The sequence below is a fragment of the Pseudoalteromonas sp. J2K-J979 genome (genome assembly GCF_058169715.2).
The window spans coordinates 403,701-461,371 of the sequence record NZ_CM200282.1; the positions used below are offsets into that span (position 1 = coordinate 403,701).

Here is a 57,671-nt window from a genome sequence, read left to right on the forward strand (position 1 = left end):
TTTTTACCAAACTGACCACTCATGTAGCCATAAGGCTTCAACAAGGTTGCTATTGAAGGATCTTCAACACTCACCCCTTCTTTAGCGCCTGGTAAACCCACTTTAGTCAGACCTGTTCGCATAGGGTGCTGACCAGTTATAAAACCTGCTCGCCCAGCGGTACAACTTTGATCGCCGTAGGAATCGGTAAATAAGATCCCTCCGTTTGCAATCCGGTCGATATTGGGTGTTTTATAACCCATCACGCCTCGGTTATAGGCACTAATATTATATGTCCCAATATCATCGCCCCAAATGGCGAGAATATTAGGCTTTGATTTATCTGTGGTGGCAAAGGCTGTGCTAGACATAGCCAAAATACTGGCTCCTAACACAGACAATCCAAGTTTACCTTTGATCATATGATCTCCTTAATGGTTGAACGACCGTTACATTTCTATAACATTACTAGTATAAACACTAGAACGATCACTTTTTAGCCCCAATTGAAATTAGCATAATTATGACAGCGTAATCAATTGATTGAGGTAGATAATATTACGCTGTTTTTAATAATATTTTATGACATGATTACCATTGTAAACTTAGGGTTACTGAAGTCTATTTGCACCCCCAATAAAGAAACAAATGTAACCTCAAATTAAAAAATTGCTATCAAAATGATTTGTATTTTTTCAATTTTAATGAATCAAAAATGGATGCCAAGATGAAGCTTTCTCATTCTATATGTTACGCGTTGTTGTTATTCACCAGCCACCCCATGTTTGCCACAAATGAACTACCAGCAAAGCCAAAGCTAGTATTACAAATTACCGTCGATCAGTTACGCAGTGATCTTCCCTACACGGTACTGGAGAAATTACCTCCGGGAGGACTGCGTTATTTATATGAGCAGGGACAGGTATTTACCAATGCCCGCCATCGTCATGGTAATACCGAAACCATTGTCGGACATGCCACCCTTGCAACCGGTAGCGATCCATCTGTACATGGCATGATTGGTAATGTTTGGTTTGACAAACACTTAAAGCGCAATGTCTACAACATTGAAGATCCGGCCTATCATTTGCTTGGTGCTAATGCTGGAGTCGATCAGAAAAATGAAATAGATAGCACCCAAAAAGCAGCGAAAAGCGATGGCCGCTCGCCTGCTGCAATCATTGGCACAACGTTAGCAGATGAGATTTCCCTTGCTGGGGCAGGAAAAAGTAAAGTGTTTTCTGTCTCAATTAAAGACCGCGGTGCCGTTTCAATGGCCGGACACAGTGGCAAAGCATTTTGGTTTTCAAAATCTGCTGGGCAATTTATTACCAGCAATTATTATTACCAACAGTATCCTGAGTGGGTGTCAAGATGGAATAAGAGTAACAAATTGGCTCAATACAGCCAGTCAAGCTGGCAGTTAAGCCAACCTATAAAACAATATAGGCTCGCGGCACACGATGATCGTGCTTTTGAAACTGATTTAGCAGGGTTTGGCCGCACGTTCCCACATCAATACCCAAAACAGGATAATAAATATTTCACTACTTTGTTAACTACCAGCCCGATTGGTGATGAACTCACACTCGATTTTGCCACAACGTTATTGGCCGCCGAATCAATCGGTCAAGATCAAGTGACTGACTATTTAGCTGTCAGCTTTTCATCTACAGATTATGTGGGTCATTTATTTGGACCTGCGAGTTTAGAAAGCGAAGATAATCTTTATCGGCTTGACCGCACGCTCGCAGCACTGTTAGCGAGTATTGATACACATATCGGTTTAACTAACACTTTAATTGTGTTCAGTGCGGATCATGGGGCGGCTGAAGCGCCTGAGTATCTAACAGAGCAACACATACCGAGCGGTTACATTAATGCAGATTTTTATAAAACTAACACCGTCGCTGATGCATTAAGGGCGAAATTGGGTGTGGGCAGTGAAATTATCAGCCAATATACCCACCCTTATATTTATTTAAATCATGAATTAATCGCTGCAAATAAGCTCAGTCAAAGTCAGGTTGAGCAGGCAGTCACCGCAGTATTAAGTCAACAAGAAGGGGTTCATAGTTTAGTCAGCACAGCCCAAGCACTTGCAAATCAGTTGCCAGCAACACACCTCAACCAAAGTGTTTTATATAATAGTCATTATGGTCGTTCAGGTGACCTGTTTGTTATTTTCAAACCGCATTGGTTTATTAATGACTTTGACGGACTTGAAGTGGCCACCACGCATGGTTCACCGTGGCGTTATGATCAAAGTGTGCCTATGATATTCGCAGGTCACAAAGTGAAGGCCGCACAAAAAACCAAGCCTGTTTTAACGATAGATATTGCGCCTACGGTCAGCCATTACTTAGGGGTGACTCCTCCCTCTGGTGCCACAGGCACTGCCCACTCGTTACAGATAAATTAAACCGACATACAGGCATTAAAAAAGGGAAATCAATTGATTTCCCTTTTTTAATGTCCTAAAAGAACTACAAAGTGGCAGGTTTCACAAATTTAAGTGTCATACGGTCGGACTCTCCCATTATCTGGTATTTAGCACGATCTTTATCTCCTAAAGCGAAGGTGGGCGCTAAGGTCCAAACCCCTTTTTCATGCTGCGCTGTATCGAGTGAATTTGCATTAATGCTTGATTGTGCCACTAGCTTAAATCCCGCTTCTTCTGCCATTTTAATCACCACGCTTTGTTTGATATAGCCTGAGTTACGATTTGCTTCTGCATCGAGATTTTCAGGCAAGCGATGATCAACCACACCAAATACACCACCCGGTTTAAGTGCGTTAAACGAGGCTGCTAAGGTCATTTTCAACGCTTCATCACCATTCATGTAAAAATTATGCAAATTTCTAAACGTTAGCACCGCATCCACACTGCCTTTGGGTGCCATTTCAATAGCATGTTTTGGATGAAATCCTGTCAATTTGGTTTTTTCCATGCCTTTTGTATTCGCAATTTTTGCTTGATACTTAGGTAAATGTTTATTGAAGTAGTCAACATCCGTACCTGATGGAAAGTGCGCAGCATAAAAAGTACCTTTATCGGCGAGCATAGGTGCCAATATTTCACTGTACCAGCCGCCACCAGGCCAAATCTCCACCACGGTCATTTCTTCATTGATGCCAAAAAAATTCAACGTCTGCTGTGGGTTACGAAATTCATCGCGCGCTTTATTTTCAGCGCTACGAATGTCACTTTTCACGACTTCATTTACAGGTGCGGCATAGGCTGACGCAGACATATATGAAATACCTGCAAGCGCGCCACACAATGCAAAAGTGGAGAGTTTGTTCATGTTTATTCCTTGTTGATGTTATTTAATCACTGTTTTCTCAAACCAAGTCCTATCAAACCACACCGGTTTGCAATTGGTAAGAAATTTTATGTAAAAGAATGTCTCAATCGGTCACTTTTGTTCGAAAATGTTGACCACTCTGTTAGCTAAAACTGAAGTTAACTAAATGGTATTTCAATAACACCAGCATTCTTTTAGGTACTGATTGCTCGATATTTAAACGCTGCTAACACTCATTGTTTAACAGTTATTTTACAATTAGTTTTTTATACTATAAAGTGCGTGCCTTCAGTCGTCGCGAAGTCATTTTAAAGTTAAATGTTAAAAAGGAATTTTGTGTATTCTCCCGCTTACCAAAGCCCTCTCTAATAGCGCTCTAATTTAAAATAGTTCTCTTTATACAAGCTAATAATAATGAAAAATAAAATAAAATTTGCCACCCGCACGCTGTTGGGGCAAGCAAAAAAGCAATGGTCTAACTTACCTTTTGGTATTTATTGTTTCACGTATCATCGCGTTGGCGATCATCATCAATGTAGTTACGATGCCAATGTATTTTCATGTACCGAGCACCGTTTTGAGCAACACTTAATCTTTTATAAAAAGCATTTTGAGGTAATTAACCAACAAAAGTTGCAACAATTACTCGAAAATGACCAGCCTTTAGATAAGCACTATGCGTTAATTAGTTTTGATGATGGGTATATTGACAATTATAAACTGGCTTTTCCGATATTATTAAAACATGGTTTAACTGCATCGTTTTTTATCACCACCGGATATGTTGGGCAACGCAGTTTACCTTGGTGGGATAAAATCGCATGGTTAGTAAAAAAATCTGATAATAAAAAGCTCTGTTATCCGAGTAATGCAAAACCGATACGATTAACACGCAAAAATAAAAATGCGGTGATTAATGAAGTTTTAAAGCGTGTAAAAGCTGATAACCACACATCAATGGATGACAAAATATCCTTATTAAGTGAGCTGCTTGGAACACAGTACTCAGAATCGTTATCAGAGAATCAATTGTTTATGAATTTTGAACAAGTTCGAGAAATGCACCTAGCTGGAATGGACATTGGCGCTCACACAATCAATCACTGTATCTTATCTCACGAAAGCAATGAAACGCAGCAGATTGAGCTTGCCCAATCAAAAGAAGAATTAGAAACGCTTTTAAACATACCGGTTACTTCGCTTGCTTACCCTGTTGGTGCGTTTAATTGTTATAATGAAGAGACAATCAATTTGGCACAAACCTTAGGGTATAAACTTGCTTTTACTTATGAAGAAGGCATTAATTTAGCTCCAGCTAATCACCGGTTCGAATTGTTACGCTTTCCAATCGAGAATAATAAAAGTATCACTCGTTTAAAGTACGCATTATCCTATCCTCAACATACGTATTAAACATAAAAATGACTAATATTGTATTAAATAAATACTCATTAAAAGAAAACCGAGTATTCATCATTGCATCTTGGCAAGCGTTATTAGCCACAAGCGAACATAGCTATTTTCAGTCTGTTGAGTGGATTAACACTTGGTTTAAACACTTACCAGATCACCAAGATATCGACTTTTGGCTGATGAGCAATAAAAATGAGCCAATTGCCGCATTGTTTATTGGTCGATGCACAAGACAGTTTATGGGTATAAAATCGTTAAACAGAGGGATAGTTCAAGGTATAGGAATTGAAAAATTCGATTTAATTACTCCAGAATATACCGGTTTTGTTTGCCCAAATTTAAGTCAGATTGATGTTGAGTTATGGTCAAGTACCCTGCTCAATACTTATCACGAAGTCGTTATTCCTTACGTTGCACCCGAGCAAGCTTTACTGTGGTTAAAACAAAAAGGCGGATCGCGCTTATACGATGAAGCAACCTATTTTGCTGATTTAACGGGCTTCAAAGATGGAGAATCTGCTTTTTGGCAGTCGATTAGTAAAAACACCAAGAAACAATTAAAAACCTCACTGAATGCCTACGAAAAAATAGGCACTTTACAAGTAACCGCTGCAGTTGATAAAAGGCAAGCACTCGCATTTTTGCAAGAACTTGGCAAGTTAAGCTCTTTAAAATGGGCAACAACCAATAAAACAGGCGCGTTTGACCAACAACAATTTGTCGACTTTCACCAAGATCTCATCAGGGGATCATTTGATAATGGCCAAATACAATTGCTAAAAATAACGGCCGGCGATCACGTTATTGGTTATTTATATAATTTTGTCTATCAAAGCACCGTGCATTTTTATCAATGCGGTTTTGTATATCAGGCGCAAAACAAATTTAGACCTGGATTAGTTTGCCATTATCTATCGATGAAGTTTAATGCAGATAAAGACGTTACTACTTATGACTTTTTGGCTGGCGACAACCGTTATAAACAAAGCTTAGCGACTAAAAAAATAGCGATGCCGACACTATTGCTACAAAGGAACAGCTGGTTTTTAACATTAGAAAGCAGAGTGCTGGCGACACTTAAACGCATTAAACATTTCAAACGCTCTGTTTAGGATTGCATAGGAAGGTGTAATTTAACTTAAATTTGTTAATGTTCAACTGTTGAGCTGTGCCTGTTTTATTTGATTATTAGCAGTTAAACCGAACTTTAACGCATGCACGTTTAAAAATACTACACGCCGTTTAGTATTTTTTGTGAGTACGATGTTTGAGGGCGATTCCTCGTTTACACCTTTTAGCTGTCGTTAGACATAAATTAACTATCTAATAGAAAATTGGCTGGCGAGTTCCAAGCGGATTCATGGTAAAAAGGAACAAATAATAACAAGGGATCTTTGTATGGCTCGTTGGCTCTTAAGCATTGTGTTGATTTTGATGCCACTTTATAGCGTGGCTGCGGATCCAGAACAAACTTTCCTTGATCATCAAGCACTCTTGCAAGCCAATGAGCTAGAAGCAGCACATAAGTTATGGCGCAACCCCAATGAGCAACCTTGGCAAGTGATGATGGCATTTATCTGCGCTTTTTATCAGGATTTAACGCCGACATTTGACCAAATGCAAAGCCATTGTGATGGACAAGAATGCATTGTTGAATTTGAAGCTTTTTTACGTAATGAGCCACATCAGGTGCTTGTTTATATGAGTCTATCTGATCAACATTATCTGATTGACAAAATTACAGCACAACCTATCAAATTAAGCTTTATAGATGCATTGCGCCAATTTTTTTAACTAGCCTGAATGCAGGATAAGCGATTGCATCACAAGTTGAATAAAATTGGTTCGTAAATAGCCGTTTCTTTAACCTAGGTTTTGCAAGCTAACAAAGCGGATTAATACATCAACAACTGGCTTATTCCGGTTAACCCACCGCTTAGAGCGTTAAAAAATAACAGCATGAGCGTGCTTTATTAACCAATATTGAGCCGAACTAGCTTAGCGCATCTATAGTCCACACTTGGCATTGCCCATTCAAGATCAGCGTCACTTCATCATCGAGGTATTTGTCTAATAATGCATTACCTAAAGGCGATTCGCGAGTTATCACACTCAATTGCTGATTATTAATTTTAACCTGTAAACCCCCACTGCATGGGCCAAAAAATAACTGGCGTTCAGCTCCTTCTTCATTGCGAATCACAATATAAGCTCCAAGTTTAATCGGCTCATCGGCGCTAAACGTTCGCACTCGTAACTGTTGATAGGCGCTTATTTCTTGCTGATACATGACAACACGACGACCCAGTCCCTCGGCTAAATATGCCGACTCAAGTCCCAAAGTATCGTATTGGGTTTCGGCAACACTTTGCTCATCTATTGCCCCGGCATGAGCATTATCAGCCCCTTCTTTGGCAATGGCGAGTAACTCGGTTAACGAGGTGAGAATTTGTGTTACTATGCAGTGTTTATTTAACATGTATTTACTCTGACTGTAATAGCTTGTTAATGATCGTTTCAAGTCACGTTTGTTATACTCACAACTCTGAGATCAATAACCCAATAAAGAGCGCCACGTCATCACCAAATAGTGTTGGTTCTGTGGCTAGGCAGTGAGTAAGATTACCACAGCTCATCAGCAAACAATGCCACGCTTTTATGCTTATCAGTGAAGTTTTATTATATTTAACAGCATCGTTGATCTAAATTATTCTGCGGTGGTCAATTGATATGGCAAAGGCGTATTGAACAAAAGCAAGTGGATATTGACTCCGTCTACCTCTTCACTCAATTTATGTATAATAATTGTCGGCCAATCGATGTTTAAATGAGACTGAACAGGTATGTATGCAGCACACTAATTTTGATGAGACGCTCACAGTGCACAACCTCAGTGAGAGCCAAACAAGGCAAGCGAGTCCAGTCATTTTGCCGACACTATCATCAGGTGAGCTGTCCAAACAAATCATGGCTTGCCAAATTTGCGCGTCGCAATTGCCATTGCCGCCCAAGCCAATCTTTCAATTTTCACCTGCAGCAAAAATTTTAATTGCCGGTCAAGCGCCAGGCCTTCGGGCTCATCAATCAGGGCTGCCTTTTGATGATGCCAGTGGTGATAGACTTAGACAGTGGTTAGGCTTAAACAGCGCACAATTTTATGATCCTCAGCTGTTAGCCATTTTGCCGATGGCTTTTTGCTATCCCGGTAAAGGAGCATCCGGAGATAATCCACCACGCAAAGAATGTGCTCCTGCATGGCGCGCATACCTCCTTGAGCGATTACCCGCTCTTTCGTTAACGCTCTTGATAGGCCAATACGCGTTAGCCTATCATTCTGGCACGTATAAAGGCACGCTTACCGAGCGAGTGCGCCAACAAACTCTCGATAATACAACGCTAATATTACCCCACCCTAGCCCGAGAAATAACATCTGGTTAAAAAACAACCCATGGTTTGAACAGGATATTTTACCGGCTCTAAAACAAAAAATTCAGCGTGTACTGGCGGATTAAGATTTCATCAGTTAGCTGCGCAGCTTGCTCTCAGCCGACATTTGTAGCCCCAGTAGAAAGGCGAATATTTTCACATGAGTTATTTTTCATAAAGTTCAAGAGGTAAATTATCGGGATCCCTAAAAAATGTAAATCGTTTTCCGGTCAATTCATCGACGCGGATCGCTTCAACCTCAACCCCTTTAGCGCATAATGTTTCCACCGCTGCTGTAATAGATTCAACCACAAAGGCGAGATGTCGTAGGCCTTGTGCTTCAGGATTCGAGAGTCTTGCTGGAGGCTTTGGAAATGAAAACAGCTCAAGTTGCCTGCCATCAGGCAATGCTAAGTCCAATTTGTATGAATCACGACTAGCACGGTATTGTTCATTGACAATGGTGAGTCCTAAAATATCACAATAAAACGATTTCGACCGAGGGTAATCTGAACAAATAATCGCCACATGATGAATCCCACTTAACATATCAACCCCTCTTAATTTATGCCGAACACACAGGGTTGTTGTCTCTTAGCCTGATCAGTAAGGTGGTCTGTTTTTTTTGAGCAGTAGCGCAAATATAGCCTGTTGCTGGCGGTTTTGAATAAAGCTGTGAACCAGGTTAATCCCGTTAATCTCTCTTTAAATGGCATGACAGATCCATCTGATTGCAATGTAACACCAAAATATCGTCACCCTCACATTACAATTCATCTTCAATGGGTAAAATAGAGAGGCACCATACCAACAATCGTTGCCAATAAGTTGTTTGTGGCTCTTCATCAAAACGCTGATTATTACGTGTATCAAGCCAGTAAAGTGCGTTGTTATTTGTGTTATCCAGAGCCACTTTCCAAGCATATGTAGGCATTTCTTCTTCAACCCATGTCGCTAAGCTGCGACTCATTTTTTCACTCTGTATCAACACCCCTAGCTCAGTATTTAAGTCAAACGAACGCGGGTCAAGATTCATCGAACCTATAAATATCTGTTGATCATCAAACGTGAGTGTTTTCGCATGTAAGCTGGCTTGTGATGAACCTGTGGGTGACTTAGCCGGCCCTCGGTCTTTATCATTTTGGTAGTCAGGTTTAAACTCCCATATTTTAATGCCCGCTTCTAGCAGCGGTTTACGATATTTTCCATAACCTGCATGCACAGCCGCGACATCTGTAGCCGCTAATGAGTTGGTCAACACAGTAATATCCACATCTTGCTGGGCCCAATCGGTGAGCATTTTTACACCTTGTTCTTTGGGCACAAAGTAAGGAGAAACAATAATCACTTTTTTATGAGGCTGCGCCATCTTTTGAAACAATGACGACGACATATTAGCTGATTTTTCAGTTACTTGATTGAGTAACTTATCAGGATGATCATAAAACAATCTAGAGGGTTGCCAATCGAAATCAAGCTGATTAGCCTCTATTTTTTTGATGATATCACTGTCACGTAACCGCTGAACGTACCGGCTTTGAGAGTTCTGCTCAAGGTAGGTGCGCAATGTGTGTTTCATCTTTGCTAAAGGCTCTGAGTGCGTATAGCCTTGCAGTAATTCAATTGGGTATGCCAACTGGTGGTTCCAATACAAGTCAAACGCACCTGATGCTTGTGGGACAATATTACCAACACAGAGTACATCTAAATCAGCAAAATTCGTATGGGTCTCGACTGAAAAATATTCATTACCTATATTCCGCCCCCCGGTTATAAACGCCTGATTATCCACAATAAAGCTTTTATTATGCATTCGTCTCGATAGTTGTCTGTAATTGCCAATAAACCCTAATGCCCGAAATCGACGATGAGCAAATGGGTTAAATAAGCGCACTTCGATTTGAGGGTGGCTTGACAGAGTCGCTAGATCACGGCTACTGGCCGATTGGGATAGATCATCCAGTAACAGCCGAACTCGGACACCACGATCTGCAGCCGCAAGTAACTTTGCCGTCAATAAAAATGTCGTATGCTCGCGGTGATATAAATAATACTGAACATCAATCGAATGCTGAGCAGCCTCAATCAAGGCCAATCTTGCTGCAAATGCATCAACCCCGTTCGAAAGTGGATAAAACCCAGACAAATTGGATTTATTGGCTTTTAAAGACTCACGGAGTGGACTGGGTAAATCTGGGGGAATCGCATAACTTGGCTTAATTGACTCTCGGGAAGGAAGCTGAGCACACCCCACAATATACATTGTTATAATAAAGGAAATTGCATGCTGTAGAGTTTTAGGTAAGTTCATTTTTATGACTCATGTGTTCGCTGTTTGAAAGTGCCTACGAGCGCCTTATTATTTTACACACTCAAAAGATAGAAACGCTTATGATTATTGATCCTCACCTTAAAACAGATTACCACACCGTTAAGCTAACTCAACACTTAGCTGGCTAAGGATGCCACTGCGAACAAAAAAGCTCCCTTCGGAGCTTTTTTCAAATATCGTGAAAAATAAACAAGCTTATTTTTCGATCAAACCATATTCTTTATCAAGTAATTCGATGATTTCAGCACGTGGATCGTGTGGGATCACGATCTGCTCACCGATAATTTTGCTCGCAATACCAACATAAGTATCTGAAACTTGCATCATCACTTCAATAGGCAATTTGTAGCCTTGTGCAAGTGCTTCGCGTTCTGGCATACGATCTTTATTTAATAATACATCACTATCGGGCACATTATTTATCAATAATTGACGGAAGCCTTCTTTGGAGTTTTCGATGATTTTTCCATCTTTATATGCCGCTTCATCCCAAATACGCGATGAATCTGGGGTGCCAACTTCATCGATATAAATCAGTGTTTGGCTACCATCTATTTCATCAACATAACCAAATTCAAATTTTGTATCGACAAAAATTTGACCTAAATCAGCCAACTGAGCACTGATCAATTTGAAGCCTTCCGTGAGAAGCTTTTCGTACTGGTCAACATCAGCCAAAGATTTAAAGTTAAAAGCAGCTAAATTATTGACGATATTAGCACGGGTAATATTAACATCATCTACTGGCGGAACCTCTGGCACATCCGTGATAATGCCTTTTGTTGAAGGCGTGATCAGCACGTCGTCTAGCTTTTGGTTCGCTTGCAAGCCTTCTGGTAAATCTATGCCACAGAAATTACGCACGCCTTTGGCATAATCGCGCCACATACTCCCAGTAATGTATTGGCGTGCAATCGCCTCTACTTTCACGGTTTGCGCTTTGCGAACAATCCAAATGTACGGGTGTGGGATATCAACAATATGGTTACCAGCTAAACCTGATTGATCAAATAATTTGAACCAATGTGCGGCCACTGAGTTAAGTGCGATCCCTTTACCTGGCACACCGTTTAAACCGTTTTCACCTTGCCAAATGCAATCAAACGCAGAGATACGATCTGAGATGATCATAATTGCAAGCGGCGTGTCTTTTGGAATGGGGTAACCTTTTTCTTCAATTAAGCGTTCGCTGTCGGCTGAGGTTAACCAATAAACACTGCGAACTTTTCCGCTGTGGACATTACCTTGGGTGCGAATAGGTAAGTCATCATTGACTTCCAATACTTTATAGGTGCTCATTGGCTCTCCAAAAGATGTATAACGATACTAAAAAAGGTAAAACGAGAAAATTGGGGTTGATTTTCTACTGTATTTTTCAGGCGCTATAATAGTGCAGCAAGGGCAAAATCACAATCGCTGCGAGCTGTTGTCGGATAAAAATCACCTGATAATTTTACAAGTGGGGGCTAAATCTGAACGATTAGATCACCCGCCAAAAACTCTATCGATTTTTCCTGCGTTTTATCGTGTAACACTTGGTCGTGCTGATTAAATGTTATAGTGTAGCAATATTGTTAGTCCTACGATGATGTTATGCTTTCTCTTTCTCACCTTCAATTTCATTGGCCAAAACAAAGCGAGCCAGTAATCGATATTTCACAACTGGATATTGCCCAAGGCGAACAAGTTTTTATTTATGGTCCAAGTGGCAGTGGCAAATCAAGTTTGCTTTCATTACTTGCAGGGATCAATGTTCCAAGCCGAGGCGAAATCTGTTTATTGGGTCAGCCATTCAGTCAGTTAAGCGCAAAAAAACGCGACAGTTTTCGGGCTGATCATCTAGGCTATATTTTTCAGAATTTCAATTTAATTAACTATCTAAGCCCAATTGAAAATGTCACCTTGGCCACTGCTTTCTCAAAAAAACGCGCCATGCAAGCCATTGCGCAAGATGGCTCAATTTATCACAGTGCCACACGATTATTAACCGCCCTAGAGCTCCCCGAGCCGTATTGGCAACAGTCAGTTATGTCGCTCAGTATTGGCCAGCAGCAGCGAGTTGCCGCTGCACGCGCCTTGATTGGTGCTCCCGAAATCATTATTGCGGATGAACCAACATCGGCACTCGATACCGATAATCGAGAGCGATTTATTGAGTTATTGTTTCAAGAAGCGAACAAACACTGCACGACAATTGTATTTGTCAGCCACGATTTAAGTTTAGCGCCGCTATTTTCTCGCAGTCTTGATATAACCAGCCTGGCTGAAGCAGGAGTGGCTCTATGATTTTATTCAAACTTGCAAGGCTTAGTATTGCCAATCGAAAAAGCAGCGCATTATTGTGTTTATTCACCATTGCAGTCAGTGTAATGTTGTTACTGAGTATTGAGCGTATTCGCATCGAAGCCAAAGCCAGTTTTAGCAATACAATATCTGGCACAGATTTAATTGTTGGAGCGCGAAGCGGCGCCACGGAGCTTTTGCTCGCCTCTGTTTTTCGAATCGGTCACACCACCAATATGGTGAGCTGGCAAAGCTATCAACAAATAAAACAACAACGCGGGGTCAAGTGGACGATCCCTATCTCGTTGGGTGACTCCCATCGAGGTTACGCTGTACTTGGCACCTCATTGGATTATTTTGAGCATTATCGTTATGCCAAAAAGCAATCGCTCGATATCAAGCACGGTCGCTTATTTGCTCAGCCAACAGAAGTAGTGTTAGGGGCTTTAGTTGCTAAAGAGCTTGGTTATCAACTCGGGCAGGAAATTGTGGTTTCACATGGCGCTGGCAATACCAGTTTCCATCACCACGATGCGCATCCTTTTACCATTGTGGGCATTTTAGCTGCGACAGGCACTCCGGTTGATAAAACCGTGCATATTCCACTTATTGCTATCGACACTATTCATGATTCACCTTCGTCTCAACAACATGAGCATGAGCATGAGCATGAGCATGAGCATGAGCATGAGCATGAGCATGAGCATGAGCATGAGCAGCTTACCGATTTAGTCGGTCAGCCCAAACAAATCAGTGCTTTTTTAGTCGGATTAAAGTCCCCTGTATTTGCATTACAAGCTCAGCGTAGTATCAATCAATTTAAAGCCGAACCTTTATTGGCGATTTTACCCGGATTCACCCTTAGACAATTATGGCAAATGCTGTCTTTTGTTGAAAAAGCATTATGGCTTATTTCAATCGCAGTGGTGGTGATCAGCCTATTAGGTATGTTAACAACCTTACTCAGCACGCTTAATCAACGCCGTCGGGAGCTTGCGATATTACGTTCCGTTGGTGCAAGACCCAGCCATATTTTTAGCTTACTCAGTTTAGAATCCTTGCTTTTAACAAGCCTTGGGGTGCTTGCTGGTATTCTTGGCTTTTACCTCCTGATCGCACTTTGTTCACCTTATTTACAAAGTGTCGCAGGGATCAGCATCTCGTTAAGTGCGCTATCAGACTATGAAAGTGGTCTGATAGCCAGTATTATTGGTGCCGGATTATGTGTCGGGTTAATTCCTGCTCTGACGGCTTATCGATATTCGTTGGCCGATGGCATGAGTATCAAATTATGAGAATATATATGTCTTTATCGTCTGTTGTAATTAAATTAGTGCTGTTAGTGAACCTTATTTTTAGCACATTCACCTTGGCTCAAGGCCAGCCCAAAGAAATCTACTGGGAAGATTTAATTCCCAAAGGCCATGTGCAAATTGAAGCCAGTACGCAAGCGAATCACGAGGGTACTGAGCAAAACTGGATCCAGCCTGATCTCGACGCTCCTGTTGTACCTGCGCTCAATGGCCAGCTCGTCAGCTTACCTGGTTTTGTGGTCCCACTAGAAGGAGATGATGAAAACATTACTGAGTTTTTACTGGTGCCTTTCTTCGGCGCCTGTATTCATGTTCCCCCTCCGCCACCGAATCAAATAGTCCATGTCATCATTAAAGATGGGGTACCAATTGACAGCCTATATGATGCAATCGTAGTCACAGGCACGTTATCAACCAAAGGCTGGAGTGGCGAGATAGCCCAAGTTGGCTATACCATGAGTGGTATCGGGGTGGCCCCATTTGAGCTTTAGCGGCACTCATTAGACATAAAAAAAGCTAACATGACGTTAGCTTTTTTTATTGCGGTGTGTTTATTCTAAAGGTTGGGCTTGTGCGGGGCATTGATTTTTTGCTGTTTTGTTACCTGATATGTAGGCAAACATCAGGCAAATAAACCCGAACAAGATAAATAGATACCCAATAGGCATTATTTCGTGCTGATTCATATACGCAGAAATAATAAAAAACAAACCATATGCCCAACATCCAATGCCTATTCCACCAAGCAAACCGGCAAAGGCACAACTAAACACAACTTTTGCTTGTGACATAAAAATCCTTTTTATGGTTATCGTAAAGTGCGACGGTCAGTTTCACGTCGATTTTATATAAAAAAGAGCTCGCCTTCTCGTATGTGATCTGCGCTTTTTTGATCCGTAACGCATATCATAATAGAAACACGCTCAGTTAGTAAATGTAAATCTTTATTTCAAACTGAGCTATCAACCCGCATCGGTCAGTAGGTAGCGGCTGGTTCAAGTGTTAATCCACATTGCCCGTCAAGTAAAACGGGGTATTGTTTAGGCGTTACTTCGCAGGTAGACATCATTTTGTTTTCCAGTTGATACTGCATATCTGCTTGTGAATAAGCATTCACTGCGTGTTTTAGCGCTGTTTCATCCGATTGTTCTTTTGAATAGGCTAAGTATTCTTTTGGCCCACCACACGACTTATGACCTGCCGCTATTACTGCGCATGCTGCGACATTGTTTGCCGACTTCACTTCTATTAAATCAAGCACTTGTTGCTTTAAGTGAGCAACTTGCTCTTTGGTCACATTTTTTAGAGGAAGACTCACAACGTCAGCGGGCTCAGCACTGTGTGCAGACACTTTATTATCAAGCGCCTCTGGTTTTGTTAAGCTGGCAGAACTGCTTGGAGCGTTATTCGCGAGTTCTGTTTTATGTGTTTCATTCTGTGTATCACAACCAGTCAATAACATCATGCAAAGTAATGAAGCCGCCATGCAAATAGATCTATTCATTTTTATTCTCGCTTTCTTTGAGTATTAATAAGGCTAAAACCCACCACCGAGTGCTTTATACAAGTAAGTCAGTGAGTTTAACTGTTCATTTTTAGCTTTAACCAACGCGATTTGTGCCGAAAAGAGCTGTCGCTGAGCATCCATTAAATCCAATGAACTCGCCACCCCATTTCGATAACGCAATTGGGCCAAACGTAAATATTCTTTAGAGCTGTAAACTAAACTGCGCTGGGCAGAGAAAATAGCTTTACTACTTGCAAAGGCAGCTAGACTATTGCTCACGTCATGCAAAGCCATTAATACGCTGTGTTCATAGTTAAGTTGCGCTTGATACGCTCGCTGTTCGGCCGCAGATAAATGAGCGCTATTTTTTCCTGCATTAAAAATTGGTGCCGTGATATCAAGACCCAATTGCCAGTTAAACGCATTGCGTGACACGATACTGCTCAATGTATCACTTTGTCCACCCAGTTCTGAAGTTAAGCTAAAATCAGGCCAAAGCCCTGCTTCAGCAATCCCCACTTCAGCCGTCGCTGCATGCCATTCCAATTTTGCTTTTTGTACATCAGGACGTCGCATTAACAAATGGCTCGATACATGAACAGGTAACTCTGTTGGCATGTATTGAGTCACCAAACCGTTTCCACCCGATACCTGAGTGATATTTGAGCCAACGAGTAACGTTAAATTATTCAGTGCCTGTTGCTTGGCAAGCATTAAGCGTGGCACATTCACCTTGGCAGATTCTAACTCAACCTCAGCTTGTCGTTGTTCTAACCCTGAAATAACTCCGGCATTTTTGCGTAACCGAGCTAAATCGAGTTCTTTCCTGCGGATTAGGATAGTGTTTTCACTGATGCTTAACTCTTCTTCTATTCCTTTTAAGTCAAAAAACTGTTCCGCTACTCGTGCAATGAGAGACAATTCGATGGCTTGTCGAGCTTGTTTTACCGCACCATACTGCGCCAAAGAGGCTTCTCTAGTACGTTGCTCTTTGCCAAAAAAATCAAGTTCCCAGGCAATAACACCATTTAATTCAACATTATTGGCGGTGCTGGCATTGTTACCGCTTCTTTCAAAGGTCGACTCAATTGCTAAGTTTGGCCATATGCTCGCTTTGGCCATGTGGTTGTTGTACATGCTTTCGATAATTTTGGCTTGAGCAATTTTCAAGTCATAATTATTTTCAAGCGCCTTTGAGATCAATATTTGTAAATGAGGATCGCGATAAATCTGTTGCCAGGTAGGTAAGGTGATCTGTTCAGCGGCTGATTCCGGCAGTGTAATTTGTGGTGATTCAAATGGCGTATCTGCATCAAAATCAGGCCCTAATGTGCAACCTGTTAGGCTTAAACACACAACTGCTTTCACTAGCACTAACTGCGTCGCTCGTTTAAACATGATTATTGCCCTCATGGTTGACTAAACGCTGTTTCACAAACCGAGCGGCGGTAATAAAGAATAACGGCACTAAAATAATACCCAATGAACTAGCCAACACCATTCCACCTAAAATAGGCATCGAAATCGACTGACGACTGACGGCTCCTGGCCCGACAGATAAGACTAGCGGCAACACTCCTAAGATAAATGAGGCTGCCGTCATTAAGATGGGCCGAAAACGAGATTGAGCCGCTAAAATGGCCGCATCACGTGCACTTTTTCCTTGTTGATACAATTGATTAGCAACCTCAACAATCAATATTGAGTTTTTTGCCGCTAAGCCAATTAAAGCAATAAATGCAACTTGAAAGAAGAGATTATTCTCGTGGCCAGTCAACCAGACTAACGCGCTAGCGCCAAGCATAGCAATGGGGCTAATTAACAGTACAGCCAGTGGTAGCGTCCAGCTTTCATACAAAGCTGCTAAAAATAAAAATACAAACACAAAGGCCAGCACTAAAGCCATACTCAATTGCCCTGAAGAGCGAATTTCTTGTAAAGTCAACCCGGTCCATTCATAGCCAATTCCAAGCGGGAGAAGTTGAGCTTCTTGCTCAATCGCGCGAATGACATCACCACTTGCATAACCCGGAGCGGCCGACACATTGACTGTTGTACTAGTAAACATGTTATAGCGACTGATAGATGAAGGGCCCGTGACTAGCTCAAGTTTAGCGAGTACATTCATTGGCACCATCGCACCATTAGCACTACGAACATAATACTCATTTAAATTTTCTGGACGTTCTCGAAACGCCGATTCAGCTTGCATTTTTACGCGATAGACTCGGCCATACAAATTAAAATCGTTAATGGTTGAAGAGCCCGTTAGGACTTTCATTGTGCTGTACACATCCGATAAGGGGACCTCAAGGGCTTTGGCTTTTTCGCGATCAACAGCCAAATATAGCTGCGGCACTTCACCTTTTAAGGCACTGCTTGCTTTGGCTATTTCGGGTCGTTGATTCAGTGCTTCAAGCAATTGCGAACGCGCTTCTAGTAGGCCTGCCCAGTTGGCTCCTGTTCTATCTTGCAAAGCAAATTCAACCCCTGAGCCTGACCCTACTCCAGCTATGGCTGATGGTTGAAAGACCGAAAACTCAGCACTGGGAATACGTTGTAACTGCTGATTAATAGCTGCCATCACCGAATCCAGCGTGTAGTTATTCGGCTCTCGCTCCGCCCACGATTTTAATACGACTTCAAATTGACCATTGGCTTGCGCTGAGCCACCACGGCGATTTTCACCAGCAAGAGAAAAAGAAAACGCCACCGCGGGGTGAGCGAGAATAACTTCGTTTGCTTGATCAATTATGCGGTTGGTGCGTGTCACTGTTGCGGCATCGGGTAAACTTACATCAATAAAGAAACGCCCTTGATCTTCTTGGGGCATAAAGCTCGCAGGCAATTGTTTAAATAACAGCCCAGCGGCAACCACCAGTAGAATAAACACTAAATAGCTTCGCTTTGCAGCCTGACAAGTAAGCATTACTATCGCGGTATAACGCTCACCTAACGTTGCTAATGTTCGGTTAAACAACTGGAAAACTCGATTTGGTTTTGAAGGCGCATTTTTTAATAACAGTGCACATAAAGCAGGGCTCAAAGTAAGCGCCACTAGCGTTGAAATCAACACAGCAACCGTAATTGAGATGGCAAATTCACGGTACATAATACCGGTGATCCCAGCTAAAAATGAAACCGGCACAAACACGGCTGCCAGCACTAATGAAGTCGCAATGAGTGCCCCACTTAGCTCAGTCATGGCCTGCTTGGTCGCAGAAACTGCATCAAGTTTTTGTTCACTCATCAAGCGCTCGACGTTTTCGACCACGACAATCGCATCATCAACGACAATCCCTATCGCAAGTACTAATGCCAATAAACTAATCGTATTAATAGTGAAGCCAAATAACGCTAACGCGACAAAGGTCCCTACTATAGATACAGGTACGGCAATCGCTGGGATCAGTGTCGTGCGCCAATTTTGTAAGAATAAATACACCACCAAGATCACAAGGATCAAGGCTTCGACTAAGGTAACAATGACTTCCGAAATCGATAATTTGATAAATTCTGACGCATCGAAGAATACTTGCCAATGCAAACCTTGTGGAAAAGAGCGAGCCAGATCGGCCATCACTGCTTTGACGTTTTTCGTCACGTCTAAGGCGTTGGCTCCAGGCAGCATAAACACTTGTAAAATTGTGGCATTATCGCCATTCAGTTTAGATTGCAATGTATAGGCAGACGAACCAAGCTCAATGCGAGCGACATCCCTTAAACGGATCATTGAACCATCAGCGCTCACTCGCACCATGATATTTTTAAAATCTTCAACTTTATTAAAACGCCCTTGAGCGCTAACAGGAAATGTTAACTTAATACTGTCGTCACTGGGCTGTGCGCCAATTTCACCCGCTGCAGCTTCTTTATTTTGCTCTTTAATCGCATCGCTGACATCCGTCACTGTTAACCCATATCCCGCCATTAAATCCGGTCGAAGCCAAACACGCATCGAATAACTACGCGAGCCCGTGTTTCTAACACGCCCGACACCCGGAATACGTTTGAGAGCAGCTTCTATATTAATCGTGGCGTAATTACTGAGGTATATTTCATCGTACTTAGTATCACTGGATGTTAATGCTAATTTGAGTAATTCAACTGAGCTATCTTTAGAGACTGTAACCCCTTCCGTTTGGACATCAACGGGTAAATTACTGCCCGCTTGGCTTGCCGTATTTTGTACATCAACTGAGGCGAGATCGATATCAGTGCCCACTTCAAATGTGATGGTGACATTACTACTGCCTGAGTTCGTGGCTTTTGAACTCATGTAAAGCATATTGGCAGTGCCATTGAGTTCTTGCTCCAGCGGCACAGCCACTGACTCCGAGGCCGTCGTTGCCGTAGCGCCAGGAAACGATGCTGATACTTTCACCGCGGGCGGCGCAATATCTGGATATTGGTCAATCGGTAAAGTCAGTACAGAAACCAAACCACATAACACAATGACCAACGAAATAACCGCCGCAAATACGGGGCGTTTTATGAAAAAATGAGAAAACATCTTACGCTCCTTGAACGACTGACTGCTCAGCCGGAGAAGCCTGTTGCTTGAGTTGTTTTTGCTTGATGTGCTGCGCTTGATCTATAGCGTTTACAGTTTGACCATGGCGAGCGCGATGTAATCCTTCAATAACAATGCGCTCTCCTTCTTTCAAACCTGAACTCACAACCAGACCATGTTCACCATAATTTTCGATAATAATAAAGCGGCGCTCAATCGTATCATTTGGCAGCACCACCATCACATATACCCCACCTTGCTCTGCTTGGGTGGTTTCTTCTGGGATCACCACCACATCACTGAGTTGACTCAGTTTGATGCGTGCTTTTGTATATTGACCTGGTAACAATTCACTATCAGGGTTAGGCAATACAGCGCGCACCTGAAAAGTCCCTGTTTTGGGGTTTACTTTAGGATCGGTAAAACTGACATCCCCCCAATAGCGATACTCTGTATCATCCGGTAATGTAATGCGAACAAACCCTTCTAGTGCCTTGCCTTTTTTGTCTGCGCTATCTTGTTCTAATAAGCTGGTCATGCGCCGTCTGGCATTCAAGTAATCAAGGGACGACATATTAAAATTGACAAAAATCGGGTTGATTTGACGAATAGTGGTTAACAATGACAGACCACCAGTGCCGACTAACGCACCTAAATCGGCTTCTGAGCGGCCAATCATACCACTGATAGGCGCTTTAATTTGTGTGTAACTGAGTTCCAATTCTGCTTGTTGTAACTCAGCTTCAGTAGCCATCACTGTAGCTTGAGCTTGTTCTTTAGCAGAAAGGGCGTTATCGAAATCAAGTTGACTGGCGGCATCTTGCTGATATAACGGCTCAAGGCGAATGACATCGCGTTTAGCTTTCTCAAATGCAGCTTTATCTTTTTCAAGTGCCGCTGCGACACGATTTAGCTTCGCTTTATATGGTCGGTCATCAATTTGGTATAACAAATCACCTTCATCGACCCAACTGCCTTCTACAAATTCAACTTTTTCAACAAAGCCTGTAATACGAGCCCGTACTTCAACATCGAGAGAGGCCTTAGTGCGTGCCACATAATGACCATAAATAGGGATATGTTGCTTTTTAGCGGTAATTGTTACCACTTCAATGGCCTGTGGAGGGGTGATTGGTTCTTGACATCCGCTGAGCCACAAACACATCAACACGCCCATACAAAGTCTATTCAACCAGACCATTTCACCATCCTTTATTTGAAATTAACGCACCACAGTGCACGTTGTTGTGCACTATTTTTCGTATAAATTAGCATAAGTTATCGAGTTAAATAATAAAAAATTTTCATAAACACTAAACTAGGAGAGAATTAAAAACACAACTGCAGAACAAAAATGAATAAATCAGGAACTAAGGGACCGACTGAGTACTAACCGCCTTTAACTAATCGGCACAATACAATTTATCATCCGCAAGCTGTATCGTTTAAAATCTTCAGCAGAAGAGATGGTACGTGGCATATCTTTGGCTATGCGCGATTTACACATTTTGGTAAAATCTTGAGCACGGCGGGTACAACTTTTATAAATCGAGTTAGAGTCTGTCATTCCTGCTTTTTCGTAACACAAGCTCTCTTGTTTTTGCGCGGCATGATCAAGGACCTCTTCACGGGTCGCTGGCTTGGTATGTAGATTAGTAAAATTATAAGCATTAGAGTTACTGGCATAACCCGCATAAAATGCACCAACCATCATCACCGATACCATTAACACCTGTTTCATGTCACCTCCTTGTAATCTACCTTAGCTATCCAAAGCAATATTGGTGCAATATATTGACCCCATTTCGAACAAAAAACAAGAGGGATTCAGCCAAAAGTATTACATTCTATTACACGAGTTGGCAGCTTGGGCAAAATACCGTACTGCGTTGGCCCAATCGGATCTCTTCAATCGTACTGCCACACGCCACACACGCTTGACCTTTTCGGCCGTAAATTTTCAGTTCTTGGGCAAAGTAACCGGGTTTCCCATCAGACTGAGCAAAATCTTTTAAAGTGGTGCCACCTTGGGTAATGGCTTTTTGAAGTGTGCGTTTAATTATTGGCACCAAACGTTCAAATTGGGAAAATATCAACATGCCCGATGGCGTTTGCGGATGGATGCGCGCTTCAAATAACGATTCATTTGCATAAATATTACCAACTCCCACCACATATTTGTTATCCATAATAAATTGTTTAATGGGCACTTTTTTATTCTGCGCTTGGGCAAACAAATATGGCGCATCAAATTCATCGGTGAGCGGTTCGGGTCCCAGTTTAGCAAATACACTATGCAACTCCCCCGGTGCTTGCCATAAACAAGCGCCAAAACGACGTGGATCATTAAGGCGAAGTGCTAAGCCTGTTTCGATTTCAATTTCTATGTGATCATGTTTTTTTAGCGGCTCATCTTTTGCCACCACCCGTAAATTTCCCGACATACCTAAGTGCAAAATGACCGAACCAATCTCGGTGTTCAACGATAAATATTTGGCACGACGCGCTACACTTTGAATCACATGCCCATCAATTGAGCGCACTTCCTCTGGCACAGGCCAGCGCAATGTTGGATGATTAATTTTCACTGCGGTGACAATTTTTCCTGTCAAATGTGGCGCAATGCCCATTCGACTGACTTCAACTTCGGGTAACTCAGGCATCAGATTATAAACTCATAAAAGGGAATAGTTGCGCAACTAAAGCAGGCTCAAGGATAAACCAACGCTGCTGATGTTGATCAAGTAAATAAAAGTGTTGTTCGACAATGACCAGTTGAAACACTGAAGCTTGGGCTTGGCCCGCAAACCACACAGTCACAGCAGATCGCGCACCATTTAATTTAAGGGCACTTTGCAGCGGGCTGACATCACTCACTAATTGTGCGTGTGTCTGTTGCCAGTTTAAGACTAATTGCGCTAGCTGTTCCGGCTGATGAGATTGCTCATTCAGCTTCATTAAATCGGTGGCACGCCAAGTTGTGCCTATACGTTCAATTTTCAGCTCTGGATACGCCATGGTCAGCACAAAACTCTGGACTGGGAAAATCGCTTGAACCGCCTGACTCTCATCGGATTTCAGAAGCTTATGATGCAAACCATTAAATAAAAAAATCATCAATAACATGGCAAAAATGATCACATTATTCCAACCAGTTCGACTCAAACGCATAAAACTGTCCTGTTACTTACTTGTTGCCAGTGTAACCAAAAGCCCGCTTAAATGGCAGGCTTAATCGTTTTTCGAGTAAATGGTAATAAAATCTTATTTTTGGTTATAGGCTTATAGTTAATAATTTTGCTAAAATGCGGCAAAATTTTGTTGGAGTGTTCAATATGTCAATGTATGTAGTGGGTCATAAAATCCCAGATTCGGATTCTATTTGTGGTGCAATCGCACTCGCATATTTAAAAAATCAAATCGGCGAGCCAGCTATCGCCTCTCGTTTAGGTGAATTATCACCTGAAACCGCGTTTATTCTTGAAAAGTTTGGCTTTGACGCCCCTGAGCTAAAAATGAGCTATGCTGGCGAAGATGTCTACATCGTTGACCACTCAGAAATCACACAAGCCCCTGATGACATCAGCGAAGCTACTATTGTTGGTATTGTTGATCACCATAAACTCGGTGACTTAACCACTTCGACTCCTCTCGAGTGTTGGATCCGTCCGGTAGGTTGTAGCAATACAATTATTAAAATGATGTATGACTTTTACAACGTTACGATCCCAAAAGAAATTGCCGGTATCATGATGTGCGCGATTTTAAGTGATACAGTTATTTTCAAATCGCCAACGTGCACCACCGCTGATATCAAGTGTGTTGAAGCACTTGCTGAAATTGCCGGCATTGACGATTTCAAAGCGTTAGGTATGGAAATGTTTAAAGTAAAATCAGCGGTTGAAGGCACCCCTGCACGTGATCTTGTGATGCGCGATTTTAAAGATTTCAACATGAATGGTCATCTAGTGGGCATTGGTCAGCTTGAAGTGATTGACCTATCAGTATTTGATGACATCAAAGCCGATTTAGAAGCCGACATTGCAAAATTAAAAGCAGAAGGCAATCGTCACTCTGTGTTTTTGTTGTTAACAGACATTATGAAAGAAGGCTCGCAAATTCTCATCGCATCGGATGACGAAAATATTGTTGAACGTGCTTATGGTGTTACACCTGAAGCGGGTCGTGCATGGCTAGACGGCGTACTCAGCCGTAAAAAACAAGTTGTGCCACCTTTGCAAGACGCCTTTGCATAAATCACACTTCCTAGGGTCTCAGCCAAAACGGGCTGACCATGGGTAGCTGTATTAAAAAGTCGAGAAATGCTCGACTTTTTAATGCGTTATGATCACAACACTTTACCCTCCAAGTGATGTTCACAACGGTTACGGCCATTTTGTTTTGCTTGATACAATAACAGATCGGCGCGATTAATCACTTCGTGCACATCTAAATCGTCTGCTTCGATGTTTGTTATGCCAATACTGACTGTAAAATCGATGAGGTGACGATGATGAGATACTGTTAAGCTTGCTACTTTCTCTCGTAGCTTTTCAGCAATTTCGATGGCGTGCGGTAAGTGAGTGTCTGGCAATAACACGATGAACTCCTCCCCACCCCAACGGGAAACAAGATCAGTACTACGTAGTGTGGTTTTAAGCAAACCAGCCAACGCAACTAACACCTGATCACCACCATCATGGCCAAAGTTATCATTGACGGCTTTAAATCGATCAAGATCTAACATCAAAATTGAAAAAACTTGCTGATTACGCTGCCACAATGCGGTCTGTTTCTGCGCCAGCTCTAAAAAGTAACGACGCACAAATAAGCCTGTTAGGCCATCTTCTCGAGCCAGTTGCAGTAAATGATCATTGACTTTAACATTATAACGCACCCATTTTTTTAATCCGATGGCGACTAACACAAAGCCACTCACTTGAAAAACGTCTTCAAAAATTGTCGTTAATAAAGTCGGGTGGTTAAAGACTTCATCTAAAAAATCAGTCAACATCGCAATAAGAATGAGACAAAAACCCAGTGTTAAATATCCGTAGATTTCTTGATTCGCCCGTAATCGACCCAAAGATAATAACGTCACCACTAAGGTGATAAAAATGGCACCTTCTGCCGCAAGGCTCCACCAGTCCAAGTATTCAGTTGTTTCAAATAAAGCCAAATTCACAGCTATAAAAAAAAACGCAAAAATAGCAACAATGATCACACCCAAACGCAGCATAATGATATGTTCTTAGCGATAACGTTTATTAATTGTACACACAAAACAGCCAATTGTAGCGTTAAAGCTCATTATTTTTGCCATTGCTTCCTTCACTTTACTTACTCAAAACTTGCTTGATGATGCCTGCAACCCAAGTGTCCATCAGATAATTGAGGTATTATTCGGCAAAGTCTAATAAAGTTTGACCCGACATCCGATACCCAATCCACTCAGTTTGGGCTACAGCGCCAATCGATTGATAAAACTCGCGCGCGGGAGTATTCCAATCTAAGCAGCTCCACTCAAAACGGCCACAGCCCTTACTGACTGCAATTTTAGCTAGTTGTTTGAGTAATACTTTACCCGCGCCTAACCCGCGCTGTGCTTCTGTTACGTATAAGTCTTCGAGATACAAGCCGGGTTTTGCTAACCACGTGGAATAATTAAAAAAGTAGATCGCCATACCTATAGGCTCGCCGTTTAATTCACAAATCAATGCATTCACATGACTTTGGCTAGCAAACATGCTCTCTTTAATCGTTTGCGCTGTCGCCAATACTTCATGCTCAGCTTTTTCATAAATGGCCAGCTCAGTGACAAAACGTAAAATAGTGCTGGTATCATCAATCACTGCTTGGCGGGTTGTTATCTCGTTCATTGTTATTCCTTAGGCTGGTCGCCTAGATACTAAAAAAAATTCAAGGGGATGCGCCTTCTCATAGCCAGTCTCACCCCATCATTTTGGTACGCAAGCAACGCAAGCCAAGCAGGCAAGTTAGGCTGAGAGCCAACACATACCCCACTAATCCAAGGCTTATCATGCCAAATAAATCAGGCGCTTTCATTAACGTGGTCATTAGAGAGTCTTGGTAATAAAAAAACCATTGGTGTTGGGCAGGAAACACAACCTCATGCAACCAATAAAAAACAGCCGTCGGACCAACCAGCAGTAAACAAAGTAACGCAGACAATCCAACAACACCATAAACATAAAACAAACCAACAGGATTAAATACTGGCAAACGCGCGATTGTTGGCCGTGACTGGCTCCAAAACAGCGGCACGCTCATCATCAACACACTCAGCACAGCACCGCTCAACGCCACTAGGTTAAACCCAGAAATTAAAACCGCGACATCTTTTAAATGCACCACTTCAGCTTCAGTCAGCAAAGGCTGCACACCATAACTGCTGGTAAACGTCAGTTCAGTCAATCCATGTCCTTGCTGATGAATAGCTGCAACGATGCCATTAAACAACTCAACATGCTGCGATTTTGTCAGCTGCTCAAACCCAAGAAAATGGCGGTTTTGTGGCGCAAACTGTGCAATATGATCTGCGATATCCATAACGTCATAAAGAAAATCAAAATGAAACTGCTGCAACCTCATTCCCTGCCAGCCCAACCAGCTGAGACTGATCAACATACCAACGCTGAGCAAAAACCAATACATATTGGCCGCCCAAGCCCCCCCTGCTTTAGCTACACGCGTAGACGTTAAAAATATTGTCATATAATTCAATCAATAAACATAACCTCAGCTATGTTAATCAAAAGCCACCGCAGTAGAAAGGCCTAAGTGAAAGCGAACGTAATTAAGTCATACAAGCCCGTTGTAGAACTAAGCTAAAGCCGAAGACCAAATTAACGGAAAAAGTGGCCACATAGCAGTCTAAGTTCATCCGATTACAACTAACACTTTTTTTAATTTCTAATGTCACCCTAATGCGATGAATGTAAAACAACCACAGCCACACGGTTTTATTCCCTCTGATAGCACAAATGATGCGGTTTATTTAATATGAGTATTGTCTTTCGCGAATGACCTAGTTTATTCATCTATTCGTGACTTTTTTGTAATAATGAAGAGCTATTAATTCACATTTGTTTACAATGTGCTTAACCCTGTTCAGGGCTTTGTTTATCTGGTTTATACGTGTCCAACTAAACTAAATAAATTATAACTGATTGCTTTTCATCCGATTTTTATATTTATTTTTCATCTGATATACGTTTTAGTTCCTCTTTTGTTGCTGTAATTTCAGTACACTCGACGTCGATTAGTGCCTAACTTGCCTTAGGTGAAATCAAAAACAACAAATATATCAAGGGAATAATAAATGAAATTAACAACCGTTTCATTGGCGCTGGCTTTAGCCGTGCCTTCAGTGGTTAACGCTTTTGAGTTGTTGCCATTAAAAGACGTGCGTGAGCAGGTTCGTTTTATTGAGTTGACTGACGCTGAAAAAGTCAACTTAGTTGAACAGGCACAACTCGTACTAGAGCAGATTTACGTCAATCAGCATCAAAAAAACGAATATTATGGAATCTCACCGACGGCTGATGGCCATTTAGATCCGATTAAGACCATTAATGACATCGCTGCCAATGTGACTAATCTATCGACTGCGCAACTACATACTCAGCTGAGCCAGCTGTTTATTTCGCAACGTGATTTACATTTAAACTACACATTGCCAGCGCCATTTGGCGAACATCAAAGCTATTTACCCTTCAGCTTTGATCGGATCACCCACAATGGTGACGAATTTTCTGTGGCACTTAGCAGTGTTTGGGGCTCGTTTGCGGCACGCTTTCCTGATCAGCCCGTTCCACAGGTTGGTGATTTAGTGGTGGCTTATCAGGGTCAGCCAATTGCCCAAGCCGTGAAAAGTCGTCAAGCAAAAAGTGCCGGGGCGAACCCGTATGCTGGTTTTGCACGTACACTCAATGATATGCGATTTAAAAGCCATCGTTCGACTACATTACCGCAAGATGATACGGTGACGGTTAGCTTTCAGTCAGCAACTACCGGTGAATTGTACGATGTTACCGTAGACTGGTTGCTGTATCACCCGGTTAAAATTGGCGGGGCACTCAATGCTGTTAATGTCTCTGAAACAGCACAAAATGACAGCGCTAGCAATTTATCAACGTTGAACTCTGAAGCCGACGAATTACTGAAAATTTTACCTGCTTCTGCCAAAACGCAAAGCTACTATGATGGCTTTGAATTAGCCCGTAAAGCTGAAATAAAAATGGGTGAAATTGCGGCTTCGCCAGTCAGTGCTTGGCCAGCGAATAACCGTGCAGCTGGTGGTGCGTATTACTTCGATACCTTGGCCTATAAAGGCCAAACCATTGGTTATTTAAATATCAGTACCTTTGCTCCACAGCTAAATTGGGTCAATGAGTTATTTGGTATTCGTGATGTGGTCGCTGCCGCTCAAAACACCACCGACGCCTTGGTTATTGATGTACGAAATAATGGTGGGGGTTATGTCTTTTTGTCTGAAATGCTCCCGCAATTATTTATCCCACAAGAAACCAAAGCCCACGATTACCGCTTATTAAATTCGCCGTTAAATCAATATATTTACACGCAAACGGCTTATGGACAAAGCGAACCTGAGTTTGCCGCTGCGTTAGCTGAAGTCGCTGGTACAGATGCAAAGTACTCACGCAGTGTACCTCTGACACCTTCGTTTTATGCCAATTCATTTAAACAAGTGTACAGCAAACCCGTGGCCGTTCTGAGTAATGCTCGCAGCTATTCTGCAACTGATTTATTTGTGTGTGGAATGCAAGATAATGATGCAGCCGTGATTTATGGTGAAGATCCGCAAACAGGTGCAGGTGGTGCGTCGGTACGCAGTCATAGCAGTTTTATAGCTGATTTTGGTGCCCCCTTTACTGCGTTACCCCAAGATATTTCGATCCGTTCTTCCTACATGCAAACCGTGCGTTTTGGTCACCATGCAGGTCAGTTAATTGAAGATTACGGCTGTATTGCCGATGTGCGAGTAGATCGTACCCAAGCAGATATCGTGACACGTAATCAAACCCAACAAGAAAAAGTATTGGATGGGTTGTTGTCACAAACTAAAGCACGCGCAAGTGGGACTGCAATTGCTGCAGATGCATCAGGTCTGGCTGTCACTGCAGAGCAGTTGCTGTTGCCTGTTCGCATGAAAAACACTGGTTTAGTGCGTATTTCAGTCGCATCGAGTTTATTTGTTGAGCCGATCACTTTAGCCACCCAATACGTAGGTGTGTACGGTAACGAGCGAGTTTACAACCTGCAATTACCTGCTGAACTGGCAGGTTTAAAAGGTTCGGCCACCTACTTGTTCCTAGAAGGATTAGATGAAGGTAAACAGCCGCTCTGGAACACCAAACAATTATTACGCATTAACTAACGTTTTATTTTTGTGATCTCCTAACAACAAAGCGCCTAATAGGGCGCTTTTTTCTTGTTTCCTTTTAAATCTGCCTTTATTACCTCATTTCTTAACAAGCAATAATGAGCGTGGTACACTTTTGCCCGCGACGACCAGCCCCCCAGAAAGTCTCTCAGAACTGCAGTTTGATTAGGTTTTAAGCATGAAGTATTGGTGCCCTCCCCTAATTTAATCCCCCTGAAGACTTGGTCTCGCCTAAGCACGTTAAACCATGCAACGACTCAGTCAACGCGACACACGTGATAACGTAAACTGCATAACTTAATTTTTTTATTTATTTGGAGACGTCGATGGGTCAAACATTCAAAGTACCCCATACCTTGATTTTATTGCTCGGTATGATGGTAGTTGCCCTCTTTGCTACTTGGTTAGTGCCACAGGGCTTTTTTGAAACGAGCTTAACTGAATCTGGCCGTGAAATGGTCGTTGCAGGAACCTATCAAACGGTTGCTGAACGCCATTATTTGACACCTTGGGATTTACTCAAAGCCATTCCTCGTGCATTCGCCGCAGCGCAAGATGTGATCTTTTTTGTATTAATCGTTGGTGGGGTCCTTGCTATTGCTCGTGCCACCGGAACGGTTGATGCGTTAATTGGTCGTTTGTTAGAGCGCCATGGTAGCAAACCACAACGCCTAATTTTTATGGTGGTGTTCTGTTTTGCTTTAGCCTCAAGCAGCATTGGCACAGCAGGAGAATATATCCCCTTTGTGTTAATTTTGGTGGCCTTGTGTAAAGCGATGCGTCTCGATGCCATGACGGCTGTCGGGATGATTGTTGCCGGATATGGTATCGGTTATGGCGTATCAGCATTCAACCCTTTTACAGTGCTTATTGCACAACAAATTGCTGAAATTCCGGTTTATTCTGGTTTATGGTTACGCTTTGCTATTTTTGTACCGTTTGTGTTAATTGGTTTTCACCACGTTTGGCAATATGCCAAAAAGGTCTCTGACGATCCGAGCAAGTCAATGATGGTTGGCGTACCTTGTCCGTTAGCTGGTCAAGAGCAACCAAGCTACCCCCAACTTGAAACTCGACATAAATTAATTCTAGGTAGCTTTATAATTACCTTAACAATTGCTGTGTGGGGCATCGCGACCCAAGGTTGGTACTTGTACGAGCTGGGCGGCGTTTTCATTGCATGGGGTGCTGTTATTGCTGTATTAGGGCGCTTAAGTGCTGACGAAACCGCCAATCGTTTTATCGAAGGGGTGTCTGATTTGGTCACGACTGCAATATTGATTGGTGTTGCCCGAGGCATTGCCCTTATTTTAGAAGATGGTCAGATCCTTCATTCATTAGTGCATGGGATGTCTTTACCACTTTCATATGTAAGCGCTGAAATTTCTGCAATTGGTATGCTTGTCATTCAAACAGTGCTCAATACTTTCATTCCATCAGGCTCTGGTCAAGCCTATGTCACAATGCCGTTAATGGCACCTTTAGGTGATTTAGTCGGTGTGCCGCGTCAAGTGGCTGTGTTAGCGTATCAATTTGGTGATGGTTTCTCTAACATGATTATCCCTACCAATGCGGTACTGATGGGTATTTTAGGAATGGCCGGTGTACCTTATGGTCATTGGTTCCGCTTCTGTTTACCGCTGTTGCTAAAATTAATGCTCGCTGCTTCAATCGTATTAGTCCTTGCGGTGATGTTTGGCTATGGATTAGACGTCCAACCGACGGCAGTGACGGGGTAATATCACTTTCAATAATAAAAAAGCGCCCTAAGGCGCTTTTTTATTGCAAATTCAAGGTATCAAGTACGATACAACACTTTAACTATATGCCAACCAAACTTCGTTTTCACTAATACAGGTTCAAGTATTGGGCCTGAAAAACAGACTTTATCGAACTGTGGCACCATTTGCCCGCGTTTGAATTCGCCTAAATCGCCGCCACTTTTCCCAGATGGGCAAGTTGAATGCTTCTTCGCTAACACTTGAAACTTCGCCCCCTTGTTTAACTGTTTAAGGATATCGTCGGCTTGTTCTTTATGTTTAACCAAGATGTGTAATGCGTGGGCAGTATGAGCCATAGGACTTCTCTAAAAGTAAAAAACGCGGCATTTTAACACAGCCCAGCCTGACGCGCACCGGCCTACAACACGGTTTTATTGACCATAATAACCAATTAAACGCAGTGCAATGCCTATTTCATCGCGATAACCGAACTCTTCTCGGTATTCTAAAAAAGGTTCTATTTCATAAAAAAGCCAACTGTGTTTTATTTGCTGGCGATATCGATATGAAAGATTATAACTACGCAATGTATCGAAGTTGTCTTTAACATTCATCCCCATTACCATAGCGCGTTTGTTATCCGGTAAATAACTTAAATAAAGACCCGAACGAAATTCAGTGTCTATTTCTGATTCAATATTGCGCAAATTAGCCGACCAGTTGAGTGAAAACTTCTGATCAAATTGTTTATCTGCCGCTAATTTTATAAATTGGCCAAAGCCATCCGAAAAGTAATACTCAAGTCCCATTGAGGCCGAATAAAGAGTGCTGCTGCTCTGATGTTGCCAATTAGCCGCACTGCGACCATATAATTGACCTCTTGAAATCCCTAAACGGTTATCAATTTCAATGTGTTTTGTTGTTTCGTATAAATATTGAATGGCGGCATTGACTTCATCATCAGCGTTTGACTGACCAGCATAGGGCGTCTCAGTTTCAAACGGCAAACGATTAAACTCATCAGCGTCATTATCAATAATGAGTTTTAAGCGATTTTCCCAATTAGGGAGACTTAATTGCACTGTGAAACGGACCTGAGTTTTACTCCAATCAGCACTTCGCGGCAACCAACCGAGGCGGAGATACCCTTTAGCATGGGCTTTATCATCAAGTGTTTCATCCGCCATTAAGGCATCTAGCCATTGAGCGGCACTTTGCATACGAATATTAATACCATCACGTACGTCGACTAAGGGATCGGATTCTAAAGATTCTTTGCTGACTTCGTTGGCGTAACTCGGGCTACAAATTAAGCACAAGATAAATAATAAGGGGAAGGAGTGACCGAAAATCGACATAACTAAGTATCACTCCCTTGTTGTAGTTAAGCAGTCACCTTAGGTTTAGTATAATATTTATACAGGCCGATCAGTGAGGCTGCAATCCAAAATAATTCAATTACAAAACTGGCTAAATTGAAATTATAACAGAGACTTATCAATAATAAGATAGCACCCGTTAAATTCATTAAATTATATTTTAAACCGGTCGGATCGGCTTTTCCTAACTGTAACAAGAAAAAGGAACCGACGACCAAAAAGGTCCCTGACATTCCGATAACATCAAAGATTAAATCAGTCATTTAACACTCCAAGCTTATGATTCGTCCAAATTTGCTGGCCCTATCCATGGGGAGGACGTTTTTCTTTTCCATGAAACAGCTTGTAGTTGAGATCAGTGTGAGCTCGACAAAACACGTTATTCTAAAAGTAAAACATGGCGAGCATAAGGACATTTATCCGCATTGGTAATTCAACCAGCTCTTCGCTTCAATTATAAATCCATGCACTTATTTGTGGTGAACTTTCCCTCCCATCATTTTCAAAGCTGGCACACCACGAATTAGGCAACGTCGCGCAAATGGCTGTTCACACCCAGGACATATCCCTTCTTGCTTGGTAAAATCTTGACTAATGCGCTCAATAAAGCATTTTACTAACGCGCCTTTTCCTCCTTTGCGATATTTATAAAGCGGTGCTTTACATTTTTTACAAAAGATATCGACCGTTTTACTCGGTCCGCTCTTATTGGGTTTTGCCATAATCAGACCTGTAACATTGAATATCGGCAGTCTAGCAGATCAGTAGGGCCAAAAGCCAAGCACAGCACCTATCAAGGTAAATTGAAAGGTGTGGTATCCAGCATTAATAAGAAATAACTTTAATGGCTTTTGTTCAAATACATAATTGATTGCAAGCACCGTTGATATCCAGCCGATCCCTGTAACAAAACCAAACAAAACCGCACTGCCGGGATGAGGGCTTGGCCCAATCAAAATGGCAAATAAACAACTGATCGTAAAAGCGGCAATAAACGATACCCCCACCACTTTGGTGGGATCAGCATTTTGCAAATCAAATGGCGTTAACCCAGATGTCTCTAACCAAGATATTTCAAACAACCATGGGGAATACCACAGCCCCCACAATAAAAACGAAGAACACGTAGCGACCAAAATTGCGCCAAAGTTAAGGTGATCTAAATCTATAATCATAAGCCTAACACACACATCTGAGTAAAATAGCTCCACTCAATTCGGGGAGTTTTACTGTAAGTTATTCCTTCAAAATTAGTGCTGAGAGCAAAATAAAACAAGTTTATTGCCAAAAGTGCACCAATTAATTTAAAGCTCGACCTCTTTGGGTGCGACAAATTGTCGCACTTCCACGTTCACCTTTTGTTTTTAAATAGATTTATTGTGAAAATTCATAATGTTAAATTGTTTAGGAAATCATAATGAAACTGTCACTTATTTACACTGCAGTGCTTGGTCTATCGAGTACACCGTTAGCAGCGAACACCGTTGAAGGGATTGAAATTATCCAAATCAGAGGGGCTCACCCACCTATTGGCGCATTTTCTATTGAACAGGCGCAAGCAGATGTCAACACACCCGAAGTTAGTCAGTGGTTAAAATCTGTCCCCGGAGCAAACAGCAATAACAATGGCCCCATTACGGGAATTGCGCAATACCGAGGACTGTACGGGGATCGCGTGGCGACCACATTATCAGGTCAAACCATGCGCGGTGCAGGCCCAAATGCCATGGATGCACCACTAAGCTATGTCAATCCTAACTTGGTGGAATCCATTTCTGTCTATCGAACACTTGCACCTGTTAGCAGTGCCTTAGACTCATTAGGTGGCACTGTGGAAGTGAAGCTAAAGACAGCAGAGGTCACCAGCCAAACCAATACATTGGATATTTTTGGGCACATAACTGGGAGCTACAACCAAAATAAACAGGGCCACACCTTGAGCGGTGACATCAATCTCAGTCAACAAGGGCTAGCTGGATTTGCATATTTGAATCATCAAGAAGCCGATGATTATACTGACGGCTCTGGCAACAACATTGTGCCAAGTGTGTATGATAAAACCATGATGGGGGCAGCCTTGGCAATTGAAAACGATCGGCACAGTGCCAAACTCAAATGGGATAAAGTCGAAACCGGCCGTTCTGGTACAGCTGCATTACCGATGGATATTGATTATATCGATTCAATAAACTGGTCTGCTGATGGGGTTTCACAGCTTGAAGATTGGCAGATTAACTGGCGCTATAGCTACCAAGATGCACGCCACGGCATGGACAATTTTTCACTAAGAGTGAACAACATGCCGACGATGCACCGCTATAATACTGCGACAATGATTGGCCACAGCTACGCCTTGAACATGAAAAATCAGCATTGGGAGTTCGGGATAGAGGGTATCAACAGCGAACATGATTCAGTGATCACCAACCCGAATAATCCTATGTTTAAGCTTATTAACTTCAATCAAGTCAGCGATATTAGACATTCAATCTTTGCACAATACCAGCATCAGGTGGCCGAACTGACTCAAACATTTGGTTTGCGAATCAAACAAAACAGCGCCGACGCACACGATGTCAGTCATTCAATGGCGATGATGATGCCCCATATTAAAATGCTACAGGATGCATTTAATCAGGCTGATAAGTCCGTGAACGACACCACTTTTGACGTCTCGTACCACAGTCGCTATCAATATTCGAACGCTTTATCATTAAATTATGCGTTGGCTGTAAAACAGCGCGCTCCTAGCTATCAAGAGCGTTACTTGTGGTTGCCAATGCAAGCCACGGGCGGGCTCGCCGATGGTAAAACCTATATTGGCAATATCAATCTTCAGGCAGAAACCGCCTACCAAGCCAATGTTGGCTTTAACTATCAAACCGAAAACTTTAGCCTCGCGCCTCAAATATTCTATCAACAAATAGATGATTATATCCAAGGCACACCAGTAAAAGTCGGCCATATAAAAATGGTGGCGAATATGATGGGAGATGCTTCTCCATTAGTATTCAGTAACATTGATGCCAATTTGTTCGGTGCGGATCTCAATTGGCAATATCGGGTCAACCCTCACTGGCAGCTCAGTGGTCTAGCGAGTTATGTCAGGGGAACACGCGATGATATTAACGATGATTTATATCGCATTGCCCCACTCAATGGCCAAGTAAACCTCCATTTTAGTGCGAGCAATTGGCAAACTAAATTCAATATTACCGCTTACCAAAAGCAAACCCGAGTCAGTGAAATCAATAATGAAAAAACTTCAGCGGGCTACGCATTACTGAATTGGCATGTCGATTATTACACCCAGCAGGCATTCACTTTAAGTATCGGGATCAGTAATTTACTTGATAAAACCTACCATGAACATTTGGCTGGATTAAACCGAGCTACAGGCAATGCGATGGCTGTAGGTGAGCCCATCACGGCGATAGGCCGCAATGGCTATGTGGCTGTGAGTTACCAATTTTAGACTACTTGATGATTTCTAACACCTGTGCCGTTCATCGCTGCACAGGTTTTTTTTGTAATTTTCGTTGCAGAGTGCGTCGATGCATTCCCAATTGACGTGCCGTCGCAGAGACATTGCCTTCGTTGGCATTCAGTGCTTGCTGAATATGCTCCCACTCTAACCGCTCTGCCGACATCATGTCACCCACCTTTTTTGGTAACGTCATCGCTCCCGTTAACGCTTTAAATATGGTTTGGGTATCGGCTGGTTTGGCTAAATAATCATCCGCACCTAGGCGAATTGCTTCTACGGCCGTAGCGATGCTGGCAAAACCGGTTAAGAGTACAATTCGTGAAGCCGGGTTAGCCGCGCGCAACGGCTTAATTAATTGCAACCCATTCTCTTGTGCCAATTTCATATCGAGCAAAATATGGCTCGGTTTAAATTGCTGACAAGCAGACAATGCATCACACCACGCATTGACTTGCTGACATTCAAACCCTTGCTGAGCAAAGCGGCGCACTAAAGCATTCGCAAAGGCTCGATCATCTTCAATCACCATCAATTTCATAGTGCGACCGCGGATGTGAACGGTTTCGAACTCTGCGGGACAACTAAAGGTAAATCAACACGGGCGATGGCGCCTTGCTCATTGTGATTAGTTAAAGATAAATGCCCTTTAAATCGTTCGATTGTGGCATTAGAGAGCAATAAAGCCATCCCAAAGCCGTGTTTACTCGGTTGAAGCTGCTCACCTAAGGCTAACTGCTGCGAACAGATCCCACTTCCATAATCCCGAATTGAAAATTGCATACTCTGCGGCCCTTCAAACGTCAAAGTTAATTCAACCCAGTGCTGATCTGTCCGCTCATTTGCTTGCACGGCATTTTGCAACAAATTAAACAACGCGGGGAGTAATAGGCCATCCCCTTGAATCGATACTGGGGGTAATTCGATGGGATCTACAACTAACTGTTGCAACGGAAACTGCAACTGAAACAACTCTTTAAGCTGTATAACTAAACTGTCGAGAGCAAAGTGCTGAGGTTTTTTTTCGCGAATATTGGTCGCAAAATCGGTAAACGAACGTAATTGCGATTGGCATTGCAGTAAAGGCTCAGCCATATCTGCAACGACGGGATTGGATGGCTGTTGCTCGTTTAACTCATCAAACAGTAACTGTAACGTTGCAAGTGGGGTGGCTAACTGATGAGTGACCTGAGTCGATGCCAAGCCCAGTGCGAGTAACTGCTCTTGGCGCAGCTGCTCTTCTCGCTGCTTGGCGATGGCTTGCTCTCGTTCGCTTATCATCCGTGCCAATGCGCCGACAACAAACGTGACCACTAATGCCGATAAAATAAAGTTCACCCACATCCCGATGAAATGATTGTTCATATCCATATGGTGCATACTATGGGTGGGCATTTTCAAAAGCATCACACTATAGGCTGCCATTGCAGCAACAGACACTAGGGCCAACCAGCGCGTGGGTAAACTCACCGCCGCGATGACGATAGGTAACAGCAATAGTGACACAAAGGCATTGGTAGCCCCGCCACTTAACGACAGCAACAAGGTTAAAAACACTACATCAGCCAGTAATTGCAACACTAAATCAAGCTGACTCACATGGCGTTGGCGATACACTAATATGCTTAATAAATGAAACACTGTTTCTGCGCAAATCACTAATAAAATAGGCATCACTGCAATGGCCAAGTCCATTACAAAGAAAATACCAATTACCGTCGCCAACTGGATAATAATCGAACCACTGCGTAGCAATAGCAACTTATCCATTGCACTGCCGCGTTTAAACGACCACTTCTTCACATCTGTCCTTTTTCCGTTTTTTAAAAACTCATTTATTTTTCAGGGTAAATTCCGCGCAAGGGGTACCTTGGTGAAACACCATTTGCCAGCCAGCTTCTGTTTTACGCCATAACGAACTGCGATTAGAGTATTGAGGCCTAGGCTCTTTATCTCGTTGTAAACGAGCGCGATATGTTACTTGCGCCAGCCCATCCTGAATTATACGCACATCAAAATCTTGATTATGAAATTCAGGCATCATTTCCCCCGGCAAGCGGGCTAGTACATGCTGCTTATCAAAGCACTTTCCCGTCGCGGAAAACTCAATAAAGTCATCCGCAAGGAGATTATCAAGCATCTGTTCAGAAGCCCTGACATTAGGCTTTAACAGGGCACATTCGAGGGTTATTAATTGATGCGCTAACTCATGTTCAATCGGAATGTGGCTTTTCATGTTTATACACAATCCCTTCTTTCATCACAAAGTGTACCTTTGAGAGTAGTTGAATATTTTGCTCTGGATCACCTTTTACTGCAATGATATCAGCATACTTACCTACTTCTATGCTCCCAAGCTTATTTTGCTGACCAAGTAAGAGCGCAGCAGAACGCGTTGCACTGACAATGGCTTGCTGTGCAGTCATGCCATATTGAACCATCAGTGCAAATTCTTTGCTATTATCGCCATGCTTTGAGACGCCAGAATCAGTGCCATACGCAATATTAACCTGGTGTTTGAGTGCACGCCTAAATGCGCTTTCCATTAAAGGAGCCACTTGCTTCACTTTGTCTTTTATAGCTGGCGGCATAGTCGGGTTTGTAAGCACTTCCTCAGTGACCGTTGCACCGGCTAATAAAGTGGGTATTAAATACGTACCGTGCTTTTTGAAGAGCCTGATTGACTCTTTATCTAAGTAAGAGCCATGTTCAACTGAGTCGACTCCTGCTCGGATCGCCGCATTTATCCCGTCGGTACCATGGGCATGAGCGGTCACTTTTCGCCCTAAACTATGAGCCGTTTCAACAATTGCATGTAACTCATTATCGGTAAATTGCTGTTTAACCCCAGCAGCCGTATTGCTTAATACGCCTCCTGTGGCAGTGATTTTAATGACATCAGCCCCACTTTTTATCACTTCGCGAACCGCTCGGCGACAATCATCAGCCCCATTGCAAATACCTAAGCCTCCGGTGAACAGCTCAGTCACATCGTGACGGTATCCATGCAAATCCCCATGCCCGCCGCTTGCTGAAATAAAATCTCCAGCGGCAAAAATACGGGGGCCGATTATAGTGTGGGTATTAACCGCCCGCTTAAGAGGGAAAATGACTTTATATGAGCCCCCTAAATCTCGAACCGTGGTAAACCCAGCATTTAAAGTGCGGGCTAAATATGGTAGTGCAGTAAGGGCTTGATCGGCATCCTCTTGCGTTAACCACTGGTGAGGGTTTGCGTTTGGATTTCGCTCAAAAGTAAGATGAACGTGCATATCAATTAAGCCTGGTAAAAGGTAGCTATCCTTTAAATCAATAATGTTGACACTTTCCAATCCCAGTTCATCTGCAGATTTATACCCAGAGTCAATCCGCACAATCTGCCCTTTTTCAATCATGAGTGTTTGTGCTTGTAACGCTTGCTCACCCGGAGTAGCCAATACGGTCCCACCATAAATAAGCGTATCGATTTGACCATAAGCTGCCGAGGCCAAGGTTAAAGCAACAGAGTTAAGCGCAAAAAATGCCGTTGTTATTATTGTTCTCATCACACATACTTTTTTAATCCATCAAGCATTTATTAGTATCATAGCTTGGGTTAAATCAAAAAAGTTTGCGCTAATTTAGCCATTTAAAACGATAAACGCCACAAAAAGTGGCAATGAGAGATTATCGCTAGAGTTCATGGGTCTATTTTGCTATAACTCCTCTGACCACATCAAAGATGCAGAACTTCCACTACACTGGATGCAGCAACAAACACATTGGAACACAACATGTTATACGGCAAAATTACTGGTTGGGGGAAATGTTTACCTCCTGCAATTTTAACCAACGATGCAATCAGCACGATTGTTGATACCAACGATGAGTGGATCACCTCTCGTACTGGGATCAGCGAGCGTCGTGTGAGCCATGTGTCCACTGCTGCACTCGCCACTGCAGCTGCGCAAAATGCACTGGATTGTGCGGGTCTGTCAGGCAGTGAAATTGACCTCGTTTTACTTGCGACCTGCACGCCCTCAACTTTAGTGGCAAACACCGCCTCGTTGGTACAAAAAAATATTGGTGCAACCGGCGCAGCTGCTTGCGATGTCAATGCGGCTTGCTCAGGTTTTTTATATGCCTTACAAAACGCCACAGCACAAATCCAAGCTGGCATGATCAAAAAAGCCGTCGTAATTGGGGCCGAAAGAATGACCTGGTATGTCAACTGGGCACGCCGTGATAGCGCTGTCTTATTTGGCGATGGCGCAGGCGCCGTTGTGCTTGAAGCAACCGAAGATGCCACAGGCCTGATTGCGACCAAAACAGGCTGTGATAGCACTGATCGTGATATTTTACACATTACCAACTTCGGCAGTGATATTGATAAATATCAAGCACCTGTCGGCCCTTCTGATATTTTATTTGAAGGACGAGAAATATTTAAACGCGCCGTTAAAGGCATGAGCGAAGCGTGTGATGATGTGCTCAACCAAGCCGAACTCGCCCTAGAAGAAATTGATGTGTTAATTCCTCATCAAGCGAATTTAAGAATTATCCAAGCGATAGCTCAGCGCTTATCGGTTGATGACGACAAAATCATGGTCAACATCAATAAATATGGTAATACATCTGCAGCAACGGTTCCGATCGCTTTATGTGAAGCGGTCGAAAATGGCCTCATTCAGCCCAATTCAAACATCATGTCTGCCGCATTTGGAGCAGGCTTGACTTGGGCGGCCAGTTATATCAAATGGGGAGAGCGTGTTGAGCCAATTAACCCGCCAAGCGCAAAATTACCGGCTTCTGAGTTAACCGCGCTTGAGCTACTAGGAGATGCAATTAAAGGTTGTTCGACTCAAAACTAAGATATAACAATAAAAAAAATCGGGTTAGCCACTGACGAAGAGCGCGCTTATTTTACTCATGTTTATCAGCTAACCCTTTTTTATTACTGCATTAATTTCATATTTATACAGAGCGATTATTCGTGTTTTTGCCAACATCAGCTACATTTTTAATAGACATGCGAACAAACTTAAAGATGGAGAAGTTGTTATGAGCGATGAGCAAGACTTTTTAGACCGACGCTCCTCAATGCGCCTCGATATGGAAAAAGAACTCATTTCAATCGTGTGGCAAGATCTACAAGGTCAACCGCAAAGCCGTGATGTAATGTGTGTGGATGTATCAAATGGTGGCCTAAAGTTCAGTTTAGAACAAAGCATCGCTATTGATACACCTGTTCAGGTCTTTTTTAAACCACGTCAAGCCCTCACAACGTCGCGACAAGCAACCGTCATTCGTGTCCAACAACAACCTCACGGCTGGTTTGATATTGGCCTGATTTTTTCAAATAATGAGGGGCAATAACATGATTATTTTGATTGGTGGTGAAAAAGGCGGCAGTGGCAAAAGCTGCTTGGCACAAAATATTGCGGTCTACCTCGCTAAATATAAAGAAGCCACAGTATTGATGGTCGATTGTGATCCACAACGTACCACATCAGACTGGATCCAAGCACGTTCAAGTAACCCGCAATTACCCATTATCAATTGCGTGCAATTATACGGTAAAATTCGCAATGATTTACTCAGCTTAGAAAACCATTATGACTTTTTAGTGGTTGACTGTGGTGGACAAGATAATCTGGCATTGCGCGCTGCTATGTCGGTGGCCGACCATGTTTTAATTCCCCTTCGTCCAAAGCGCCGAGATTTAAAAACCGTGCCACATATGGAAGATATCTTATCAACCTGTAAAATGGTCAACCCCAAACTCAATGCATCCTTTGTGATGACCCAGTGCCCATCTTTACCAAACCAAGCGAGCCGAATTTTAGAGGCAAAAGAAGTGTGTGATTCATTCGGGATTAATGTGCTTGATGCCATAACTTATAGTCGCAATATTTATGATGATAGCGAAGAAAACGGTGAATCTGTGATTGAAATCGACCCCAAAGGAAAAGCGGCCGAGGAAATCATTGCTATCGCCGAAGAAATGCTAGCAATTGAACCCGGAAATTCCCATGAGTTTAGCTGATCTTAAGAAAAAAGCGGCCGCCCAGACCCGAAAGAAAATAGATGTTGATGAGTTTATTGAGGATGCGACAGCCTATGCGCAAGGGCAGTCTATTTTAAGCCAAACCAAACAAGTCCAAAGCAAAGCAAGTCAGCAAATACGTAAAAAAGGCGCGCGGCCGCGTAAGTTCAAAAATGCCACGTTCACACTCAGTCCCGAGCATATTGAGCAGCTAAATCATGTCGCTGAACATACTGGCTACGCTAAATCGCGCATTTTACGGTTATTGATTGAGCAAATCGCAGACTTAGATGATGACAACGTCGATGCATTGCTCGAATCATTAAAAAAACCTACTCATTTAAAACCTGAGTAGGTTTTTTATCAAACATTATTAAAATATTTTATTGATATCGTTTAGATAGATATTCAAACACAGCACGCACACCAAATGCTTCTCCACCGACGGGTCGGCCTGCTAGTTTACGGTTATTCCATGCCATAATATCAAAGTGGACCCAAGGTGTCGTTGGTGCGACAAATTCTTGTAAGTACAAGGCCGCAGTGATTGCACCACCAAAGGGGGTTTGCGCGCAATTAGATAAATCAGCGACATCACTTTTTAAGTAATCTTTGTAAGGTTTATGTAAAGGCATATGCCAAACAGGATCATCCACCTCTAAGCCTGAAGCAAGTAACCCTAAGGCGAGTTCTCGATCATCAGTGAAAAACCCTGGCAGCTCTGTACCCAATGCAATTCGACACGCCCCAGTGAGGGTCGCAAAATCAATAATAAGTTCAGGATCCTGAGCTTGTGCTTCAGTCAGTGCGTCGCATAATACTAAACGCCCTTCGGCATCGGTATTATCAATTTCGACAGTTTTCCCCGAGCGTGTTTGAATCACATCGCCTGGACGAAATGCATTATTTGAAACCGCATTTTCAACGGCAGGAACTAACACTCGCAGTGAAACTGGTAACTTAAAGGCCATCACTAAATATGCAAGACCGATTACATGGGCCGCTCCCCCCATGTCTTTTTTCATGTAACGCATACCTGCGCCGGGTTTTAAATCTAACCCGCCCGAATCAAAACACACACCTTTACCAACTAAAGTGACTTTTGGTGCATCAGTTTGCCCCCAATTAAGTTCCAGTAGGCGAGGTTTGTTTTCACTTGCTCGACCAACCATATGAATCGTAGGGTAGTTTTGTTCGAGTAATTCATCGCCGACCACTTCGCTAAATTGGCCATTAAATTGTTCGGCTAAATCGTGCATGATTTCGCCAAGATGCTGAGGCATCATATCAGCAGCAGGTGTATTGACTAAGTCACGCACTAGTGCAATACCTTTTACTAACTGGCTGAACTCTTCGATTTCGTGTTGATTATTCAAAACCAATTGGGCTTTTTCTTTGGTTTGTGATTTATACGTATCAAAGCTGTAGTGGCCAAGCGCCCAGCTAAAAGCTATTTGTTTGCGCAAAGCCACATCATCATTCATGAGTAAATAGGTGCCTGTCGGCAGTTGATTGACTAAATCACCGCATAACCAGTAAGAGGACAAATCATCAGAAAAATAAACAACCTGTTCAATCTCTCCACTGTTTGTAGGCACTAGAGCGACCCCTTGACCATTGAATCCTGTCGCTTTTAGCCAATTTTGCACAAATTGGCTTTGCGCTTGAGACCAAGTAATAAATGATTCAGTAGAGAAAATATGCAGTGGGGTGCCATGTTGGCCAAAAATTAACGCTTGTTTCATAGTGCACTCAAAGTTCGAATGGATTTTCAAGCAGCATACCAAGAAGTTCGCTCAAGCGGTATGTAAAAAATCATTCAGCGCTTAGGGTTTATCACTATCAGGTGGCTTTGTCGGTGTTGAGATAGGTTTATTAAACGAACTCGGCAAGACTTCGACGCCAACTAATCGGCCTACTTTGACTAAAATAGGGATCGTGATAGGTGCAAAAGGCAGCACGGCAAACACACTGAGCCCTAAACCTTTAAGGATATCGAGAAATTGCTCATTTGCTAATTTGATTTCTTCGGGTGTGGCTTGTCTACGTGTATATTTTTTATACACAACTAACATCTGTTTCGTTTCCGCTTTTTCCTGCGCGAGTGCCGCTTTTAATTTCAGCATACTGCGCCGCAGTTTTAACCGGCTTCTTACATAAGTAATTTTTGTCACCCTAACTGGTGATTTATGAAACAATAAAATAATTTTCATCGCGCTATTGTCACACACCCTTAGATAAAGCCCTATCATTAAAGCGTAAAAATCTGTAAATACGCACAGTAATTGCGCTGGCTCTATAATTTTATATTTCTTTATTAGATAATAGTCTTAGTTCAAATTAACAAGTCGAGTGATTTATGTCTCTCTCAATCAATACACCCGCCCCTGAAAAACCTCGCCCAGGAGATTGCTGCGGAGGTGGTAGTTGCTGCCCCTGTGTTTGGGATGAATATAAACAAGCTCTTAAAGATTGGAAAATCAATCAGTTAAAATTATCACCTCAACTAAAAAAATAAACTCCTGACCTTGTTAAGCGGTTTTCTCTCTTCGTTAACTCAATTTTTCCCTGCCACGCAACTCACCCTACACGACACTTGTCACAATTTAGATAAAAAATTTAATTATTAATTACTTAGCATTTTACTAAAAAGTTCAAAAATTCTTCTATACTGATTCGGAACATTTATATAACAGTTTTGCATTAATTTAATTTACAAGTTGTAATCAATGTTAACTGTATGTATAAATTGAGTAAGCCAAAATTAAAGGCTTAATTCTTTGTTGCTAAATCTCACATATTTTTTAGCGAAAGAATCTAATAATAATTCTGACTGGGGATTGGAATGAAAAAATATAATGCGCTTAACAGAGCTATCAAAATTGCTCTTACGTCTACAGCTACTGCAGGTTTATTAATTTCTCAAGGTGTATACGCGGAAGAAGAGTCAACCACTGTTGTCGATAAAAACGTCGAAAAAATTGCTGTTGTTGGTTCTCGCTCGGCACCTCGCTCAATCGGTGAATCACCAGTACCTATCGATATTATTGGTGGTGAAGAACTGAGCAAATCAGGTAATACTGACATGCTTGAAATTTTGAAGGGCTCGGTCCCTTCTTTGAATGTTCACACCAATCCAATTAGTGATGCAGCCTCATTAGTTCGTCCTGCAAACTTACGTGGCCTTCCTTCAGATAGCACTCTTATTTTATTAAATGGTAAACGCCGTCACCGTGCATCTGTAATTGCCTTTTTAGGTGGTGGTATCAATGATGGTGCCCAAGGCCCTGATATTTCAGTTATTCCTAGCATTGCACTTAAGCAAGTCGAAGTACTTCGTGATGGGGCCGCCGCGCAATATGGTTCTGATGCGATTGCGGGTGTCATGAACTTTGTACTCAAAGATGCCTCTGAAGGCGGTTCGATGGTCGTGCGCCATGGTGAATATTACGAAGGCGATGGTACAACGACTGAAGTCTCTGGTAATGTTGGTATGCCATTTACTGATGATGGTTTTGTTAATTTAAGTTTTCAATATAAAAATGCAGATGCAACTAGTCGCAGTACACAGCGCCCTGATGCACAAGCATTTATTGATGCAGGTGTACCGGGTGTCGGCGACCCTGCGCAAATTTGGGGTTCTCCTGAAGTCAAAGACGATATCAGTCTATTTGGTAATGTCGGATTAGACTTAACTGATGACTCTGAGTTCTACATGTTTGGTAACTATTCAGAGCGCGATGTTCGTGGTGGGTTTTACTACCGTAACCCACATACTCGCCCTGGTGTTTACTCAAACGATGGCGGGGCTACATTATTAGTTGGCGATTTAACACCAGGTCCTATCGGCCAAGTAAATGATGGCCTAGGCATAGGTGACGGTATGGATTGTCCTATCATTCCAATCGTGAATGCAGATGTACGCACTCAACAAGATTACATTGACGGTGTGCAAAATAACCCAAATTGTTTTGCCTTTAACGAAATGATCCCTGGTGGTTTTACACCTAATTTTGGTGGCAACATCACCGATACTTCATTGACGATTGGTACTAAAGGTGAAATCACCGACGGTACATTCGAAGGTGTTTACTACGATTTAAGTGGTAACGTGGGTCGCAGCGAATCTCGTTTTTTCATCTACAATACACTTAATGCTTCACTAGGTCCTGATTCTCCACGCGATTTCAGCCCAGGTAAGTACATTCAACTTGAGAAAAACTTCAATTTTGATGTATCAAAAGGCTTTGATGCTGATTTATACGATGATATCAATGTAGCCGGTGGTTTAGAATGGCACGAAGAAACCTTTGAAGTCATTGCTGGTGATGAACCTTCATTCAAAGTAGGTCCATTAACAGATCAAGGTTTTGGGATCGGCTCAAATGGTTTCCCTGGTTTTCAACCTTCTGCAGCGGGCGAGTACACGCGTCGTAACTACGCTGCTTATGTTGATATTGAAGCGCCATTCACTGAAGACTTCTTAATGGGTTTTGCCCTTCGCTTCGAAGATTATGATTCATTTGGCTCAACAACGAACTACAAAATCATGGGTCAATACCATGCAACTGAAGATTTATCGCTTCGTGGTTCAATCAGTACTGGTTTCCGTGCACCAACGGTAGGTCAAGCCAACGTGAGTAACGTACAGACCAACTTAAGCAGCGGTGTGTTAGTTGATTCTGCACTTTTACCTCCAACCAACCCTATTTCGGCACAACTCGGTGGTACAGAGCTGCAACCTGAAGAGTCGCAAAGTTACACGCTCGGCGCGGTTTACTCATTTGATAATTTCTTCTTCACGGCAGATTACTACAACATTCAAGTGGATGATCGCATTAGTCAATCAGACAAAATTGAGTTAACCGATGCAGATAAAGCAGCCTTAATTGCAGCTGGTGTCCCTAATGTAGCTGGTTTGGCGCAAGTGAGTTTCTTTACAAATGATTTTAATACCACCACTGAAGGTGTGGATGTTGTTGCTAACTATACAGATGATTTATTAGGCGGCAGTTCTACTTTCAGCTTGGCATATAACTGGAATGAAACAACCGTTACTAAATGGTCAGACATTACTGGTGACTTCAAAGTTAACCGCTTAGAAAATGATTTACCAAAACACCGTGCTACTTTGACTTGGTCTCAAGACTGGGAAAAATTTGCGATGTTCACTCGTGTTAACTACTACGGTGAGTATCAAGGTGTCCACGTAGATTATGATGCAACAGCCATTACCGCTGATGCGTCTGTCACAGTTGACGCTGAAGTTAGCTATTTTGTTACAGACTCAATTACCTTATCAGTCGGTGCACAGAATATCTTTGATCAAGAAGCGGAAAAGCTTAACTTTACAGAGCAATCTGGCGGGATCCCAAATAATAACTGGGGTGGTCAATACTACGAAACGTCTCCATACGGATTCAATGGTGGTTTCTACTACTTAAAAGCGACTTACAACTTCTAATCGGGTAAGCCAGCGAAAAAAAGAGCCTTCTGGGGCTCTTTTTTATTGCATAATAAAAAAAATAATAACAATCACGAATTATGACACACTCAGAACTTCAACACGCATATCAGTTATTACAACAAGGCCAACTTGCAAAAGCAGCGGCTATTTACCAACAAAGGCTCTCACACGATAACAGCGATCCTTACGCTCATCTTGGCCTTGGCACAATCGCAATGCAGCGTTTATTGTATGATCAAGCCATCCAGCATTTTCAACAAGCCTGCCAATTATTACCCAACGAAGTTTCTCCATTGTTGCAACTAGCCGATGCTTTCAACGCGGTTGGTTCCTATCCAGATGTCACCACTTTGCTCGATTATGCAAACAAACGTTTTGCCAATCACCCTGAAATTCAGTACCGCTTGGCAAAACATTATGTCATCTTAGGGGAAACCCAAGCAGCAGAGGGACTTTTTAAGCAAGTATTGGCCAGCCCATACACTGAAATCCATCTTTTTTGCTGGTTTGAATTAGTGAAAAGTGATCCTGCAACCATCGAGCAAGCATTCAAGTATTGTCTACAGATAAAGCAGAAAAAAAATCTGTCGATTCATGGTCAAATCGTCTTGCATTACACTTTAGGTTATTGTGCAGATAAACAGAAAAATCGCTCACAAGCTGCCGCATTTTTTGCACATGCGAACCAATTACAGCTCTCGCTCTGTCAATTTACGACAGATCAAATGGCTCCTTTTTACAACGCTCTATTGCACGTATCTACGCCACAACAGAGCAACAGAGACGATTCGAATGATCCCTTTAGACCCATTTTTATCGTCGGGCTACCCCGCACGGGCTCAAGTTTATTGGCACACATGCTCGACTGCCATAGCCACATCAGTAATGCTGGTGAACAACCTTTTTTAGCTCAGGCGTGCGAATTAATACAACATCAATTACGGCTGCCCTACCCTAAATGTCTCAACAAGCTCAATCAATCAATCATCCAACATGCGGCCAATTATTACCTTCAAGAAGTAAACAGGTTTAGCAAAGGGAAGAAATTCGTCATTGATAAATTGCCTGCTAATTTCCAATCGATTCCCATCATTAAAGCGCTTTTTCCAAATGCGATTATTGTTGATTTGCAACGAAACGCAGCCGATGTTGCGTGGTCTATTTATCAAAATTATTTTGCCGAAAACGAACCCTACTTTTGTTCTTTACGAGAGTTTGAACGCTACAACCATTTTTACCAACAAACCATGAGACATTGGCACACCCTCTACCCTGACATGCTCACATTACAGTATGAGCAGCTAATCCATGATCCGACGTCAGTTTTACACTCCGTGCTTTTTGCTTGCGGTCTTAACTTTGAAGATACGTGTTTAACACACAATTTATCCTCGTCTGTCGTAGAAACTCTTAGCGCCCAGCAAGTGAGGCAGCCGATTTACCAAAGTTCAGTCTCCCGCTCAGCCAAATATCGAGAGTTTATTGCTGAACTTGCGTTATTTAAATAATCAATTACTCACTGTGGGACTTAAACCAAGCAACAAGATCGTTAAATTGATCATAATGCGCCATCGCATGTGTCAACATATCAATGTGGTTATAGTCGTGTCGATGGCCAAAACGCTTGCCATAGATATTTAATACTTGTTTTCCACACCCTGACTCATCAATAAACTTTTGAATATCAATAGGCTGAGCTAACGCTTTGTCTTTTACTCCTGCAATATGTAAAGTCGGGGGCAACGAGACGTCTCGTAAGGCCTCAGCATAATTGAACTGATCATCTGTATCGACCCAAGGTGATATTTTTGCCCACTGCATACTCTGCAAATGTGATTTTCGACTTTCATCGTCTGAGCCCCAACCTAATTTTTTAGCAGGTAAGTATCCCTTCTTTTTACTGATAAATGGGGCCAAAAAATACCATAATAAATTCGCCTGAAAGAGTTTACTCGGGTGGTTGTTATATAGAGAACGTTTTGTGCCAAAATATGCACATGCTTTTACTTGATTAATCCATTGTGGAAAACGAGCAAACGCGCTATTCATCAATACCCCACCCCATGAATGCGCAACCCAATATTGCGGAAAATATCCGCTATGTTCGGTAATTTTTGCGACAAATGCCGGAATATCTTCCAAAATACTTTCTGTTTGGCCGTACTGTGAATGAGCGCTAATTGCCGGGAGACTTCCGCCTCGTCCTCGTAAATCAGCAACGTAGCACTGATAGCCTTGTTCAGCTAAAAATGGCGCGAGACCTTTGTTTGAATGGGTGTAAAATATTTTGCCATTTTCAACCGCCCCATGCAGAAAAAATACCGCAGGTCCTAAATTTTCTGGGTTATAAATGCGACGTAAATGAAGCTGCTGATCTTCAAACAGATCAAGATAAATACTCTCTTGTAAGACGGTTTTCATATTAAATTGTCTCTTTTTTAAAACACATCGTACCAGTAAAAAGTTAAATTTCAACCTGTCGTTAGTGAGTATAACGTCAGGACCCTTCATTAGGTTGACCGCCTAAACAACTGCCAAAAGGCTTTTACATACGCGCCATAGTTAATTCAGTGTATAATTGCGATTTGCGTTAATATTGGCTTTATTATGACAAACACAACACGTATCAAGCATGGGCTTCACCCTCGAAACTGCCACAACTTAGGTTACGACTTTGAACGTTTAACCACGCACACACCTGAGCTCTCGCCGTTTGTCATCAGCAACCCAGCGCAGCAGCAAACCATTGACTTCACCAATCCTCTGGCGGTGAAAACACTCAATAAAGCATTATTACACGCCCATTATGGTATCTCCTTTTGGGATATCCCTACAGGTTATCTGTGTCCTCCTATTCCTGGACGAGTCGATTACATTCATTATCTAGCCGACTTGTTAGCCCAAGATAATCAAAATACAGTTCCAACAGGTAAAAAAATTACCGTACTCGATATTGGCACAGGTGCTAATTTAGTTTACCCACTGACAGGACAACATTGTTACGGCTGGCAATTTACTGGCACTGATATCGATCCAGTATCCATAAAGGTCGCCAAACAGCTCACAAACTTTAATCAGCTCAAAATTAAATTGAAGCAACAAAAAAATCCCCAACATATTTTTGAAGGGGTGGTGACAGCAAAAGACTTATTCATCTTATCAATGTGCAATCCCCCTTTTCATAACTCGTTAGAACAAGCTCAAAAAGGGACTGAGCGTAAGTGGAAAAACTTAGGCAAAAATCCCCGTGAACAACTCAATTTTGGCGGCCAAAATGCCGAACTTTGGTGTGAAGGTGGAGAGCTGGCATTTATCAGCAAGATGATTGAAGAAAGTCAGCCGTTCGCTGATCAGGTTATTTGGTTTACAAGCTTAGTATCAAAAAAAGACAATTTGTTACCACTTCAAGCGCAGCTCGCCAAACAAGGGGTCAAACATACTCAAGTCATCGATATGGCACAAGGACAAAAAGTGAGTCGAATTTTAGCATGGAGTTATTTCGACCAAGCTGAGCGCAGTGAACTATTTCAACAGTTGTAACAATCGCAGCCCTTCGCTCATGTAATCGCAATGCGCTTTGATGATTGTCACAGCGCTAAAATAAGCCTAGCTGTTTATCTGCTTTCATCATTTTAAAAATTGGAACGAGTTGATCGGCGATGGTTTGATGTTTTTTATCTAACCATAAATAGAACTCAATATTACCTAACACGAGTGATTTAGCTTCGACGTTGTCAATATTATACTTTTTCATCAGCAATTGTGCGTAAACTGGTGTAGATAATGTCACATCGACCCGACCTTCAGAGACCATGACAAAACTTTGCTCCCACTTTAACACTTCAATCGTTTGAAAAGGATATTTAGCTTGGATATCAGCAACAAACCTTGCCCCACGCGCCGTTGCAACGGTGGTTGCTAACAAGTCATCATAGCTGTTCAGTGGCGTATCTTTACGCGCATAGGCTTTAATTTCAATCGCGCCATATGGTTCAGCTACGGCAATTAAATTCGTAACGTACCGATCATAATCAGCAATACGCACCAATTCACCATCAAAATGACCCAATTGAGATTCTTTCGTCGCTCTGGCTGATGGCATTTCAACAAACTCAACATCCACACCGAGTTGTTTAAATGCTTCGAGTACGGAGCTTTCTAATAAAGGAAAAATCGTGTTAACTTCTGGTGAAACAGACAAGGTTAAAACAGTATTTTTAGCCTGAGCTATAGGGATTAAAAGCAAGCCTATTACACATAATAATCGCTTAATCAAAGTGAGTCCTTCCTGGAATGTCCGCTCACTCAGTATGGTAAAACCCAGACTATTATTCAATCAGGTGATTGAATTAGCTGAGCACGGCTTCTAACGTATCTAAAGCCTCTTTATAATGTTTGCGACAAACCGACACATAGCGCTCATTACCCCCAATTTCGACTTGCTCTCCATCAGCAATAGCGACACCATGTTCATCGGTACGCAGCACCATATTTGCTTTGCGACCACAATGACAAACTGTTTTAAGCTCAATTAACTTATCAGCCCAGGCTAATAAATATTGCGCACCAACAAACAGCTCTCCGCGAAAATCCGTTCGTAAGCCATAACACAACACGGGGATTTTGAGTTTATCAACCACATCAGTCAGCTGATTGACCTGCTCTTTGGTTAAGAATTGGCTTTCATCAATCAACACACAATCTACTTTTTTACCACGATGGAGCGATTCAATATCTTGATAAATATCACTTTCTGGCGAAAACAGCTCAGCCTTCGCACTTAATCCAATTCGAGAGCTCACTTGGCCGTGGCCATAACGTGTATCGATTGCGGCGGTGAAGATCACGGGGTTCATGCCACGTTCTTGATAATTAAACGAAGACTGTAAAAGCGTGGTGGATTTACCTGCATTCATTGCAGAATAATAAAAATACAATTGAGCCAAAATATGTGCTTAACGAAAATGAAGGTGCACTGATGCTACAGAATATATGGGTAAAATAAAAGTCAGTAGCTGCGTTTATCACGGCTAACACCACCTTGCATGGAAGTTCATTGTTCTATGTTGTGAAATATGTTCTACACTTTAGAAAACAATAACGATTTAGTCATTATGGATAATATTGCAAACCTCACAATCCAACTTAGTAAACCTACGTTATCAGTCAGTGCAAAATTAAAAATAATCTGCAAAGCAATCAAGCAATTAGTACCTAATGCTGATCGGGTCAGCTTGTGGGCATTTAACGAGCAACAAAATGAAATTTTATGCTTAATGTGTCTCAATCAACAGCAAGTATTTGAATTTGGACAAACACTCCAAAAAAGCCACTTTACTCCGTATTTTGATTTCATTTTGCAAAATCGCATCCTTAATGCCAGCGATGCCCGCTCACATGCAGTCACACAATGTTTTAATGAAAGCTATTTTACTCCCTTGGAAATTTACTCTCTACTTGATTTAATTTTTCACGACAACTTTGTCCCTGCTGGAGTGATCTGTTGCGAACACACAGGCCAAGCGATTGAATGGCAAGAATCTGATATTGCAGCATTACAACGCATTGCCAGTATGACCACCTTGTTTTTTGCCAAAGATATCGCTGAAATTGGGCTTTCGCAAACAGAGTTAATCGCAGCATTAAAACAACCTTGACCCGCCTTTAAACTACGTACCTAGTGGCCGCCGCCACTTACTTTTATTGCGTTTACATCACTAAAATGTTTATGGCGATACCCTTGATACACATTTTCTCATGGGTAGTTATCAGCCTCTCAATAATGACTATTGTATGCAAAATAAAGCAAGGTATAATGCCGACAATTTAATAAATTGGAATGGCTATGTCTGTTGATGATCTTGCTTTGGCTTATGTTCAACTCACTCTAAATATCAATGAGCACCACCTTGGGTATGTCGATGCTTTTTATGGCCCTGAAGAATGGGCTTTAGCAGCGAAGAAATGGCCTTTAGAGGTTCTCTCACACGAAGCAAATTCGCTTTTACAACATCTGACAAGTCTTGACCACTCAATGGTCACACCGCATTCAAAAGAGGCTTACCGAATACACTCATTAGCCGCTCATTTACGTGCAGCAAAAACATTTATTGCCCAGTTGCAAGGCCAAACATTGAGTTTTGATCAAGAGTCACAAGCACTGTATGATGCCGTGTCTCCACGATACACAGAGCATGACTTTGACTCTTTACTGGCACAACTAGATTCCCTGTTACCGGTAACAAAAGACACACATCTCAATTTAAACCAGCGTTTAAATGCCTATCGCAGCCAATTTATTATCCCAAAAGAGCACATTGCAACGGTATTTAACAGGGCCATCGATAAAGCACGAGAGCTGACAAGGCTATTTATTTCATTGCCCGAGAATGAACACTTTGATGTTGAGTTAGTCTCCGATCAGGTTTGGAGTGCCTATAACTGGTTTAAAGGCAACAGTTACAGCTTAATTGAGGTCAATACTGACTTTCCCATTTATATAGATCGCGCCGTAGACTTAGCCTGTCACGAAGGGTACCCCGGCCATCACGTTTTCAATAGTCTAATTGAGCAAAACTTATATAAGAAAAATGGCTGGGTTGAATATAGCATTTACCCATTATTTTCTCCGCTTTCTTTGCTTGCAGAAGGCAGTGCTAATTATGGTATTGAGGTAGTCTTTGATAAAGATACACGCCAAGCATTCGAACAAGACGTGCTGTTTCCACTCGCAGGATTAGATGCGAAAGAGGTAACCCGTTATTACGAAATTCTTGCGGTTTTACACACGCTCAGTTACGTCGATAACATGGTCGCAAGACGCTACCTCGATGGTGAAATTGATGCTGTTCAAGCTGTCGCATTATTGATGAAATACGCATTAACGGATAAACATAAATCAACACAACGCTTAAAGTTTATCGAGCAAAACCGCAGTTATGTAATCAATTATAACCTTGGTCAAGATATGACTAAAAACTATGTCGAGCGAACTCTGCAACAACAAGTGGCCTCATTAAGCACAGTCACGGCCCAACAGCTAACGTCAATGCGATGGGCTATTTTTACCGACTTATTGCGCCATCCCCGCTGCGCATCCATGCTAAAATAAACGCATACTCATTAATACACAGGCTTTGCTATTAAAGCTTTAAGCACTTTTAAATTCATGCATTTATAAATCAATACCCAAAGAGAAGATTAATTTATAATCTTCTCTTTTTGGTACCACACCACTGCCATCTGCGATGGGTTTTTCTAAATAATCCCATACTAAGGCAATATCCACATCAATAGCGTCGGTTAATTCGATTGCAAAACCTGTTCGAACATGTTGCGCATCGCCACCTGCGGCTCGTTCAGCTAAGGTATAACGATAATTAAAAGTAAAATCGATATCTTTGGTTAGCTCGTACTCATAGTCGCTGCGAATGAAAAACGACGTTGATGCATTACTCAACTGCTCACCGACTTCCACCGTATCAAATTGCGTTTTTTGATACGCAGGACCTGCCGATAAATCCCATTCAGTTTTTTCGGTATCCAAGAAGTAATAACCCAAACCGGCACCCAACGTATATTTATTGGCAATGTTCTGAAACGGATCTCGGTAAAATTCAAAGAATATGGGCCGAAAATACAGTTGCTGAGTATAAAACCAATCGAATGAACCATTGGCGCGAATATTGTTTTTGGTGACTTGTTTATCGTTTGTTGTTCGATAGCCTAAGAATTCAGCGATAAATTTGTTCGAAGCTGTACGACGCTTAATGTCTGCTCTTGCTGAATACTCAGTTTGATCAGTATTTCCTTTAGACAAGTTTGCGCCTAAACCAATTTTGACAGTCCACGCACTAAGTTCATGAGTGACCATAGGTGCGATTGAGACTAAATCTTGGTATCTATATTGCCAAGGGCTGTCACCCACAGTGACATACCCGCCTGAAATATTGAGAGTTCCTGAAAGCACCACTCCATCATTAAAACGGACACTGTGTTGTCGATCAGAAATAAACAGGTAAATATCTTCTCGAGCAATCAATAAGGTATCCAGTACATCACTTGAAAACTCAACCTCTTTATCATACAAAGATTTCAACTCACCTTTTAACCACTCGCCCGAATTAAGCCGCATCCAATCGTACTTATCGGCTTGTTTTATGATCATCTGACGCTCTGCGAGCAAGGTATCAGGTAATGTTTCTTGTGCCGAAATATTACCTACCGTAATACCTAGCAGCAGCCACGCGTATTTTTTCATTAAGACTATAGTGCCTCTATCTTCGTTAACAATTGGTCGAGCAGGCGCTACTTTAATCTAAAAGTCCTATTGAATCAAAATCAGCGATTCCTACCTGAAACTGAGCTGCATCTATGTATTCATGTGTGAAAAAATAGGAGTGATATGAATAGTGTATGGCTTCGCTTTAAGCGTTTTGACTTAACATTTTTTTACACCTTCTAAACTCTGAGATTGGTACACTGTTTTAAATTTTTACTTAGGGCCAGAACATGGATCGTGAGCACTCAACCCTAGCCCCTCGCATTCTTGGCTTTGATGTCGCGCGAGCGCTGGCTATTTTTGGCATGGTAATTGTCAACTTTAAAATTGCGATGGGGGCACAAAACGGCGCAGATTTATGGCTGACCGTTGCGCAACTTTTTGAAGGACGCGCTTCTGCCTTGTTCGTTATTTTAGCCGGCGTGGGGATCAGCCTCATGAGCCAAAAAACTCGTTTAACCCAAGATGTTGAAGCACACCAAGCAATGCGTATATCAATTGGTAAACGTGCACTTGCTCTATTCATTATTGGCCTCTTTTTCACTCCAATTTGGCCCGCTGATATTCTGCACTTTTACGGTCTGTACTTTATCATTGCTGCCATTTTTTGCTTTTGTTCTGATCGGGCACTATTAGTCGCCAGTGCCTGCTTTATACTTGGTTTTTGTGGGTTACTGATTGGATTGGATTATGATCGAGGCTGGCAATGGTCAACCTTGACATATACCGATTTATGGACCCCATCAGGGATGGTACGTCACCTTTTATTTAATGGGTTTCATCCTGTTTTTCCTTGGGCGGCCTTTATGCTATTTGGAATGTGGTTAGGCCGACAAGCGCTCAGTCAGTTAAGTACACAAAAATGGTTATTCAAAACCTCATTGTTTTGCTTAATTGGAGTGGAAGGCAGTTTATTGTTGCTTAATTACTGCGCGATAACCTATTGGCAATGGCCTAAAGATCTGACGGAACTACTGTTTACAAGCAGTATTATTCCTCCTTTACCGCAGTACATGTTCTCCGCTGCCAGCTCGTCCGTATTGGTACTCGTAGGATGTTTATGGCTCAGCCAACGCTATCAACATTCCCGAATCGTTCAAAGCTTGTGTAAAACAGGACAACTGTCATTAACCCTCTACCTTTGCCATGTTCTGATCGGCATGGGGCTATTAGAGTCTCTCAACTTGCTCAATGATCAACCGATTGAGATTGCGCTTTTCTCTGCTGTTATTTATTGCTTCTTTGCCATCGTGTTTAGTGTGCTGTGGCGACATTTCTTCAAACTTGGTCCCTGTGAATGGATCTTCAAAAAATGGGTCCATTGATAAAATAATGAAAGAAATGATTATACTGAAATTAGCCTTATTTATCGTCATAGCTAGCTTACTTTTTGGTTGCATTACCGACCCGGTTAAATCTCACAAGCAAAACACAGTTTGTGAGCTCTCATCAGACAAAAAAAACCTTAAAAGTGATTGATGTAGCTAAAGAAACCAACACTTTTTACAATGTATCAGGCACCTTATTGTCGCCTATCTTGGTGCCCACCAGCGCCCTCGTGTCGGCCCCTTTGTATTGGTCAATAATATCTATCATTATGGCGAAGAAAAAATTGTCTGCGACACTTCTAAGCCCACCTTTCATCAACGTTCATAAAATCTAAATCAAACCCGTTAGACTGCGCATCGGCCTCAAAAATTCGCGCTGAATAGCCTGTACGTCGTTAATTGAGCAAGCGCGTCATTTTCATTGCCTTTCCCCACTAAGTAAATCACAGACGGCTTCGTTTTTGCCCGCAAAAAGTAGAGCTAA

At 42.2% G+C, this 57,671-nt stretch carries 54 protein-coding genes and 1 pseudogene (1 of these 55 only partly in view); 23 read left to right on the top strand and 32 right to left on the bottom strand.

From position 1 onward, the window contains the following. Nucleotides 1-401 carry the beginning of an arylsulfatase gene (locus AC3KVK_RS18270; RefSeq protein WP_490310220.1) on the bottom strand. It extends 1,105 nt beyond the left edge of the window, so the window shows 401 of its 1,506 coding nt (coding positions 1-401); it begins with the start codon at nt 399-401; its stop codon lies beyond the left edge, outside the window. Between the two features lie 305 nt (nt 402-706). On the opposite strand from AC3KVK_RS18270, the gene AC3KVK_RS18275 reads away from it, so the two are divergent. Then, nucleotides 707-2,401 (top strand): alkaline phosphatase family protein, encoded by a 1,695-nt coding sequence (locus tag AC3KVK_RS18275; RefSeq protein WP_490310219.1) that lies wholly within the window; start codon nt 707-709, stop codon nt 2,399-2,401. Nucleotides 2,402-2,465: 64 nt separating this feature from the next. Here the strand turns inward: AC3KVK_RS18275 and AC3KVK_RS18280 are convergent, their stop codons facing one another. Next, entirely contained in the window at nt 2,466-3,287 is an 822-nt protein-coding gene (locus AC3KVK_RS18280; RefSeq protein ID WP_490310218.1) for a class I SAM-dependent methyltransferase, read from the bottom strand. A 414-nt stretch (nt 3,288-3,701) separates the two neighbouring features. Here AC3KVK_RS18280 and AC3KVK_RS18285 point away from each other — a divergent pair, with 414 nt between their 5' ends. The 3 genes from AC3KVK_RS18285 to AC3KVK_RS18295 all read left to right on the top strand — a co-directional run bounded on the left by AC3KVK_RS18285 (nt 3,702) and on the right by AC3KVK_RS18295 (nt 6,494). Further along, complete coding sequence (locus AC3KVK_RS18285; protein WP_490310217.1) at nt 3,702-4,700, top strand: polysaccharide deacetylase family protein; 999 nt, start codon at nt 3,702-3,704, stop codon at nt 4,698-4,700. Nucleotides 4,701-4,708: 8 nt separating this feature from the next. Next, nucleotides 4,709-5,812 carry a GNAT family N-acetyltransferase gene (locus AC3KVK_RS18290; protein WP_490310216.1) on the top strand — a complete coding sequence of 368 codons (1,104 nt, stop codon included), beginning with the start codon at nt 4,709-4,711 and terminating at the stop codon, nt 5,810-5,812. Between the two features lie 286 nt (nt 5,813-6,098). Then, a complete protein-coding gene (locus AC3KVK_RS18295) occupies nt 6,099-6,494 on the top strand; it encodes a hypothetical protein (RefSeq protein ID WP_490310215.1) in 396 nt (131 codons plus the stop codon). 199 nt (nt 6,495-6,693) lie between these two features. On the opposite strand, the gene AC3KVK_RS18300 is transcribed toward AC3KVK_RS18295, so the two are convergent. Continuing rightward, nucleotides 6,694-7,179: a hypothetical protein gene (locus AC3KVK_RS18300; protein ID WP_490310214.1), complete on the bottom strand. Its 486-nt coding sequence runs from the start codon at nt 7,177-7,179 to the stop codon at nt 6,694-6,696. Nucleotides 7,180-7,667: 488 nt separating this feature from the next. Between AC3KVK_RS18300 and AC3KVK_RS18305 the strand changes: the two genes are divergently transcribed. Next, nucleotides 7,668-8,213 (top strand): uracil-DNA glycosylase family protein, encoded by a 546-nt coding sequence (locus AC3KVK_RS18305; RefSeq protein ID WP_490310669.1) that lies wholly within the window; start codon nt 7,668-7,670, stop codon nt 8,211-8,213. Between the two features lie 79 nt (nt 8,214-8,292). On the opposite strand, the gene gloA2 is transcribed toward AC3KVK_RS18305, so the two are convergent. The 3 genes from gloA2 to AC3KVK_RS18320 form a co-directional block, all read right to left on the bottom strand. Continuing rightward, complete coding sequence (gene gloA2, locus AC3KVK_RS18310; protein ID WP_490310213.1) at nt 8,293-8,676, bottom strand: SMU1112c/YaeR family gloxylase I-like metalloprotein; 384 nt, start codon at nt 8,674-8,676, stop codon at nt 8,293-8,295. A 217-nt stretch (nt 8,677-8,893) separates the two neighbouring features. Further along, nucleotides 8,894-10,438 carry a phospholipase D family protein gene (locus AC3KVK_RS18315; protein WP_490310212.1) on the bottom strand — a complete coding sequence of 515 codons (1,545 nt, stop codon included), beginning with the start codon at nt 10,436-10,438 and terminating at the stop codon, nt 8,894-8,896. 216 nt (nt 10,439-10,654) lie between these two features. After that, on the bottom strand, nt 10,655-11,758 hold the full coding sequence (locus AC3KVK_RS18320) for a phosphoribosylaminoimidazolesuccinocarboxamide synthase (RefSeq protein WP_490310211.1): 1,104 nt from the start codon (nt 11,756-11,758) through the stop codon (nt 10,655-10,657). A gap of 294 nt (nt 11,759-12,052) precedes the next feature. Here AC3KVK_RS18320 and AC3KVK_RS18325 point away from each other — a divergent pair, with 294 nt between their 5' ends. The 3 genes from AC3KVK_RS18325 to AC3KVK_RS18335 are packed head-to-tail and all read left to right on the top strand — an operon-like array spanning nt 12,053 to nt 14,546. Further along, on the top strand, nt 12,053-12,745 hold the full coding sequence (locus AC3KVK_RS18325; RefSeq protein WP_490310209.1) for an ATP-binding cassette domain-containing protein: 693 nt from the start codon (nt 12,053-12,055) through the stop codon (nt 12,743-12,745). Then, on the top strand, nt 12,742-14,037 hold the full coding sequence (locus tag AC3KVK_RS18330; RefSeq protein WP_490310208.1) for an ABC transporter permease: 1,296 nt from the start codon (nt 12,742-12,744) through the stop codon (nt 14,035-14,037). Before AC3KVK_RS18325 ends, AC3KVK_RS18330 begins: the two co-directional genes overlap by 4 nt. Nucleotides 14,038-14,045: 8 nt before the next feature. After that, complete coding sequence (locus tag AC3KVK_RS18335; protein ID WP_490310207.1) at nt 14,046-14,546, top strand: DUF3299 domain-containing protein; 501 nt, start codon at nt 14,046-14,048, stop codon at nt 14,544-14,546. Between the two features lie 60 nt (nt 14,547-14,606). Here the strand turns inward: AC3KVK_RS18335 and AC3KVK_RS18340 are convergent, their stop codons facing one another. From AC3KVK_RS18340 to AC3KVK_RS18375, 8 genes are all read right to left on the bottom strand, one after another. Next, on the bottom strand, nt 14,607-14,846 hold the full coding sequence (locus AC3KVK_RS18340) for a hypothetical protein (RefSeq protein WP_490310206.1): 240 nt from the start codon (nt 14,844-14,846) through the stop codon (nt 14,607-14,609). 185 nt (nt 14,847-15,031) lie between these two features. Then, a complete protein-coding gene (locus AC3KVK_RS18345; RefSeq protein ID WP_490310205.1) occupies nt 15,032-15,559 on the bottom strand; it encodes a hypothetical protein in 528 nt (175 codons plus the stop codon). Between the two features lie 33 nt (nt 15,560-15,592). Next, a complete protein-coding gene (locus AC3KVK_RS18350) occupies nt 15,593-16,960 on the bottom strand; it encodes an efflux transporter outer membrane subunit (protein WP_490310204.1) in 1,368 nt (455 codons plus the stop codon). Continuing rightward, the gene (locus AC3KVK_RS18355) at nt 16,953-20,075 is read right to left on the bottom strand and encodes an efflux RND transporter permease subunit (RefSeq protein ID WP_490310203.1); all 3,123 of its coding nucleotides are present in this window, start codon (nt 20,073-20,075) and stop codon (nt 16,953-16,955) included. The genes AC3KVK_RS18350 and AC3KVK_RS18355 overlap by 8 nt, the downstream gene beginning before the upstream one ends. Before the next feature lies 1 nt (nt 20,076). Beyond that, nucleotides 20,077-21,276 (bottom strand): efflux RND transporter periplasmic adaptor subunit, encoded by a 1,200-nt coding sequence (locus AC3KVK_RS18360; RefSeq protein WP_490310202.1) that lies wholly within the window; start codon nt 21,274-21,276, stop codon nt 20,077-20,079. Between the two features lie 198 nt (nt 21,277-21,474). After that, nucleotides 21,475-21,816 (bottom strand): hypothetical protein, encoded by a 342-nt coding sequence (locus tag AC3KVK_RS18365; RefSeq protein WP_490310201.1) that lies wholly within the window; start codon nt 21,814-21,816, stop codon nt 21,475-21,477. A 109-nt stretch (nt 21,817-21,925) separates the two neighbouring features. After that, nucleotides 21,926-22,738, bottom strand: a complete 813-nt coding sequence (gene mutM, locus AC3KVK_RS18370; RefSeq protein ID WP_490310200.1) for a bifunctional DNA-formamidopyrimidine glycosylase/DNA-(apurinic or apyrimidinic site) lyase — start codon at nt 22,736-22,738, stop codon at nt 21,926-21,928. A 4-nt stretch (nt 22,739-22,742) separates the two neighbouring features. Beyond that, nucleotides 22,743-23,246, bottom strand: a complete 504-nt coding sequence (locus AC3KVK_RS18375) for a hypothetical protein (RefSeq protein WP_490310199.1) — start codon at nt 23,244-23,246, stop codon at nt 22,743-22,745. A 164-nt stretch (nt 23,247-23,410) separates the two neighbouring features. On the opposite strand from AC3KVK_RS18375, the gene AC3KVK_RS18380 reads away from it, so the two are divergent. Further along, nucleotides 23,411-24,331, top strand: a complete 921-nt coding sequence (locus AC3KVK_RS18380) for a manganese-dependent inorganic pyrophosphatase (RefSeq protein ID WP_490310198.1) — start codon at nt 23,411-23,413, stop codon at nt 24,329-24,331. Between the two features lie 92 nt (nt 24,332-24,423). On the opposite strand, the gene AC3KVK_RS18385 is transcribed toward AC3KVK_RS18380, so the two are convergent. From AC3KVK_RS18385 to AC3KVK_RS18395, 3 genes are all read right to left on the bottom strand, one after another. Beyond that, a complete protein-coding gene (locus AC3KVK_RS18385) occupies nt 24,424-25,314 on the bottom strand; it encodes a GGDEF domain-containing protein (RefSeq protein ID WP_490310197.1) in 891 nt (296 codons plus the stop codon). Nucleotides 25,315-25,474: 160 nt separating this feature from the next. Further along, complete coding sequence (locus tag AC3KVK_RS18390; protein ID WP_490310196.1) at nt 25,475-25,954, bottom strand: GNAT family N-acetyltransferase; 480 nt, start codon at nt 25,952-25,954, stop codon at nt 25,475-25,477. 70 nt (nt 25,955-26,024) lie between these two features. Further along, complete coding sequence (locus AC3KVK_RS18395; protein WP_490310195.1) at nt 26,025-26,810, bottom strand: lipoprotein intramolecular transacylase Lit; 786 nt, start codon at nt 26,808-26,810, stop codon at nt 26,025-26,027. Nucleotides 26,811-28,335: 1,525 nt separating this feature from the next. Between AC3KVK_RS18395 and AC3KVK_RS18400 the strand changes: the two are divergent. Together AC3KVK_RS18400 and AC3KVK_RS18405 are read left to right on the top strand one after the other, a co-directional pair. Beyond that, nucleotides 28,336-28,932, top strand: a pseudogene (locus AC3KVK_RS18400) (S41 family peptidase); the annotation flags it as partial. 896 nt (nt 28,933-29,828) lie between these two features. Further along, complete coding sequence (locus AC3KVK_RS18405) at nt 29,829-31,241, top strand: YfcC family protein (protein ID WP_490310194.1); 1,413 nt, start codon at nt 29,829-29,831, stop codon at nt 31,239-31,241. A 59-nt stretch (nt 31,242-31,300) separates the two neighbouring features. Here the strand turns inward: AC3KVK_RS18405 and ppiC are convergent, their stop codons facing one another. The 5 genes from ppiC to AC3KVK_RS18430 all read right to left on the bottom strand — a co-directional run bounded on the left by ppiC (nt 31,301) and on the right by AC3KVK_RS18430 (nt 33,777). Next, the gene (gene ppiC / locus AC3KVK_RS18410) at nt 31,301-31,579 is read right to left on the bottom strand and encodes a peptidylprolyl isomerase PpiC (protein WP_490310193.1); all 279 of its coding nucleotides are present in this window, start codon (nt 31,577-31,579) and stop codon (nt 31,301-31,303) included. Nucleotides 31,580-31,654: 75 nt separating this feature from the next. Beyond that, nucleotides 31,655-32,581, bottom strand: a complete 927-nt coding sequence (locus tag AC3KVK_RS18415; RefSeq protein ID WP_490310192.1) for a hypothetical protein — start codon at nt 32,579-32,581, stop codon at nt 31,655-31,657. A gap of 26 nt (nt 32,582-32,607) precedes the next feature. Continuing rightward, the gene (locus AC3KVK_RS18420) at nt 32,608-32,865 is read right to left on the bottom strand and encodes a CBU_0592 family membrane protein (RefSeq protein WP_490310191.1); all 258 of its coding nucleotides are present in this window, start codon (nt 32,863-32,865) and stop codon (nt 32,608-32,610) included. Nucleotides 32,866-33,072: 207 nt separating this feature from the next. Beyond that, nucleotides 33,073-33,324 carry a hypothetical protein gene (locus tag AC3KVK_RS18425; RefSeq protein WP_490310190.1) on the bottom strand — a complete coding sequence of 84 codons (252 nt, stop codon included), beginning with the start codon at nt 33,322-33,324 and terminating at the stop codon, nt 33,073-33,075. 39 nt (nt 33,325-33,363) lie between these two features. After that, nucleotides 33,364-33,777 (bottom strand): DUF1761 domain-containing protein, encoded by a 414-nt coding sequence (locus AC3KVK_RS18430; protein ID WP_490310189.1) that lies wholly within the window; start codon nt 33,775-33,777, stop codon nt 33,364-33,366. A 242-nt stretch (nt 33,778-34,019) separates the two neighbouring features. Between AC3KVK_RS18430 and AC3KVK_RS18435 the strand changes: the two genes are divergently transcribed. Further along, the gene (locus AC3KVK_RS18435) at nt 34,020-36,077 is read left to right on the top strand and encodes a TonB-dependent receptor plug domain-containing protein (protein ID WP_490310188.1); all 2,058 of its coding nucleotides are present in this window, start codon (nt 34,020-34,022) and stop codon (nt 36,075-36,077) included. 31 nt (nt 36,078-36,108) lie between these two features. Here AC3KVK_RS18435 and AC3KVK_RS18440 read toward each other — a convergent pair whose 3' ends face one another. The 4 genes from AC3KVK_RS18440 to AC3KVK_RS18455 are packed head-to-tail and all read right to left on the bottom strand — an operon-like array spanning nt 36,109 to nt 39,631. Then, nucleotides 36,109-36,627, bottom strand: coding sequence for a response regulator transcription factor (locus tag AC3KVK_RS18440; RefSeq protein WP_490310187.1), 519 nt, complete (start codon nt 36,625-36,627; stop codon nt 36,109-36,111). Then, nucleotides 36,624-37,889 (bottom strand): sensor histidine kinase, encoded by a 1,266-nt coding sequence (locus AC3KVK_RS18445; protein ID WP_490310186.1) that lies wholly within the window; start codon nt 37,887-37,889, stop codon nt 36,624-36,626. Before AC3KVK_RS18445 ends, AC3KVK_RS18440 begins: the two co-directional genes overlap by 4 nt. Before the next feature lie 28 nt (nt 37,890-37,917). Continuing rightward, nucleotides 37,918-38,322 carry a nuclear transport factor 2 family protein gene (locus AC3KVK_RS18450; protein ID WP_490310185.1) on the bottom strand — a complete coding sequence of 135 codons (405 nt, stop codon included), beginning with the start codon at nt 38,320-38,322 and terminating at the stop codon, nt 37,918-37,920. Further along, nucleotides 38,300-39,631 carry a metal-dependent hydrolase family protein gene (locus AC3KVK_RS18455; protein WP_490310184.1) on the bottom strand — a complete coding sequence of 444 codons (1,332 nt, stop codon included), beginning with the start codon at nt 39,629-39,631 and terminating at the stop codon, nt 38,300-38,302. The genes AC3KVK_RS18450 and AC3KVK_RS18455 overlap by 23 nt, the downstream gene beginning before the upstream one ends. A gap of 228 nt (nt 39,632-39,859) precedes the next feature. Here AC3KVK_RS18455 and AC3KVK_RS18460 point away from each other — a divergent pair, with 228 nt between their 5' ends. The 4 genes from AC3KVK_RS18460 to AC3KVK_RS18475 all read left to right on the top strand — a co-directional run bounded on the left by AC3KVK_RS18460 (nt 39,860) and on the right by AC3KVK_RS18475 (nt 42,466). Then, nucleotides 39,860-40,936, top strand: a complete 1,077-nt coding sequence (locus tag AC3KVK_RS18460; protein WP_490310183.1) for a ketoacyl-ACP synthase III — start codon at nt 39,860-39,862, stop codon at nt 40,934-40,936. A gap of 190 nt (nt 40,937-41,126) precedes the next feature. Continuing rightward, entirely contained in the window at nt 41,127-41,441 is a 315-nt protein-coding gene (locus AC3KVK_RS18465) for a PilZ domain-containing protein (protein WP_490310182.1), read from the top strand. A 1-nt stretch (nt 41,442) separates the two neighbouring features. Further along, nucleotides 41,443-42,111: an AAA family ATPase gene (locus AC3KVK_RS18470; RefSeq protein WP_086745492.1), complete on the top strand. Its 669-nt coding sequence runs from the start codon at nt 41,443-41,445 to the stop codon at nt 42,109-42,111. Continuing rightward, a complete protein-coding gene (locus tag AC3KVK_RS18475; RefSeq protein ID WP_490310181.1) occupies nt 42,098-42,466 on the top strand; it encodes a replication protein RepA in 369 nt (122 codons plus the stop codon). Before AC3KVK_RS18470 ends, AC3KVK_RS18475 begins: the two co-directional genes overlap by 14 nt. Nucleotides 42,467-42,494: 28 nt before the next feature. Here AC3KVK_RS18475 and AC3KVK_RS18480 read toward each other — a convergent pair whose 3' ends face one another. After that, nucleotides 42,495-43,856, bottom strand: a complete 1,362-nt coding sequence (locus tag AC3KVK_RS18480; protein WP_490310180.1) for a leucyl aminopeptidase family protein — start codon at nt 43,854-43,856, stop codon at nt 42,495-42,497. A gap of 81 nt (nt 43,857-43,937) precedes the next feature. Continuing rightward, nucleotides 43,938-44,324 (bottom strand): hypothetical protein, encoded by a 387-nt coding sequence (locus tag AC3KVK_RS18485; RefSeq protein ID WP_490310179.1) that lies wholly within the window; start codon nt 44,322-44,324, stop codon nt 43,938-43,940. 146 nt (nt 44,325-44,470) lie between these two features. Here AC3KVK_RS18485 and AC3KVK_RS18490 point away from each other — a divergent pair, with 146 nt between their 5' ends. From AC3KVK_RS18490 to AC3KVK_RS18500, 3 genes are all read left to right on the top strand, one after another. Next, entirely contained in the window at nt 44,471-44,629 is a 159-nt protein-coding gene (locus AC3KVK_RS18490; protein ID WP_490310178.1) for an oxidoreductase-like domain-containing protein, read from the top strand. 327 nt (nt 44,630-44,956) lie between these two features. Next, nucleotides 44,957-47,575, top strand: coding sequence for a TonB-dependent receptor plug domain-containing protein (locus tag AC3KVK_RS18495; RefSeq protein WP_490310177.1), 2,619 nt, complete (start codon nt 44,957-44,959; stop codon nt 47,573-47,575). 80 nt (nt 47,576-47,655) lie between these two features. Continuing rightward, a complete protein-coding gene (locus AC3KVK_RS18500) occupies nt 47,656-49,086 on the top strand; it encodes a tetratricopeptide repeat-containing sulfotransferase family protein (RefSeq protein ID WP_490310176.1) in 1,431 nt (476 codons plus the stop codon). Between the two features lie 4 nt (nt 49,087-49,090). Here AC3KVK_RS18500 and AC3KVK_RS18505 read toward each other — a convergent pair whose 3' ends face one another. Beyond that, the gene (locus tag AC3KVK_RS18505) at nt 49,091-49,999 is read right to left on the bottom strand and encodes an alpha/beta fold hydrolase (protein WP_490310175.1); all 909 of its coding nucleotides are present in this window, start codon (nt 49,997-49,999) and stop codon (nt 49,091-49,093) included. 186 nt (nt 50,000-50,185) lie between these two features. Between AC3KVK_RS18505 and rlmF the strand changes: the two genes are divergently transcribed. Beyond that, nucleotides 50,186-51,118, top strand: a complete 933-nt coding sequence (gene rlmF / locus AC3KVK_RS18510; RefSeq protein ID WP_490310174.1) for a 23S rRNA (adenine(1618)-N(6))-methyltransferase RlmF — start codon at nt 50,186-50,188, stop codon at nt 51,116-51,118. 55 nt (nt 51,119-51,173) lie between these two features. Here the strand turns inward: rlmF and AC3KVK_RS18515 are convergent, their stop codons facing one another. Together AC3KVK_RS18515 and AC3KVK_RS18520 are read right to left on the bottom strand one after the other, a co-directional pair. Next, nucleotides 51,174-51,854, bottom strand: coding sequence for a substrate-binding periplasmic protein (locus AC3KVK_RS18515; protein ID WP_490310173.1), 681 nt, complete (start codon nt 51,852-51,854; stop codon nt 51,174-51,176). A gap of 73 nt (nt 51,855-51,927) precedes the next feature. Further along, complete coding sequence (locus AC3KVK_RS18520) at nt 51,928-52,524, bottom strand: thymidine kinase (RefSeq protein WP_490310172.1); 597 nt, start codon at nt 52,522-52,524, stop codon at nt 51,928-51,930. Nucleotides 52,525-52,653: 129 nt separating this feature from the next. Between AC3KVK_RS18520 and AC3KVK_RS18525 the strand changes: the two genes are divergently transcribed. Next, on the top strand, nt 52,654-53,235 hold the full coding sequence (locus AC3KVK_RS18525) for a GAF domain-containing protein (protein WP_490310171.1): 582 nt from the start codon (nt 52,654-52,656) through the stop codon (nt 53,233-53,235). Between the two features lie 188 nt (nt 53,236-53,423). Continuing rightward, complete coding sequence (locus tag AC3KVK_RS18530) at nt 53,424-54,689, top strand: hypothetical protein (RefSeq protein ID WP_490310170.1); 1,266 nt, start codon at nt 53,424-53,426, stop codon at nt 54,687-54,689. A gap of 63 nt (nt 54,690-54,752) precedes the next feature. On the opposite strand, the gene AC3KVK_RS18535 is transcribed toward AC3KVK_RS18530, so the two are convergent. Beyond that, nucleotides 54,753-55,838, bottom strand: coding sequence for a DUF481 domain-containing protein (locus AC3KVK_RS18535; RefSeq protein ID WP_490310169.1), 1,086 nt, complete (start codon nt 55,836-55,838; stop codon nt 54,753-54,755). Nucleotides 55,839-56,089: 251 nt separating this feature from the next. On the opposite strand from AC3KVK_RS18535, the gene AC3KVK_RS18540 reads away from it, so the two are divergent. Continuing rightward, a complete protein-coding gene (locus AC3KVK_RS18540; protein ID WP_490310168.1) occupies nt 56,090-57,184 on the top strand; it encodes a DUF418 domain-containing protein in 1,095 nt (364 codons plus the stop codon). Nucleotides 57,185-57,671: the final 487 nt, after the last annotated feature.

What these genes read in the sequence shown, in the direction of transcription:
- AC3KVK_RS18320 (WP_490310211.1), bottom strand. Translation starts at nt 11,758, where the DNA reads ATGAGCACCTATAAAGTATTGGAAGTCAATGATGACTTACCTATTCGC.
- AC3KVK_RS18285 (WP_490310217.1), top strand. Translation starts at nt 3,702, where the DNA reads ATGAAAAATAAAATAAAATTTGCCACCCGCACGCTGTTGGGGCAAGCA.
- AC3KVK_RS18475 (WP_490310181.1), top strand. Translation starts at nt 42,098, where the DNA reads ATGAGTTTAGCTGATCTTAAGAAAAAAGCGGCCGCCCAGACCCGAAAG.
- AC3KVK_RS18330 (WP_490310208.1), top strand. Translation starts at nt 12,742, where the DNA reads ATGATTTTATTCAAACTTGCAAGGCTTAGTATTGCCAATCGAAAAAGC.
- AC3KVK_RS18360 (WP_490310202.1), bottom strand. Translation starts at nt 21,276, where the DNA reads ATGGTCTGGTTGAATAGACTTTGTATGGGCGTGTTGATGTGTTTGTGG.
- AC3KVK_RS18300 (WP_490310214.1), bottom strand. Translation starts at nt 7,179, where the DNA reads ATGTTAAATAAACACTGCATAGTAACACAAATTCTCACCTCGTTAACC.
- AC3KVK_RS18420 (WP_490310191.1), bottom strand. Translation starts at nt 32,865, where the DNA reads ATGACTGATTTAATCTTTGATGTTATCGGAATGTCAGGGACCTTTTTG.
- AC3KVK_RS18345 (WP_490310205.1), bottom strand. Translation starts at nt 15,559, where the DNA reads ATGAATAGATCTATTTGCATGGCGGCTTCATTACTTTGCATGATGTTA.
- AC3KVK_RS18505 (WP_490310175.1), bottom strand. Translation starts at nt 49,999, where the DNA reads ATGAAAACCGTCTTACAAGAGAGTATTTATCTTGATCTGTTTGAAGAT.
- AC3KVK_RS18375 (WP_490310199.1), bottom strand. Translation starts at nt 23,246, where the DNA reads ATGCGTTTGAGTCGAACTGGTTGGAATAATGTGATCATTTTTGCCATG.
- AC3KVK_RS18295 (WP_490310215.1), top strand. Translation starts at nt 6,099, where the DNA reads ATGGCTCGTTGGCTCTTAAGCATTGTGTTGATTTTGATGCCACTTTAT.
- AC3KVK_RS18540 (WP_490310168.1), top strand. Translation starts at nt 56,090, where the DNA reads ATGGATCGTGAGCACTCAACCCTAGCCCCTCGCATTCTTGGCTTTGAT.
- AC3KVK_RS18415 (WP_490310192.1), bottom strand. Translation starts at nt 32,581, where the DNA reads ATGTCGATTTTCGGTCACTCCTTCCCCTTATTATTTATCTTGTGCTTA.
- AC3KVK_RS18460 (WP_490310183.1), top strand. Translation starts at nt 39,860, where the DNA reads ATGTTATACGGCAAAATTACTGGTTGGGGGAAATGTTTACCTCCTGCA.
- AC3KVK_RS18525 (WP_490310171.1), top strand. Translation starts at nt 52,654, where the DNA reads ATGTTCTACACTTTAGAAAACAATAACGATTTAGTCATTATGGATAAT.
- AC3KVK_RS18315 (WP_490310212.1), bottom strand. Translation starts at nt 10,438, where the DNA reads ATGAACTTACCTAAAACTCTACAGCATGCAATTTCCTTTATTATAACA.
- AC3KVK_RS18390 (WP_490310196.1), bottom strand. Translation starts at nt 25,954, where the DNA reads ATGAACGAGATAACAACCCGCCAAGCAGTGATTGATGATACCAGCACT.
- AC3KVK_RS18455 (WP_490310184.1), bottom strand. Translation starts at nt 39,631, where the DNA reads ATGAGAACAATAATAACAACGGCATTTTTTGCGCTTAACTCTGTTGCT.
- mutM (WP_490310200.1), bottom strand. Translation starts at nt 22,738, where the DNA reads ATGCCTGAGTTACCCGAAGTTGAAGTCAGTCGAATGGGCATTGCGCCA.
- AC3KVK_RS18480 (WP_490310180.1), bottom strand. Translation starts at nt 43,856, where the DNA reads ATGAAACAAGCGTTAATTTTTGGCCAACATGGCACCCCACTGCATATT.
- AC3KVK_RS18440 (WP_490310187.1), bottom strand. Translation starts at nt 36,627, where the DNA reads ATGAAATTGATGGTGATTGAAGATGATCGAGCCTTTGCGAATGCTTTA.
- AC3KVK_RS18530 (WP_490310170.1), top strand. Translation starts at nt 53,424, where the DNA reads ATGTCTGTTGATGATCTTGCTTTGGCTTATGTTCAACTCACTCTAAAT.
- AC3KVK_RS18290 (WP_490310216.1), top strand. Translation starts at nt 4,709, where the DNA reads ATGACTAATATTGTATTAAATAAATACTCATTAAAAGAAAACCGAGTA.
- AC3KVK_RS18335 (WP_490310207.1), top strand. Translation starts at nt 14,046, where the DNA reads ATGTCTTTATCGTCTGTTGTAATTAAATTAGTGCTGTTAGTGAACCTT.
- rlmF (WP_490310174.1), top strand. Translation starts at nt 50,186, where the DNA reads ATGACAAACACAACACGTATCAAGCATGGGCTTCACCCTCGAAACTGC.
- AC3KVK_RS18430 (WP_490310189.1), bottom strand. Translation starts at nt 33,777, where the DNA reads ATGATTATAGATTTAGATCACCTTAACTTTGGCGCAATTTTGGTCGCT.
- AC3KVK_RS18435 (WP_490310188.1), top strand. Translation starts at nt 34,020, where the DNA reads ATGAAACTGTCACTTATTTACACTGCAGTGCTTGGTCTATCGAGTACA.
- AC3KVK_RS18340 (WP_490310206.1), bottom strand. Translation starts at nt 14,846, where the DNA reads ATGTCACAAGCAAAAGTTGTGTTTAGTTGTGCCTTTGCCGGTTTGCTT.
- AC3KVK_RS18450 (WP_490310185.1), bottom strand. Translation starts at nt 38,322, where the DNA reads ATGAAAAGCCACATTCCGATTGAACATGAGTTAGCGCATCAATTAATA.
- AC3KVK_RS18385 (WP_490310197.1), bottom strand. Translation starts at nt 25,314, where the DNA reads ATGCTGCGTTTGGGTGTGATCATTGTTGCTATTTTTGCGTTTTTTTTT.
- AC3KVK_RS18280 (WP_490310218.1), bottom strand. Translation starts at nt 3,287, where the DNA reads ATGAACAAACTCTCCACTTTTGCATTGTGTGGCGCGCTTGCAGGTATT.
- AC3KVK_RS18350 (WP_490310204.1), bottom strand. Translation starts at nt 16,960, where the DNA reads ATGTTTAAACGAGCGACGCAGTTAGTGCTAGTGAAAGCAGTTGTGTGT.
- AC3KVK_RS18305 (WP_490310669.1), top strand. Translation starts at nt 7,668, where the DNA reads ATGGCTTGCCAAATTTGCGCGTCGCAATTGCCATTGCCGCCCAAGCCA.
- AC3KVK_RS18425 (WP_490310190.1), bottom strand. Translation starts at nt 33,324, where the DNA reads ATGGCAAAACCCAATAAGAGCGGACCGAGTAAAACGGTCGATATCTTT.
- ppiC (WP_490310193.1), bottom strand. Translation starts at nt 31,579, where the DNA reads ATGGCTCATACTGCCCACGCATTACACATCTTGGTTAAACATAAAGAA.
- AC3KVK_RS18490 (WP_490310178.1), top strand. Translation starts at nt 44,471, where the DNA reads ATGTCTCTCTCAATCAATACACCCGCCCCTGAAAAACCTCGCCCAGGA.
- AC3KVK_RS18500 (WP_490310176.1), top strand. Translation starts at nt 47,656, where the DNA reads ATGACACACTCAGAACTTCAACACGCATATCAGTTATTACAACAAGGC.
- AC3KVK_RS18365 (WP_490310201.1), bottom strand. Translation starts at nt 21,816, where the DNA reads ATGAAACAGGTGTTAATGGTATCGGTGATGATGGTTGGTGCATTTTAT.
- AC3KVK_RS18495 (WP_490310177.1), top strand. Translation starts at nt 44,957, where the DNA reads ATGAAAAAATATAATGCGCTTAACAGAGCTATCAAAATTGCTCTTACG.
- AC3KVK_RS18535 (WP_490310169.1), bottom strand. Translation starts at nt 55,838, where the DNA reads ATGAAAAAATACGCGTGGCTGCTGCTAGGTATTACGGTAGGTAATATT.
- AC3KVK_RS18465 (WP_490310182.1), top strand. Translation starts at nt 41,127, where the DNA reads ATGAGCGATGAGCAAGACTTTTTAGACCGACGCTCCTCAATGCGCCTC.
- AC3KVK_RS18275 (WP_490310219.1), top strand. Translation starts at nt 707, where the DNA reads ATGAAGCTTTCTCATTCTATATGTTACGCGTTGTTGTTATTCACCAGC.
- AC3KVK_RS18470 (WP_086745492.1), top strand. Translation starts at nt 41,443, where the DNA reads ATGATTATTTTGATTGGTGGTGAAAAAGGCGGCAGTGGCAAAAGCTGC.
- gloA2 (WP_490310213.1), bottom strand. Translation starts at nt 8,676, where the DNA reads ATGTTAAGTGGGATTCATCATGTGGCGATTATTTGTTCAGATTACCCT.
- AC3KVK_RS18485 (WP_490310179.1), bottom strand. Translation starts at nt 44,324, where the DNA reads ATGAAAATTATTTTATTGTTTCATAAATCACCAGTTAGGGTGACAAAA.
- AC3KVK_RS18355 (WP_490310203.1), bottom strand. Translation starts at nt 20,075, where the DNA reads ATGTTTTCTCATTTTTTCATAAAACGCCCCGTATTTGCGGCGGTTATT.
- AC3KVK_RS18395 (WP_490310195.1), bottom strand. Translation starts at nt 26,810, where the DNA reads ATGACAATATTTTTAACGTCTACGCGTGTAGCTAAAGCAGGGGGGGCT.
- AC3KVK_RS18325 (WP_490310209.1), top strand. Translation starts at nt 12,053, where the DNA reads ATGCTTTCTCTTTCTCACCTTCAATTTCATTGGCCAAAACAAAGCGAG.
- AC3KVK_RS18380 (WP_490310198.1), top strand. Translation starts at nt 23,411, where the DNA reads ATGTCAATGTATGTAGTGGGTCATAAAATCCCAGATTCGGATTCTATT.
- AC3KVK_RS18405 (WP_490310194.1), top strand. Translation starts at nt 29,829, where the DNA reads ATGGGTCAAACATTCAAAGTACCCCATACCTTGATTTTATTGCTCGGT.